We start from the raw sequence: 57671 nt of genomic DNA, 5'->3' as shown, positions 1-57671 counted from the left end.
TTCGGTGCAGCAGACCTGCCCGCGTTGCCATGGCAGTGGCAAGATGATCACCGACCCCTGTGGCTCCTGCCACGGCCAGGGGCGTGTGGAGGAGCACAAGACCCTGTCGGTGAAGGTGCCGGCCGGTGTCGATACCGGTGACCGCATCCGCCTGACCGGCGAAGGCGAAGCCGGTGCCCATGGCGGCCCGGCGGGCGACCTGTACGTGGTGGTGAATGTGCGCGAGCACGACATCTTCCAGCGCGACGGCAAGCACCTGTACTGCGAAGTGCCGATCAGCTTCGCCGACGCCGCCCTGGGTGGCGAGCTGGAAGTGCCGACCCTGGATGGGCGGGTGAAGCTGAAGATCCCCGAGGGCACCCAGACCGGCAAGCTGTTCCGCCTGCGCGGCAAGGGTGTTGCCCCGGTGCGCGGTGGCGGTGCCGGCGACCTGATGTGCCGCGTAGTCGTCGAGACTCCGGTCAACCTGGACAAGCGTCAGCGCGAGCTGCTCGAGGAGTTCCGCAACACCCTGCAGGGCAACTCTTCTCACTCGCCAAAAGCCAGCGGCTGGTTCGAAGGCATGAAGCGCTTCTTCGACGATCTATGATGCAAGGCCCCGGCGGTGCGAATCGCCCGGGGCTTTTTTAGCTTTGGAGCTGTTTGATATGCGACGTATAGCCGTAATGGGCGCCGCCGGGCGCATGGGCAAGACCCTGATCGAGGCGGTCCAGCAGACCAATGGCAGCGCCGGCCTGACCGCGGCGGTGGACCGTCCGGACAGCACCCTGGTGGGTGCCGATGCCGGCGAGTTGGCGGGCCTGGGGCGTATCGGCGTGCCGCTGTCGGGGGACCTGTCCAGGGTGGTCGACGAGTTCGACGTGCTGATCGACTTCACCCACCCGACCGTGACCCTGAAGAACCTGGAAGTCTGCCGCAAGGCCGGCAAGGCCATGGTTATCGGCACCACCGGTTTCTCCGCGGCGGAGAAGGAGTTGCTGAATGAGGCGGCGAAGGACATCCCGATCGTCTTCGCGGCGAACTACAGCGTCGGCGTAAACCTCTGCCTGAAGCTGCTCGACACCGCCGCCCGTGTGCTGGGTGACGACGTGGATATCGAGATCCTCGAGGCGCACCATCGCCACAAGGTCGACGCGCCGTCCGGCACCGCGCTGCGCATGGGCGAAGTGGTCGCCAATGCGCTGGGGCGTGATCTGGAAAAAGTGGCCGTGTACGGTCGTGAAGGCCAGACCGGAGCTCGTCCGCGCGAGACTATCGGCTTTGCTACCGTGCGTGCAGGCGACGTGGTGGGCGATCACACCGTGCTGTTCGCTGCCGATGGCGAGCGCGTGGAGATCACTCACAAGGCCTCGAGCCGCATGACCTTCGCTCGGGGCGCCGTGCGTGCCGCGCAATGGCTGGAAGGGCAGGCCAATGGCCTGTACGACATGCAGGACGTTCTGGGCCTTCGCTGAGCGGCATGGCCGTACGTCGTGCAAAAGGTGGACCATGATGTCGCATTTCTGTAAACTACAGCTTTAGTGTGTCCACTAAAAGTAGCGCAGCATGATCACATAAAAAGCGGGATGACTTCTTCTGATGTCATCCCGCTTTTTTACAATCTGCGCACGCCCAGCCAGGCTTGAACTACGGGAGGTCTTCTTGACTAAGCCAGCCATACTTGCACTTGCCGACGGCAGCGTTTTTCGCGGTGAAGCCATCGGCGCCGACGGCCAGACCGTCGGAGAGGTGGTGTTCAACACCGCCATGACCGGCTACCAGGAAATCCTCACCGATCCTTCCTACGCCCAACAGATCGTTACCCTGACCTACCCGCACATCGGCAACACCGGCACCACGCCGGAGGACGCCGAGTCGAACAAGGTCTGGGCTGCCGGCCTGATCATTCGTGACCTGCCGCTGCTGTCCAGCAGCTGGCGCGACAAGCAGTCCCTGCCGGACTACCTGAAAGCCAACGGCACCGTTGCCATCGCCGGCATCGATACCCGGCGCCTGACCCGCATCCTGCGCGAGAAGGGCTCGCAGAACGGCTGCATCCTGGCAGGCCCCGACGCCACCGAGGAAAAAGCCCTCGAACTGGCGCGTGGCTTCCCGGGCCTGAAAGGCATGGACCTGGCGAAAGTCGTTTCCTCCACCGAACGCTACGAATGGCGCTCCAGCGTGTGGAACCTGGAAACCGACAGCCACCCGGAAATCGCCGCCGCCGACCTGCCGTACCACGTGGTCGCCTACGACTTCGGCGTGAAGCTGAACATCCTACGCATGCTGGTCGCCCGCGGCTGCCGCCTGACCGTCGTGCCGGCACAGACCCCGGCCAGCGAAGTGCTGGCCCTGAATCCGGACGGCATCTTCCTCTCCAACGGTCCTGGTGACCCCGAGCCGTGTGACTACGCCATCCAGGCCATCCGCGAGTTCCTCGACACCGAGACGCCGATCTTCGGCATCTGCCTGGGCCACCAACTGCTGGCCCTGGCTTCCGGCGCCAAGACCCTGAAAATGGGCCACGGCCACCACGGTGCCAACCACCCGGTGCAGGACCTGGATTCGGGCGTGGTGATGATCACCAGCCAGAACCACGGTTTCGCCGTGGACGAGGCGAGCATGCCGGCCAACCTGCGCGCGACCCACAAGTCGCTGTTCGACGGCACGCTGCAGGGTATCGAGCGCACCGACAAGGTGGCTTTCAGCTTCCAGGGTCACCCGGAAGCCAGCCCTGGTCCGCACGACGTGGCCCCGCTGTTCGACCGCTTCATCGCGGCGATGGCCGAGCGCCGCTGAGTCCGGCTTTTGTCCGAACGAGACGGAAGAGGTAGAAGAAGATGATGCCGACCCTGGGAATCACCGACCTCTGGACCTACGTCCTGGGTACGTTGTTCATCGTCCTGCTGCCGGGGCCGAACTCGCTGTTCGTCCTCGCCACCGCCGCCCAGCGCGGCGTGGCCTCGGGCTACCGGGCGGCGAGCGCGGTGTTCCTCGGCGATGCGATCCTGATGTTCCTCTCGGCGCTGGGTATCGCCTCGGTCCTCAAGGCCGAGCCGATGCTGTTCCTGGGCCTGAAGTACGTCGGCGCCGCGTACCTGTTCTATCTGGGTATCGGCATGCTCCGCGGTGGCTGGCAGAAGCTGCGCCACCCGCTGGAAGCGGCCGCCGCGCCGGCCAAGGAAGTGGACGTCAACCAGCCGTTCCGCAAGGCGCTGCTGCTGAGCCTGTCCAACCCCAAGGCGATCCTCTTCTTCATTTCCTTTTTCATCCAGTTCGTCGACCCGGGTTACGCCTACCCCGGCCTGTCGTTCCTGGTGCTGGGCACGATCCTCGAGATCATCAGCGCCCTGTACCTGAGTTTCCTGATTTTCTCCGGTGTGCGTCTGGCGGCCTGGTTCCGTCGGCGGCAACGGTTGGCTGCCGGCGCCTCGAGTGGCGTCGGCGCCCTGTTCGTCGGCTTTGGCGTGAAGCTGGCCAGCGCAACCCTTTCCTGAATATTGCAACGAGAGTCCCATGCCCAAGCGTACAGACATCAAGAGCATCCTGATCCTCGGCGCCGGCCCGATCGTCATCGGCCAGGCCTGCGAGTTCGACTACTCCGGCGCACAGGCCTGCAAGGCCCTGAAGGAAGAAGGCTTCCGTGTCATCCTGGTGAACTCCAACCCGGCCACCATCATGACCGACCCGGCCATGGCCGACGCCACCTACATCGAGCCGATCAAGTGGCAGACCGTCGCCAAGATCATCGAGAAGGAGCGCCCTGACGCGCTGCTGCCGACCATGGGCGGCCAGACCGCTCTGAACTGCGCCCTGGATCTGGAGCGCCACGGCGTGCTCGAGCAGTTCGGCGTGGAAATGATCGGCGCCAACGCTGACACCATCGACAAGGCCGAAGACCGCTCTCGCTTCGACAAGGCCATGCGCGACATCGGCCTGGCCTGCCCGCGCTCGGGCATCGCCCACAGCATGGAAGAAGCCTACGGCGTGCTGGAGAAGGTCGGTTTCCCCTGCATCATCCGTCCGTCCTTCACCATGGGCGGCACCGGTGGCGGCATCGCCTACAACCGCGAAGAATTCGAGGAAATCTGCGCCCGTGGCCTTGACCTGTCGCCGACCAACGAGCTGCTGATCGACGAATCGCTGATCGGCTGGAAGGAATACGAGATGGAGGTTGTCCGCGACAAGAAGGACAACTGCATCATCGTCTGCGCCATCGAGAACTTCGACCCGATGGGCGTGCACACCGGTGACTCCATCACCGTGGCGCCGGCGCAGACCCTCACCGACAAGGAATACCAGATCATGCGCAACGCCTCGCTGGCGGTGCTGCGTGAAATCGGCGTGGAAACCGGCGGTTCCAACGTGCAGTTCGGCATCTGCCCGAACACCGGCCGCATGGTCGTGATCGAGATGAACCCGCGCGTATCGCGTTCCTCGGCGCTGGCTTCCAAGGCCACCGGCTTCCCGATCGCCAAGATCGCCGCCAAGCTGGCCGTCGGCTACACCCTCGACGAGCTGCAGAACGACATCACCGGCGGCCGCACCCCGGCGTCCTTCGAGCCGGCGATCGACTACGTCGTCACCAAGATCCCGCGTTTCGCCTTCGAGAAATTCCCGAAAGCCGACGCCCGCCTGACCACCCAGATGAAATCCGTGGGTGAAGTCATGGCCATCGGTCGCACCTTCCAGGAGTCCGTGCAGAAAGCCCTGCGCGGCCTGGAAGTCGGCGCCACCGGTTTCGATCCGAAGCTGGACCTGAACGATCCGGAAGCCGAGAGCATCCTCAAGCGCGAACTGACCGTGCCCAATGCCGACCGCATCTGGTACGTCGCCGATGCCTTCCGTGCCGGCAAGAGCATCGCCGAAGTCTTCGACCTGACCCGCATCGACGAGTGGTTCCTGGTGCAGATCGAAGACCTGGTCAAGGACGAAGAGCGCGTGAAGACCCTGGGTCTGTCCGCCATCGACCGCGACCTGATGTACAAGCTCAAGCGCAAGGGCTTCTCCGACGCCCGCCTGGCCAAGCTGCTCGGCGTGACCGAGAAGAACCTGCGCAGCCATCGCCAGAAGCTCAAGGTGCTGCCGGTGTACAAGCGCGTGGACACCTGCGCCGCCGAATTCGCCACCGACACCGCCTACATGTACTCGACCTACGAGGAAGAGTGCGAAGCCAATCCGTCGACTCGCGACAAGATCATGATCCTGGGCGGCGGTCCGAACCGTATCGGCCAGGGCATCGAGTTCGACTACTGCTGCGTACACGCCGCGCTGGCGATGCGTGAGGACGGTTACGAGACCATCATGGTCAACTGCAACCCGGAGACCGTCTCCACCGACTACGACACTTCCGACCGCCTGTACTTCGAGCCGGTAACGCTGGAAGACGTGCTGGAAATCGTCCGCGTCGAGCAGCCCAAGGGCGTCATCGTGCAGTACGGCGGCCAGACCCCGCTGAAACTCTGCCGCGCCCTGGAAGAGGCCGGCGTACCGATCATCGGCACCAGCCCGGACGCCATCGACCGCGCCGAAGACCGCGAGCGCTTCCAGCAGATGGTCCAGCGCCTGAACCTGCGCCAGCCGGCTAACGCCACCGCGCGCAGCGAAGACCAGGCCCTGGAGCTGTCGAAGAACATCGGCTACCCGATGGTGGTGCGCCCGTCCTACGTATTGGGCGGCCGTGCGATGGAAATCGTCTACCAGGAAGAAGAGCTCAAGCGCTACATGCGCGAAGCCGTGAAGGTTTCCAACGACAGCCCGGTGCTGCTGGACCGCTTCCTGAACTGCGCCATCGAAGTGGACATCGATGCGGTGTGCGACGGCGAGACCGTGGTGATCGGCGCGATCATGCAGCACATCGAACAGGCCGGCGTGCACTCCGGTGACTCCGCCTGCTCGCTGCCGCCGTACTCGCTGCCCGAGCACATCCAGAACGAGATCCGCGAGCAGGTCAAGAAAATGGCCCTGGAGCTCGGCGTAGTCGGTCTGATGAACGTGCAGATGGCCGTGCAGGGCGAAGATATCTACGTGATCGAGGTGAACCCGCGCGCGTCCCGTACCGTGCCGTTCGTCTCCAAGTGCATCGGCGAATCCCTGGCGAAAGTGGCGGCCCGCGTCATGGCTGGCAAGTCCCTGGCCGAAGTCGGCTTCACCCAGGAGGTGATCCCGCCGTACTATAGCGTCAAGGAAGCGGTGTTCCCGTTCGCCAAGTTCCCGGGCGTCGACCCGATCCTCGGCCCGGAGATGAAATCCACTGGCGAGGTGATGGGTGTCGGCGACAGCTTCGGTGAGGCCTTCGCAAAAGCCCAGCTGGGTGCCAGCGAAATCCTGCCGAACGCCGGTTGCGCCTTCATCAGCGTCCGCGAGGACGACAAGCCGCAAGCCGTTCAGGTCGCTCGCGATCTGGTCGCGCTGGGCTTCGAGGTGGTTGCCACTGCCGGCACCGCCAAGGTGATCGAGGCCGCCGGTCTGCCGGTGCGTCGCGTGAACAAGGTGACCGAGGGCCGTCCTCATGTGGTCGACATGATCAAGAATGACGAAGTCACCCTGATCATCAACACCACCGAAGGCCGCCAGTCCATCGCTGACTCGTACTCCATCCGTCGTAACGCCCTGCAGCACAAGATCTACTGCACCACCACCATTGCGGCGGGGCAAGCGATCTGTGAGGCGCTCAAGTTCGGTCCCGAGAAGACCGTTCGCCGTCTGCAGGATCTCCATGCAGGAATCAACGCATGAGCAAATTTCCAATGACCGTCCAGGGCGCTCGCGCCCTGGAAGAAGAGCTGAAATACCTGAAGACCGTTCTGCGTCCGCAGATCACCCAGGCCATCGCCGAAGCGCGTGAGTTGGGCGACCTGAAGGAAAACGCCGAGTACCACGCAGCCCGTGAGCAGCAGGGCATGTCCGAGGCTCGCATCCGCGACATCGAAGCCAAGCTGTCCAACGCGCAGATCATCGACGTGACCACCATTCCGCACAGCGGCAAGGTGATCTTCGGTACCACCGTCGATATCGCAAACGTGGAGACCGACGAGACGGTGACCTACCAGATCGTCGGCGACGACGAGGCAGACATCAAGAACAGCAAGATCTCGGTCAACTCGCCGATCGCCCGTGCGCTGATCGGCAAGACCGAGGGCGACGCCGTCCTGGTGAAAACGCCGGGTGGCGACGTCGAGTACGAGATCGTTGAAGTCCGCCACGCCTGATCGACCCTCCCTGAACGCAGGCACCATCAGTTGGCTGCTGGCCCAGACATTCTGGGTCGGCGGCCTCTGGCTGCTTCAGTTCGTGGTATTGCCGGCGTTGGACAAGATCGGCCTGGCGCCTTTGTTGGTGGAGTCAGTCGCTGACGCGTTGAAACCCCTGTTGCTGGGGTTTGCCGGCTTCTGCGTCGTACTGCAGGCTCTGGTGCTCTGGCTGGCGCGCGGGAGCGCTGCCTTCATCCGTGAATCGCGGGGGCAGTTGCTGTTGACCGTATTGGTGATGGTGGCGGCTTATTTCCTGGTGCGCCAGGTAGCGCCGGACGCTCAGCGCTGGCTGCTGTTCAATTATCTGGTGGTGGCGCTGTGCGGTCTGCTGCTGGTGCTGCAACCGGCGCCCGGGCGGGGCGAGCGAAACTGACGCGGCGGAGCCTTGCTGGCTCCGCGTTGCCGGTCTTGACTGTCAGAGTCCGCTGAAGCGGCTGATGTTCGACAAGCTCTTGTTCGGCTTGGGATTGCGGCGATAGATCAGTGCCATCTTGCCGATGGACTGAACCAGTTCGCAGCTGCCCGTCTGGCAAAGTTCGTCGATCAGCGCACGACGATCATCGCGTTCGGTGATGCGGAACTGCACCTTGATCAGTTCATGATCGTTGAGCGCACGCTCAAGCTCGGCCATTACACCTTCCGAAAGACCATTTTCAGCAACGGTCAATACGGGTTTCAGGTGATGCCCGATAGATTTGAACTGCTTTTTCTGCTCCTGAGAGAGCGCCATAATCTGACCCCTGGGAAAAAAGGCGGATATTCTACCCGAGTTTCGGTTATACCGGGATGCCGCTCAGACGAGGTAATACGTGGCCCGTTCCAAGACTAGCCATCGCTGGCTGAAAGAACATTTCGACGATCCTTACGTGAAGATGGCACAGCGCGACGGCTATCGCTCGCGCGCCAGCTACAAACTGCTGGAGATCCAGGAGAAGGATCGCATCCTGCGCCCCGGCATGACCGTGGTCGACCTCGGCGCAGCGCCAGGCGGCTGGTCGCAGGTCACCAGCCGGGTGATTGGCGACAAGGGCACCCTGATCGCTTCGGACATCCTGCCGATGGACAGCATCCCGGACGTCACCTTCATTCAGGGTGACTTCACCGAGGACGAGGTCTTCGCCCAGTTGCTCCAGGCTATCGGAGAAAATCCGGTAGACCTTGTGATTTCGGATATGGCCCCCAATATGAGTGGACTGCCCGCCGTGGACATGCCGCGTGCCATGTTCCTCTGTGAGCTTGCCCTGGACCTGTGCACCCGTGTGCTGCGTCCGGGCGGCGATTTCCTGATCAAGATTTTCCAGGGTGAGGGGTTCGACGCTTACCACAAGCAGGTTCGCGAGAATTTCGAGAAGGTACAGATGCGCAAACCGCTGTCGTCTCGCGATCGTTCGCGTGAGCAGTATCTGCTCGCACGGGGCTTTCGCGGCGCCTAGACTGGAATGATTGGGCCGGCCTCCGGTCTATGCCTTGCAGGTTTTGCTTGTACCGGTGAAAGCCGGGGTTCATAAAGGGTTACAGACGGCGTCTGCCTGGCGGCGGGCGTTGTGTAGTAATTTTGGCCGGAAGGAGTCTGGCCGTCGTGAGAAGCGGTTTCCAGGGCGGAGCCGGCTTCAGAGGGTAGTCAATTGAACGACATGGCAAAGAACCTGATTCTGTGGCTCATCATCGCGGCGGTACTCGTCACTGTGATGAACAACTTCTCCAGCCCGAGCGAGCCGCAGACGCTCAACTATTCCGACTTCATCCAGCAGGTGAAGGACGGCAAGGTCGAGCGCGTGACCGTCGACGGCTATGTCATCACCGGCAAGCGCCAGGATGGTGACACCTTCAAGACCATCCGCCCGGCGATCCAGGACAATGGCCTGATCGGCGACCTGGTCAACAATAACGTGGTCGTCGAAGGCAAGCAGCCCGAGCAGCAGAGCATCTGGACCCAACTGCTGGTCGCGAGCTTCCCGATCCTGGTGATCATCGCGGTCTTCATGTTCTTCATGCGCCAGATGCAGGGCGGCGGCGGCGGCCGCGGCGGTCCGATGAGCTTTGGCAAGAGCAAGGCCCGCCTGTTGTCGGAAGACCAGGTCAAGACTACCTTTGCCGACGTTGCCGGTTGCGACGAGGCCAAGGAAGAAGTCAGCGAGCTGGTGGAATTCCTCCGCGATCCGGGCAAGTTCCAGCGCCTGGGCGGTCGTATCCCTCGCGGCGTGCTGATGGTCGGCCCGCCCGGTACCGGTAAGACGCTGCTCGCCAAGGCAATCGCCGGCGAAGCCAAGGTGCCGTTCTTCACCATTTCCGGTTCGGACTTCGTGGAAATGTTCGTCGGCGTGGGCGCCTCGCGCGTTCGCGACATGTTCGATCAGGCCAAGAAGCACGCGCCCTGCATCATCTTCATCGACGAGATCGACGCTGTTGGTCGCCATCGTGGCGCTGGCCTGGGCGGCGGTCACGACGAGCGCGAACAGACCCTCAACCAGTTGCTGGTGGAGATGGACGGCTTCGAGATGAATGACGGCATCATCGTCATCGCCGCGACCAACCGTCCGGACGTACTCGACCCTGCGCTGCTGCGTCCGGGTCGCTTCGACCGCCAGGTGGTGGTCGGTCTGCCGGATATTCGTGGCCGCGAACAGATCCTGAAAGTGCACATGCGCAAGGTCCCCCTGGGCGACAACGTCGATCCAGCCGTGATTGCACGCGGTACCCCGGGCTTCTCCGGTGCCGACCTGGCCAACCTGGTCAACGAGGCCTCGCTGTTCGCCGCCCGCGCCAACAAGCGCATCGTCGACATGCGTGAGTTCGAACTGGCCAAGGACAAGATCATGATGGGCGCTGAGCGCAAGACCATGGTCATGTCCGAGAAAGAGAAGAAGAACACCGCGTTCCATGAAGCCGGCCACGCCATCGTCGGTCGTCTGGTTCCGGAGCACGATCCGGTCTACAAAGTTTCCATCATTCCGCGCGGTCGCGCCTTGGGTGTGACCATGTTTCTGCCGGAAGAGGACCGTTACAGCCTGTCCAAGCGTGCCCTGGAAAGCCAGATCTGCTCGCTGTTCGGCGGCCGCATCGCCGAAGAGATGACCCTGGGCTTCGAGGGTGTGACCACCGGCGCCTCCAACGACATCATGCGTGCCACCCAGTTGGCGCGGAATATGGTGACCAAGTGGGGTCTGTCCGAGAAGCTCGGTCCGCTGATGTACGCGGAAGAGGAGGGCGAGGTCTTCCTCGGCCGCAGCGCCGGTGGCCAGCACTCGAATATCTCGGGTGAGACCGCCAAGCTGATCGACCAGGAAGTGCGCCGCATCATCGATGACTGCTATGGCACCGCCAAGCGCCTGCTGGAAGAGAATCGCGACAAGCTCGATATGATGGCCGACGCGCTGATGAAGTACGAAACCATCGATGCCGACCAGATCGACGACATCATGGCCGGGCGCACGCCGCGCGAACCGCGTGACTGGCAGGGCGGCAACTCCGGCTCTTCTGGCAACGCTGCTGCGCCCCGCGACGAAGGTCGCCAGGAAAACCCCATTGGCGGGCCCGCCGGCGAACACTGAGAGCACTGAATGAGTTCGTTGTACCACCCGACCCGGTTGCCTTGCGGCAACCGGGTTCTTGATTTAAGCCGCCCGCACGTCATGGGCATCCTCAATGTCACCCCCGATTCCTTCTCCGACGGCGGGCGTTTCAACCGGCACGATGCGGCATTGCGTCATGCGGCGGAGATGGTCGCGGCCGGCGCCACGCTGATCGATATCGGTGGCGAATCGACCCGGCCGGGCGCGCGCGTGGTTTCACCCACCGAGGAGCTCGAGCGCGTGGCTCCGGTGGTCGAGGCCATCGCACGCGAGCTGGATGTGGTGATTTCGGTGGATACGTCCACACCCGCCGTCATGCGCGAGACTGCTCGCCTCGGAGCGGGCCTGATCAATGATGTGCGGTCCCTGCAGCGTGATGGTGCCCTGGATGCGGCGGTCGATACCGGGCTCCCGGTGTGCCTGATGCACATGCGCGGCGAGCCTGGAAACATGCAGGACGATCCGCGCTATCCGAACATCCTCCAGGAGGTCCGGGACTTCCTTGAGGAACGCATTGCGCTGTGCGAAACCGTGGGCATTGCCCGTGAGCGGATCGTCATCGATCCTGGCTTCGGTTTTGCCAAGACGCAGGGTCACAACCTGAACCTGTTCCGCCAGATGGAGCGGTTGATGGAAATCGGGTGCCCGCTGTTGGTCGGTGTCTCGCGCAAGAGCATGATCGGGCGTGCGCTCGGCCGTGAAGTGGGTGAGCGTCTCTATGGCAGTCTGGCGCTGGCGGCCCTCGCGGTAGCCAAGGGAGCCAGTATTATCCGCGTCCACGATGTCGCCGAGACGGTGGATGTCGTTCGAATGATTCACGCAGTGGAAAGTGCAACGGAAGAGGGGATGCCCGCATGAGCAGGAAGTATTTTGGTACCGATGGAATCCGCGGGCGCGTTGGCACTCCTCCAATCACGCCGGACTTCGTGCTCAAGTTGGGTTGGGCTGTGGGCATGGCCTTCCGTCAGCAGGGCAAGTGCCGCGTGCTGGTGGGCAAGGACACCCGGATTTCCGGCTACATGTTCGAATCGGCGCTGGAGGCTGGTTTGTCCGCTGCCGGCGCCGACGTGATGCTGCTCGGCCCCATGCCGACTCCCGGTATTGCCTACCTGACGCGCACCTTCCATGCCGAGGCCGGTATCGTCATCAGTGCCTCGCACAATCCGCATGACGACAACGGCATCAAGTTCTTCTCCGGCCAGGGTACCAAACTGCCTGATGAGGTGGAGCTGATCATCGAGGAGCTTCTGGATGCGCCGATGACCGTGGTCGAATCCGCGCGCCTGGGCAAGGTTTCGCGGATCAACGATGCCGCCGGCCGCTACATCGAGTTCTGCAAGAGCAGCGTACCCTCGAACACCAGCTTTGCCGGTTTGCGCGTCGCGCTGGATTGTGCCCATGGTGCGACCTACAAGATCGCGCCCAATGTGTTCCGGGAGCTGGGTGCCGAAGTGTTCGTCATCGGTGCCGAGCCCAATGGCCTGAACATCAACGACAACTGTGGCTCGACCCATATGGGGGCTCTGCAGGAGGCCGTGCTGGCCAATCACGCGGATATCGGCATTGCCTTCGACGGCGATGGCGATCGCGTGATGATGGTCGACCATACCGGCACCATCGTCGATGGCGACGAGATTCTCTACCTCATCGCGCGCGACATGCTCGACCGCGGCAAACTGCATGGCGGCGTGGTCGGGACCCTGATGAGTAACCTGGGTCTTGAGCTGGCGCTTCAGGATCTTCACATTCCGTTTGCTCGCGCCAAGGTGGGCGATCGCTACGTGATGTCCGAACTGCAGTCACGCAACTGGCAACTGGGCGGCGAAAACTCCGGCCATGTGGTCTGCTGCCAGCACACCACGACGGGTGACGCGATCATCGCGGCGCTGCAGGTGCTCATGGCGCTGAAAACCCGCGGCCAGAACCTGGCCGAGGCGCGGATGGGGATTCGCAAGTGCCCGCAGGTGCTGATCAATGTACGCTTCGCTGGTGGTGTCGATCCTCTGGAACATCCGGCGGTTAAGGAAGCCTGCGCCAAGGTGACCCAGGAAATGGCCGGGCGCGGGCGCGTACTGCTGCGCAAATCCGGCACCGAACCGCTGGTGCGAGTGATGGTCGAGGGTGACGAGGAAGCTCGCGTTCGCGCTTACGCCGAACAGCTGGCAAAAGTCGTTACAGAGGTATGTGCTTGATTTCTCTTGTCAGTTCCAAAAGCGTCGAGTAATATCTGCGCCCACTTTGCTCAGCGAGGTACAGCATGCGTCGACCCTTGGTGGCCGGTAACTGGAAAATGCACGGTACCCGCTCCAGCGTAACGGAGCTGATCAAAGGCCTGCGTCAACTGGCTCTTCCCACAGGTGTCGATGTGGCGGTGTTCCCGCCTTGTCTGTACATCAATCAGGTCGTGCAAGGCCTGGATGGAAAGACGGTTGCCGTCGGTGCGCAGAATTGCGCGGTTGAGCCGATGCAGGGTGCCTTGACGGGCGAGATCGCAGCCAGCCAGTTGGCGGATGCGAACTGCTCCCTGGTGCTGGTGGGTCACTCCGAACGTCGCCTGATCCTGGGTGAAAGCGACGGAGTGATCAGCCGCAAGTTTGCAGCGGTTCAATCGTGTGGCCTGGTTCCGATCCTGTGCGTGGGTGAAACCCGCGAGCAGCGTGAGGCGGGCAAGACTCTTGAGGTTGTCGGGCGCCAGTTGGGCTCGGTGATCGAAGATCTCGGTGTTGGGGCTTTCTCCCGCGCTGTTGTGGCTTACGAGCCGGTGTGGGCGATTGGGACGGGGCTGACCGCTTCTCCCGAGCAGGCCCAGGAAGTACATGCGGCGATTCGCGCGCAGATCTCGGCGGAAAACGCAGAGGTGGCCCGCGGCCTTCGTCTCCTGTATGGCGGTAGTGTCAAGGCCGCCAATGCTGTCGAACTTTTCGGCATGCCGGATATCGATGGGGGGCTCATTGGTGGAGCTTCCCTGAATGCAGATGAGTTCGGTGCGATCTGTCGCGCCGCAGGAAACTGAAGATGCTGGAAACAGTTGTAATCGTGATTCACCTGCTGATGGCGCTGGGTCTGGTTGTGCTGGTCCTGCTTCAGCAAGGCAAGGGTGCCGACGCCGGTGCGTCGTTTGGTGCTGGCGCCTCGGGTACCGTTTTCGGTAGCCAGGGTTCCGCGACCTTCCTGAGTCGTTTCACCGCTGTGTTGGCAGCAGTTTTTTTTATTACCAGCTTGGGTTTAGCGTATTTTGCTAAAGAAAAAGCTGATATAATTCGTCACGCTGGGCTTCCTGATCCGGCAGTGATGGAGCAAAAGCAGGAACAAGCTCCGGCAGCTAGCGATGTGCCGGGCGCGCAAGGGCAGCCTCAAGCCCCTGCAGGCGGTAACGGCGACGTTCCGGCGGCTCCTGAGCAGAAGTAAGCAGGCAAGAGTTTTTGCCGAGGTGGTGGAATTGGTAGACACGCTACCTTGAGGTGGTAGTGGCCATAGGCTGTAGGGGTTCGAGTCCCCTCCTCGGTACCATATACGAAAAGGCCCGCAACGCGGGCCTTGTCGTTTCGGTGTTTCGGTTGACCTGGAAGGGGCTCGACCGTATAATTTCGCACCAGCTTTGACGCGGGATGGAGCAGTCTGGTAGCTCGTCGGGCTCATAACCCGAAGGTCGTTGGTTCAAATCCAGCTCCCGCAACCAGTTTGGCAGAGCCCCTTTTCAGGGGCTTTTTGCTAGCTGGACAGTCCGCGCCGCCGGTTCAGGGCGGTCCTTAAGGGATGGGCGTTTCGCCCATTTTTTGTTTCTACAGCATACGCGAGGCGATCAGGTGTCGAGCAAGCTAGAACAGTTGCAGGCCTTGTTGGCCCCTGTGGTAGAGGCGCTCGGCTATGAGTGCTGGGGCCTGGAGTTCATTTCCCAAGGTCGCCATTCCCTGCTCCGGGTTTATATCGATCGTCCGGAAGGCATCCTGATCGATGACTGCGAAATCGTCAGTCGTCAGGTCAGCGGCATCCTGGACGTGGAAGATCCGATCAGTGGCGAGTACACCCTCGAGGTGTCGTCGCCCGGTATGGATCGGCCGCTCTTCACTCTCGAACAGTTCGCTCGCTACGTCGGCGAGCAGGTGAAGATCAAGCTGCGTACGCCCTTCGAACGGCGTCGCAATTTCCAGGGCATTCTCCGTGGTGTGGAGGAGCAGGATGTGGTGGTCCTGGTAGACGACCATGAATACCTGCTGCCGGTCGACTCGATCGACAAGGCCAACATCATCCCCCGATTTGAGTGAGCCGCCAGAGCGCGGATTCCAATGGATTGAAAGGCGAGGCGTACGATGAGCAAAGAAGTACTGCTGGTTGTTGAGTCGGTATCCAACGAGAAGGGTGTACCGCCTGGCGTGATTTTCGAAGCGCTGGAGCTGGCCCTGGCGACCGCGACCAAAAAGCGTTTCGAGGACGAGGTTGACCTGCGCGTGGAAATCAACCGCGCCAACGGCAACTACGAAACTTTCCGTCGCTGGACCATCGTCGAAGACGAGGACTACTCCAACCCGGCATCGGAACTGACCGTCGAGGACGTGCAGGAAGAGCACCCCGGCATGAAAGCCGGCGAGGTCATCGAAGAGAAGATCGAATCCATCGAGTTCGGCCGTATCGCCGCACAGACCGCCAAGCAGGTCATCGTGCAGAAGGTTCGCGAAGCCGAGCGCGCCCAGGTGGTTGATGCCTACCGTGAGAAGGTCAACGAGATCATCTCCGGCACCGTCAAGAAGGTCACCCGTGACAATGTGATCGTCGATCTGGGCAACAACGCCGAAGCGCTGCTGGCCCGCGACCAGATCATCCCGCGTGAAACCTTCCGCGTCGGCACCCGCGTGCGTGCCCTGCTCAAGGAAATCCGCAGCGAGAACCGTGGTCCTCAGTTGATCCTGTCGCGTACCGCGCCGGAAATGCTGATCGAGCTGTTCCGTATCGAAGTACCGGAAATTGCCGAACAACTGATCGACGTGATGGCCGCTGCCCGCGATCCGGGTTCGCGCGCCAAGATCGCCGTTCGCTCCAAGGACAAACGTATCGATCCGCAGGGCGCCTGCATCGGTATGCGTGGTTCCCGCGTCCAGGCCGTCTCCGGCGAACTGGGCGGCGAGCGTGTGGACATCGTCCTCTGGGACGACAACCCCGCACAGTTCGTGATCAACGCCATGGCCCCGGCCGAAGTGGCGGCGATCATCGTCGACGAAGATACCCACACCATGGATATCGCCGTTGCCGAGGACAACCTGGCGCAGGCCATTGGCCGCAGTGGCCAGAACGTCCGTCTGGCCAGCCAGCTCACCGGCTGGACCCTGAACGTGATGACCGAGGCCGATATCCAGGCCAAACAGCAGGCTGAAACTGGCGACATCCTGCAGCGCTTCGTCGACGAGCTGGATGTCGACGAAGAACTCGCCCAGGTCCTGGTGGAAGAAGGTTTCACCACCCTGGAAGAGATCGCCTACGTACCGATGGAAGAGATGCTCAGCATCGACGGCTTCGACGAAGACATCGTCAACGAGCTGCGCTCGCGTGCCAAGGACCGCCTGCTGACCAAAGCCATCGCCACTGAAGAGAAACTCGCCGACGCACAACCTGCCGAAGACCTGCTCAGCCTCGATGGCATGACCAAAGAGCTGGCCGTGGACCTGGCACTGCGTGGCGTAACCACCCGTGAAGATCTTGCCGAGCAATCCATTGACGATCTGCTCGACATCGACGGCATGGACGAAGAGCGTGCCGGCAAGTTGATCATGGCCGCCCGGGCCCATTGGTTCGAGTAAGCATTCGCGGCCTGAGGAGAGAAGTGCATGACGCAAGTCACGGTGAAAGAACTGGCCAAGACGGTCGATACGCCGGTGGAGCGCCTGCTGCAGCAGATGCGCGAAGCGGGTCTGCCCCATAACGATGCCGAGCAGGTGGTGACCGACAGCGAGAAGCAAGCGCTGCTGGCCCACCTGAAAGGCAGCCACGGTGATCGCGCGGATGAGCCGCGCAAGATCACCCTGCAACGCAAGACCACCTCGACCATCCGGGTCGCTGGCAGCAAGACTGTCAGCGTCGAGGTTCGCAAGAAGAAGACCTACGTCAAGCGTGATCCCGAGGAGCTCGAGGCCGAGCGCCAGCGCGAGCTGGAAGAGCAGCGTGCCGCTGAGGAAGCGGTGCGTCTGAAGGCCGAGGAAGAGTCTCGCCAGCGTGCTGCCGAGGAAGAGGCTCGCCGTCGGGCGGACGCCGCTCGCCAGACCAGCAGCGCTGCGCCTGCCGCTGCAGCTCCGGCTGCTACCGAAGCGCCACGCGCTGCGGCTCCCGCCCCGGCTGCGCCGGCCGCTGCCGCTCCTGCTGCGGATGACCGCAAGAAGGACGAAGTACGCCGCGCGCCCAAGCGCGACGACGAGGATGAGCGCCGTGATCGCAAGCATGCCCAGCATCGCCCGTCGATCAAGGAAAAGGAAAAGACCACGGCGCCGCGCGTCGTGCGCAGCGGTGGTGGCGACGACGACGACAGCTTTGGCCGTCGTGGCGGTGGCCGCGGCAAGGGCAAGCTGAAGAAGCGTAACCAGCACGGGTTCCAGAGCCCGACAGGACCGATTGTGCGTGAAGTGAATATCGGCGAGACCATCACCGTGGGCGAACTCGCCGCCCAGATGTCGGTGAAGGGTGCCGAGGTCGTCAAGTTCATGTTCAAGATGGGCACCCCGGTGACCATCAACCAGGTGCTCGACCAGGAAACCGCCCAGCTGATCGCCGAAGAACTCGGCCACAAGGTCAAGCTGGTCAGCGAGAACGCCCTGGAAGAGCAACTGGCCGAATCCCTGAAGTTCGTCGGTGAGGCTGTATCCCGCGCGCCGGTCGTGACCGTGATGGGCCACGTCGACCACGGCAAGACCTCGCTGCTCGACTACATCCGTCGTGCCAAGGTGGCAGCTGGCGAAGCCGGCGGTATCACCCAGCACATCGGTGCCTACCACGTGGAAACCGACCGCGGCATGGTCACCTTCCTCGACACCCCTGGCCACGCCGCGTTCACCGCGATGCGTGCCCGTGGTGCCCAGGCCACCGACATCGTCATCCTCGTGGTGGCAGCGGACGACGGCGTGATGCCGCAGACCCAGGAAGCCGTGCAGCACGCGAAAGCGGCTGGCGTGCCGATCGTGGTGGCGGTGAACAAGATCGACAAGCCGGACGCCAACCCGGACAACATCAAGAACGGCCTGGCCGCTCTGGACGTGATCCCGGAAGAGTGGGGCGGCGATGCTCCCTTCGTCCACGTATCGGCCAAGGTCGGTACCGGCGTCGACGAGCTGCTCGAAGCCGTGCTGCTGCAGGCTGAAGTACTCGAACTCAAAGCCACTCCGTCGGCCCCGGGCCGTGGCGTGGTGGTCGAGTCCCGCCTGGACAAGGGCCGTGGCCCGGTCGCTACCGTGCTGGTCCAGGATGGCACCCTGCGTCAGGGCGACATGGTGCTGGTCGGCGTCAACTACGGCCGCGTCCGTGCGATGCTCGACGAGAACGGCAAGCCGATCAAGGAAGCCGGTCCGTCCATTCCGGTCGAGATCCTCGGCCTGGACGGCACCCCGGACGCCGGTGACGAGATGACCGTGGTTGCCGACGAGAAGAAGGCCCGCGAAGTCGCTCTGTTCCGTCAAGGCAAGTTCCGCGAAGTGAAACTGGCTCGTGCCCACGCCGGCAAGCTGGAAAACATCTTCGAGAACATGGGCCAGGAAGAGAAGAAGACCCTCAACATCGTGCTCAAGTCCGATGTCCGTGGTTCGCTGGAAGCCCTGCAGGGCTCGCTCAGTGGCCTGGGCAACGACGAGGTGCAGGTTCGCGTGGTCGGTGGCGGCGTCGGTGGTATCACCGAGTCCGATGCCAACCTGGCGCTGGCCTCCAACGCGGTGCTGTTCGGCTTCAACGTCCGTGCTGACGCTGGTGCGCGCAAGATCGTCGAGACCGAAGGCCTCGACATGCGTTACTACAACGTGATCTACGACATCATCGAAGACGTCAAGAAAGCCCTGACCGGCATGCTCGGCAGCGATGTTCGCGAGAACATCCTGGGTATCGCCGAAGTGCGTGACGTGTTCCGTTCGCCGAAGTTCGGCGCGATCGCCGGCTGCATGGTCACCGAGGGTCTGGTGCACCGCAACCGTCCGATCCGTGTACTGCGCGACGACGTGGTGATCTTCGAAGGCGAGCTGGAATCCCTGCGTCGCTTCAAGGACGACGTCGCCGAAGTGCGTGCCGGCATGGAGTGCGGTATCGGCGTGAAGAGCTACAACGACGTGCGCGTCGGCGACAAGATCGAAGTGTTCGAGAAGGTCGAAGTCGCTCGTACTCTGTAAGGGTATTCGAGCGTGAACGCAGCGCCCGGGCCGGCTTTCCAGTCGTCCCGGGCGTTTGCCGCTTTCAGGCCCGCAGCCTTCAGGCTCGGGTAAGCAGGTTAGAAAAATGGCCAAAGAGTACAGCCGTACCCAGCGTATCGGCGACCAGATGCAGCGCGAACTGGCGCTGCTGATCCAGCGTGAAATCAAGGACCCCCGTCTGGGCCTGGTGACCATCACCGGCGTGGATGTGGCTCGTGACCTGTCCCATGCCAAGGTGTACGTCACCGTGATGGGCCAGGACGACAACGCCGAAGTGGTGAAGCAGAACACCAGCATTCTCAACGATGCCGCGGGTTTCCTGCGCATGCAGCTGGGCAAGGCGATGAAGCTGCGTACCGTGCCGCAACTGCACTTCAGCTATGACGCCAGCATCCGCCGTGGCGCGGAACTTTCGGCGCTGATCGAGCGCGCGGTGGCTGAAGATCGCCGCCATGACGGCGACTCCGAGGAGTAAGCCGTGGCGCAGGTCAAACGCATCCGCCGCGCGGTCAACGGCGTGCTGATTCTGGACAAACCGCTGGGCATGAGTTCGAACCAGGCCCTGCAGAAGGTGCGCTGGCTGCTCAACGCCGAGAAGGCTGGCCACACCGGTAGTCTCGATCCGTTGGCTACCGGCGTGCTGCCGCTTTGCTTCGGCGAGGCAACCAAGTTCTCGCAGTACCTGCTCGACGCCGACAAGGCCTACGAGACGATTGCCAAGCTGGGCGTCACCACCACCACCGCAGATGCGGAGGGCGAGGTGGTCGAGCAGCGCGAGGTGACCAGCGGTCGGGAAGCCATCGAGGCCCTGCTGCCGCGCTTCCGTGGCGATATAGAGCAGGTGCCGCCGATGTACTCGGCGCTGAAGAAGGATGGCCAGCCACTATACAAGCTGGCCCGTGCAGGAGAGGTAGTGGAGCGCGAGGCGCGTTCTGTTACTATTGCGCGCCTGGATTTGCTTGCCTTCGAGTCGCCCTGTGCGACCTTGGCTGTTTCCTGCAGCAAGGGCACCTACATTCGCACCCTGGTCGAAGACCTCGGCCGCGAGCTTGGGTGCGGTGCACACGTCGCCGCGCTGCGCAGGACCCAGGCAGGTCCCTTCCAGTTGAACCAGTCGGTGACGCTGGAGGAACTCGAGAAAGCCCATGCCGAGGGTGGCAACGAAGCCCTCGACCGCTTCCTGTTGCCGGTGGATGCCGGCCTGGAGCACTGGCCGCTGTTGCAGTTGTCCGAGCACAGCGCCTACTACTGGCTGCATGGTCAGCCGGTGCGAGCCCCCGACGTTCCGAAGTTCGGCATGCTGCGGGTGCAGGATCATGAAGGCCGCTTCATCGGTATCGGTGAAGTGGTCGAGGACGGGCGCCTGGCGCCGCGTCGACTGATTCGGTCCTAAGACCGAAACCGAGGGTGGCTGTCAGCAGGCACGGTCACTCCTCTTACTATGAACACAGGGAGAAGTCCCTGGCCTGTTACCTCAGAGGAAGCCCCATCATGGCACTGAGCGTCCAAGAAAAAGCCCAGATCGTTAACGAGTACAAGCAAGCTGAAGGCGACACCGGTTCCCCGGAAGTGCAGGTTGCACTGCTGTCCGCCAACATCAACAAGCTGCAGGACCACTTCAAGGCCAACGGCAAAGACCACCACTCCCGTCGTGGCCTGATCCGTATGGTCAACCAGCGTCGTAAGCTGCTGGATTACCTGAAGAGCAAGGACACCTCTCGTTACAGCGCCCTGATCGGTCGCCTGGGCCTGCGTCGCTAAGACGGCAAGCCTGAAGTGGGAAGCTGGGAGACCGGGGTCGATGGGCGGTGTATACCGCCCATCGGCTTCGGCTCCCGGCTTTCTCGCTTTTATAGGGAATGAATTCGGGTCCGACTCCCGGCATTTCCACGATTTCCCCCAAGGCAACTAAAGAGAAGGTAGAGAAACCGTGAACCCGGTAATCAAGAAATTCCAGTTCGGTCAGTCGACCGTAACCCTCGAGACTGGCCGCATCGCCCGCCAGGCCACCGGTGCCGTCCTGGTCACCATGGACGACGTCACCGTGCTCTGCACCGTCGTCGGTGCCAAGCAGGCCGACCCGAGCAAGAGCTTCTTCCCGCTCTCCGTGCACTACCAGGAGAAGACCTACGCAGCCGGCCGTATCCCCGGTGGCTTCTTCAAGCGTGAAGGCCGTCCTTCGGAGAAGGAAACCCTGACCTCGCGCCTGATCGACCGTCCGATCCGCCCGCTGTTCCCCGAAGGCTTCATGAACGAAGTGCAGGTCGTCTGCACCGTCGTTTCCACCAACAAGAAGTCCGATCCGGACATCGCCGCCATGATCGGCACCTCCGCCGCGCTGGCGATCTCCGGCATTCCCTTCGCCGGTCCGATCGGTGCTGCCCGCGTTGGCTTCCACCCGGAAATCGGCTACATCCTCAACCCGACCTACGAGCAGCAGCAGAGCTCCAGCCTCGACATGGTCGTTGCCGGTACTTCCGACGCCGTGCTGATGGTTGAATCCGAAGCCGACGAGCTGACCGAAGACCAGATGCTGGGCGCTGTTCTGTTTGCCCATGAAGAATTCCAGGCCGTCATCCGCGCCGTCGCTGAGCTGGCTACCGAAGCCGGCAAGCCGAGCTGGAACTGGACCGCCCCGGTCGAGAACACTGCCCTGGTCAACGCCATCAAGGCCGACTTCGGTGCTGCCATCTCCGAGGCCTACACCGTTACCGTCAAGCAGGACCGTTACGCGGCCCTGGACGCCCTGCGCGAGCAGGTTGTCGCCAAGTTCGCCGGTGAGGGCGAAGGCCAGTTCGCCGCGGGTGACGTCAAGGAAGCCTTCGGTCTGCTGGAATACCGCACCGTTCGCGAGAACATCGTCAACGGCAAGCCGCGTATCGATGGCCGCGACACCCGCACCGTTCGCCCGCTGAAGATCGAAGTCGGCGTACTGGGCAAGACCCACGGCTCTGCGCTGTTCACCCGTGGCGAAACCCAGGCCCTGGTCGTTGCAACCCTCGGCACCGCCCGTGACGCCCAACTGCTCGACACCCTTGAAGGCGAGCGCAAGGATCCCTTCATGCTGCACTACAACTTCCCGCCGTTCTCGGTAGGCGAGTGTGGTCGCATGGGCAGCGCAGGCCGTCGTGAAATCGGCCATGGCCGTCTGGCACGTCGCAGCGTCGCTGCCATGCTGCCGACCCAGGACGAATTCCCCTACACCATCCGCGTTGTCTCGGAGATCACCGAGTCCAACGGTTCCAGCTCCATGGCTTCCGTCTGCGGTGCTTCCCTGGCCCTGATGGACGCCGGTGTGCCGGTCAAGGCGCCGGTCGCCGGTATCGCCATGGGTCTGGTCAAGGAAGGTGACAAGTTCGCCATCCTGACCGACATCCTGGGTGACGAAGACCACCTGGGCGACATGGACTTCAAGGTCGCCGGTACCGACAAGGGCGTTACTGCCCTGCAGATGGACATCAAGATCAACGGCATCACCGAAGAGATCATGGAGATCGCCCTGGGCCAGGCCCTGGAAGCTCGCCTGAACATCCTCGGTCAGATGAACCAGATCATCGCCGCTCCGCGCGCCGAGCTGTCGGAAAACGCTCCGACCATGATCCAGATGAAGATCGACACCGACAAGATCCGCGACGTCATCGGCAAGGGCGGCGCCACCATTCGCAGCATCTGCGAAGAGACCAAGGCCTCGATCGACATCGAGGACGATGGCAGCGTGAAGATCTACGGCGAAACCAAGGAAGCTGCCGAGGCCGCCAAGCAGCGCGTCCTGGGTATCACCGCGGAAGCCGAGATCGGCAAGATCTACGTCGGCAAGGTCGAGCGCATCGTGGACTTCGGCGCCTTCGTCAACATCCTGCCGGGCAAGGATGGTCTGGTGCACATCTCGCAGATCAGCGACAAGCGCATCGACAAGGTCACCGACGTTCTGCAGGAAGGCCAGGAAGTCAAAGTCCTGGTTCTCGATGTGGACAACCGTGGCCGCATCAAGCTGTCCATCAAGGACGTTGCTGCTGCTGAAGCCTCTGGCGTGTAAGCGGACGGTGAAGTGAAAGAGGGCCCCTTGCGGGCCCTCTTTTTTTGCCTTGAGAATGCGCCATTCGCCGATCTCGCCCAAGGATGCCCCGAGATGGACAAGCGTTACTGCCACTATCACAGCGCACAGCCCGCGACATGGCATTGCCAGCCGTGCGAGCGTCATTACGGTGACTGCTGCATTCCCCTCAATGCCGACGCTCCGGAGTACGCTCCGGCGTGCCCGCTATGTCGCGGCCATCTGCGCTTCCTGGGTGCGGCGAACACCGCGCAGCCCTTCTGGGAGCGCCTGCCGAACTTCTTCGCCTACGGTTTCCAGGCCGGGCCGCTGGCCTTCTGTGGCCTGCTGGCATTGGCCTGCGTGTTCATGCCGGCGGTCTTCCTGCTATGGATCGCCCTGCTCAGCGTGGCGACCAAGTACCTGCACAGCGTGATCGAGGCAGCGAGCTTCGGCGGCCAGGACGCTCCGGGCCTGCTCGAAGCCTTCAGCGCCGATAGCCTGCGCACCTTCTTCCAGCAACTGGCGGTATTCCTGATCGCCCTCGTGCTGCTCTGGCTGGCGGCCGATTTCCACAGCGAGGCGATCTACTGGGCAGCCAACATCACCCTCATGCTGGTGCTGCCGGCGAGCATCATTCGCCTGTCCCTGGACAAGAGCCTGGGCGCGGCGCTCAGTCCCGGCGAGGTGGGGCAGGTGATCGCGGCCATGGGCTGGCGTTACCTGATCCTCTGCGCGTTCCTGTTCATACTCTGGCAGTCGCCTACCTATGTGGGCTGGCTGCTGTCCCACGGCCTGCCAAGAGTGGTGATGGTGCCGGTGGTGGCCGGCCTTACGGGATATTTCAGCGTGGTGATGTGCGCCATGATGGGCTATGCCGTCTTCCAGTATCAGGGCGAACTGGGCTACGTAGCCGCCGGTGACGATGCGCCTGCTGGCTTTGCAGCGCCGGAATGGCACCGTCGCAAGGCGCTGGCCGAGGCAGAGGTGCGAGTGAAGGAAGGGCAGACCGGCGCCGCCCTGGAAATTCTCGTGGCCGCCCTGCGCGAAGGGCGCCAGGACCTCAAGCTGAACGAGCGCTACCACCAGCTGCTGTTTGCCCTCGGCGAGCGTGCGGAATGCCTGAACCATCTGCCCCACTACCTGGGGCTCGCCAGTCGTCTCAATCCGCACCTCGCCGCCAGCGCCTTTCTTAATGCCAGGCAATTGCAGGCGGATTACCTGCCGGAAGACCCGGCCGTCTGCGAACGCATCGCGGAGGTGCTGATCGAGCGCCACAAGGCCCGCGAGGGGCTGAGTCTGCTGCGGAACCTGCACAAGCGCTTTCCTGAGTATCCGGGCATCCCACGCGCCTACTTGACGGCCGCGCGGGCGTTTTCAGAGGAGCTGGGGCAGGTGCAGCCGGCACAACAGCTGTTGGCTTTCATTCGTCAACGTTATCCCGCTTTCGAGCAGATGGGCGAGGTGGTTCAGCTCGAATCCGTGTTGGCGAAGCTGGACAAGAAATCCGGTTGAAAGCCGTGCAACTTGCATGAAGCGCAGCGGCAGTTTATGCAAAGTGCAACCGCTCCGCTTTCATCTGATATTTTTAAGTTTTTGATTTAAAAGGTTTTTCTCAGGTTTTGGAAATTGGCACAGCGCTTGCGATATCCCTTCTGCAACTGCTGCCAGGCACGGTCGCAGTTTTCCAATAATTCAGGAGAAACCGCCATGAAACGTTTCAACAAACTGGCTCTTGCCGCTGCCACTGCAACCGCCCTGAGCTTCTCGTTCGCCAACTCGGTGTTCGCCCAGCCGACGACCCTGGCCGCCAACGATACAGTTCAGAAGACTGAAGAGGCGGTTTCCGACACCTGGATTACCAGCAAGGTGAAATCCAGTCTGATCGCTGACAAAGACATCAGCGGCACCAACATCAAGGTCGAGACCAACAAGGGTGTGGTGTCCCTGTCCGGCAACGTCAAATCCGATGCCGAGAAAGAACTCGCCATCAAGACTGCCAAAGGTATCAAGGGCGTGACCGCCGTGTCCGCCGATGGCCTCAAGTCGGTCGAGTAAGGACACGACTCCCCATCCAATCTTCCAGAGGAGGAGGAACGCCATGAACACTGACGTTATCAAAGGCAAGTGGAAGCAGCTTTCCGGCTCGCTCAAGGAAAAGTGGGGCAAGCTTACCGACGACGACCTGCAGGCGGCGGACGGACACGCCGAGTACCTGGTAGGCAAACTGCAGGAGCGCTACGGCTGGACTCGCGAAAAGGCGGAAGAGGAAGTCCGCGATTTCAGCAGTCGCCTGTAGCGCCCCGGACACAGGGATGCTCCAAGCCCCGCCGGTTCGCCGGCGGGGCTCTTTGTTTTGCGTCAGGGGGCGAGGTGCTGCTGGTAGATCGTCAATTGACGCGTCGGATCGGCTTCCGGGTAATGCTGGCGGAGAAAGCGCGAGAACTCCCGCACCGCCTGCACTTCACCTCGCTGGCCCATCTGCTTGGCCAATTGGAGGGTCAGGCCCGGCAGTGAGTCGGGCAACTGTCCGGAGCGTACCAGGCGGCGCCAGCTGTGCAGTGCCTGCGAGGTTTCATTGCGCTGCAACAACTTGCGCAGCAGGTGCAGCTGGATCGCGGGGTGCGAGAGCAGGGCTGCATCGCTCGCGGCGCTATCGTCGGCAAGCCGGCGCAGCAGGGCATCGGCGCCAGGAGAGGGGGGCAAGGCGAACAGTTGCTTGAGCGTCTCGCCCATCAGCGCCCGGTCCTGTCGGCCCTTGGCTATGCCGTACAGGCGCTCGACCAGCACCGGTCGACCGGGAAACTGCTGCAGCAGTTGCGGTCCACGCGCAGCGGCCTGACCGAGGGCAAAGCGGCCAATCATCTCGTCCAGCGCTGCCAGGGCGCGCTTGAACGACGCATCCGGGTCTTGCTTTGCCAGGTACGCCTCGTCCACCGGCATCCGCCCCAGCTTGCGCGGCAGCCAGACGGCGAGGAAGCCGGACACCAGCCCCCCGATATGCGCGTAGTAATTCACATGGTCTGCTGCGCGGATCAGCCCGAACAGCTCCTTGCCCAGCCAGAGCGGCAGGATCCACAACGCAGGGGCCTTGAGGTAGCCCATCAGCGGGCCGAGCCAGTAGAAGAACTGGATACGACGCAGGCCGTAGACGCCGATGTACATGCCCATCAGACCGGAGATGGCGCCCGAGGCGCCAATACCCGGTACCCAGGACGGATCGAGCGCCCACCACAACAGCCCGGAGCACAGGCCGCTGAGCAGGTAGAGGCCCAGGTACGTGGCCCGTCCGAGCGCGGCCTCCAGGGCAAAGCCGAAGATGAACAGGAACACCATATTGCCGGCCAGGTGCCAGAAGCTGCCGTGGAGAAACATCGAACCGAACAGGCCCTGCATGGTGAAGCGCTCGGGGATGAAACCGAAACGCAGGCTGCTGGTCTGGTCGCGGGCCGTTTCGGCCCTGGCGCGCGCGGCCTGCCACGCGGCGTCCCGCTGGAAAGCCGGCAGGGCGCGCAGTTCATGGCCGAACTCGAGATCCGAAAGCACCAGCCAGGCCAACTGCTGGCGGGGCAGGGCTTCGAGCGCGCGTTGCTGATCGGCCTCCAGCCGGTCGCGGCGCTCCAGCGAGGCGCTGAAAAGCGGGCGTTCATGGCCGAGCAGGTCCTGGGCGAGATACACGCGCACCGCCTCTTCGCGCCGGGTGCTGTCGCCACCCTGGTAGCCGAAGTAGATCAATACGTTGATGACGATCAGCAGCAGCGTGACGACGGGAGGTTTCTTCCAGTCCAGCGGGTGCTCGGCGGGGACGATGACCATGGCGACCGTTCCTTGGCCCGGATGGCGTGATTGCTTCAGAGGCGGCGAGACTAGCACCTCGCCAGTACGCCTGTCAGTTGCCGCTGCGCTTGCTTTGGATGTCGCTCAGGCGGTTGCCCTCGAAGCGCACGAAATACAGCATGCCGCTCCAGGGGCCGTAGATCCATTCTTCCACGGCCACTTCCATGGACTCGCCGTACCGGTAGCCGGGCACCTGCTTGTAGCCCAGGAAGGAGCGGCTGACCGGCTCGCCGCAGCGGCTGAGCACGTCACTGGATACATCGCCGGTGCTGATCAGCTTGCTGTTGCAGCGCAGGCTGGCGGCCTGGGTGGCGGTGGCCGTAAAGGCGAGCGGCAGCAGGAGCGCAACGACGCGCAGAAGGAAGGTCGTTTTCAATTGCGTTTGAACTCGATGCTTTTGAGCTTGTTGGCTTCGAAGGTGAGGATGTAGCTGGTGCCGTTGCGTGGGCCGTAGACCCATTCCTCGACCCGGTATTCGCGGCGGTCGTACCCACCCAGGGTATAGCCGACTTCATCGCGATGATCCGGTGCGCCGCATTTCTGTTCGACTTCCCAGGCGCGGTCGCCCGCATCGATCAGGGAGCTGCCACAACGCATGCTTTCCGCCTGGGCGCTCGCCGCGCAGAGCAGCAGGGCGCAGGACGTCCAGGTCAGGGCTTTCATCGAACGACTCCTCATTCGCTATCAAGGTGAAGCTGGGTGGCCACACGGCCTCCATTCTCCGCTTCGCCGAAGCTGACGTCGATGAGGTAGATACGGTCGTCACCCAGGCCGCCCTTGGTGACCAGGTAATCCTTGATCTGGGTGGCGCGCTCCTGGCCGAGCTTGCGCAGCAGCAACTGGCTGTCGCTCCAGGAGTCGAGCACGGCCTGGCGCATCTTCGCCGAACGCTCGTCCTTGCTGAGCTGCTGCCACTCCGCCGGAGGCTGTTTCTTCAGGCGGGCGCGGTAGACGCCTTCGAGCAGAATCGGCTGCAAGTCCTCCGGGACCTCCAGTTTATTGGCGTCGCTGGGCACCTTGTCGCCGCGGCGCTGCAACATGCTGTAGTAGTTCTTCTGGTATTCCTGCTTCAGGCGCCGGTCGGCCAGCAACGGGCCGTCGCTGGCAGCCGCGGCGACGCCTTCGACTTCCAGCTTCAGTGCCGGGCGCTGCTTGAGCGCGTCGGCGAGCTTGTCCAGGTTGGCCTGGGCGCTGGCGTCCAGCTCGCTGGCCCCGGCGGCGAAGGTCACGTTGCTCAGGTCCGGCCCGCCGCCGCCGCTGGCAAGGCCGGCGATGAAGTTGAACGGCGCCTGCACGGCGCGCACCACCAGATTGCGAAGGGTCTGCCAGACGATAGGCATGACGCTGAATTGCGGGTTGTTCAGGTCGCCTTCCACCGGCAACTGGATGTCAATGTTGCCGTTGGCGTCCTTGAGCAGGGCAATCGCCAGTTTCACCGGCAGGTCCACCGCGTCCGGGCTGTCGACCTTCTCGCCCAGTTGCAGGTGTTCCACCAGCACCTTGTTGTAGGCCTTCAGCTTGCCCTGGGTGATCTGGTAGTGCAGGTCGAGGTTGAGTCGACCCTTGCGGATGCGGTAGCCGGCGAACTTGCCGGAGTAGGGCGTCAGGGTGGTCAGCTCGACGCGTTTGAAACTGGTGGCGATGTCCAGTTTCTCCAGCGGCGAGAAGGGATTGAGGCTGCCCTTGATGGTGACGGGCGCGTACTTGTCGACCTTGCCCTTCACATCCACCGAGGCCGGTGCCGGGTTGCGGTTGTCGATGGTGCCGATCTCGCCTCCCAACTGCTGGATGGCCGTGGCGAAATCCGGGCGCAGGGTCAGGTCGGCGAAGTTGGCCGAGCCGTTGTTGATCTTCACACCGCCGATGCGGATGCCCAGCTCCTTGCCGCCGCCGCTGGAGCCGCTGGTTTTACTGGCGGGCGCGGAAGATTCCGGTTGCTTGATGATCAGCTCGCTGACGTTGGTGCTGCGGTCCTCGTTGATGATGAAGCGCGCGTAGGGCTCTTCCAGCGACACGGTCTGGATCACCAGGCTGTCGTCATGCTTGTAGGCCAGGCCGTCGAGGGTCAGCTTGGTCCATTTGACGAAGTCGCGGCTTTTGAGGGTGTCCAGCGTATGCAGCTGGGTCACCTGGGCGCTGCCGTTGACGCTGAAGGCCAGCGGGTCGGTGCCCTTGAGGTCGACGTCCAGATCGCTGGCGAGCAGACCGCTGCGCAGCTCCAGGCGGATGAAAGGGTCGATGTAGGCCTGGGCGACGCGCAGGTCGATCTCCCGGGTCGATACCTTCAGCCTGGCGCTGACCGGATTGGGGATGACCTGGCCACTGGCTTCGATCTGGCCGCGCGGGCCCAGGCCTGTCTTCAGTTTGAGCTGCAGCGGCGAGGTCAGGCCGCTGTCGAGATCCTGCAGGTCTAGGTCCAGCGGACCGACCTCGAGGTTGACCGGCTTGCCCGGTGCACGATCGGCCAGGTGGGCCTTGTAGCCGCGCAGTTGGGTGTCGCGCAAAACGACATGCCATGGCTTCGGCGGTTCGGCTGGTTTGCTCTGCTCGACCGTCTGCGCAGGCTGGTCGGCTTCGGCGACCTTGGCTTGCGGATTGGCCTCCGGTTGGGTTGGAGCTGCCGGTTTGGCGGGTTCGGTTTGGGCCGTCTTGGCAGGAGCACTGGGCGTGGCTTCCGGTTGCTCGTTCGAGGCCTGCTGTTCCTTGGCGGGCTGCACAGGTGCCATTGTGGTGGGGGCAGGCTCGGGAGCGGCCTGTGCCTGCGGCGTGGGCTCCTCGGGGCGCTTGTAGGGTTTGAAGTTGGCGAAGAGTTTCTGCCAGTCCAACTGGCCGTCCTTTTCGCGCGCCGCCCAGGCTTCCAGGCCCTGACTGCGAATCTGGCCGACCACCACTTCCTGCTTGGCAAGGTCGAGGGTGGCCTCGGCCACATCGAGGCTGGCGAGTTTGGCCAACGGTTTGCCTTCGGGAGAGGAAAGGTCGAGGTCGCGCAGCTTGATAGCGGTCTTGTCCAATAACAGCTGGGTGTCCTTCGACAGGTCCAGGTGGTAGTCGGAGGCGAGGCTGAGCACGCCATTGTTGAGGTTCAGCGGCGCGTTGTCTCTTACGTAGGGCCACCACGCCTTCAGTGGCACTCCATCAAGGGTGAAGCTGCCTTTCGAGGTGAAGGGGACGATGCTCAGATCGCCCTTCCAGTCGAGCTTGCCGCCGTGAGGGCCGGTAGCGACCAGGGTCATTTCGGCGCCGTCGTCCGGCAGGGTGCTGAGGTTGTGCAGTTCGAAGCCCATCGGATCGAAGACGAACTCCACGGGTTCGCTGGGACGACGGTCGAGGAAATGCAGGCTGCCTTCGGCCAGGCGGATGCGGTCGATACGCAGCGGGAAGGGATCGCTTGGCTCCTCCTGGGCAGGCGCGGGTTGGCTGGGCGGCAACTTGAACAGCCGGGTGAGGTTCAGCGTGCCGTTCTCGGCGAACAGCAGTTCGGTGTGCGGTGCGTCCAGTTCGACGTCGGCGAGGTGCAGCCTGCGTTTCCACAGGCTGTCGAGTTCGAGGTTGGCGTAGAGCCGCCGGAAGCGAACCTGCTCCCGACCATCGTCGCCCAGGTGCAGGCCCCAGAGCGTGAGCTCGAGGCTGAACGGATTGAATTCGATGCGCTCCAGGCGTGCCGGAACGGTCGAGTAGTCAGCCAGTTGCTGGTTGGCTATTCGCAGTCCTACGCCCGGCAGGATGAGGAAGCCCAGCAGGCAATAGAAGAGGACCAACAGCACTACCGCGCCGATGGCGCGTTTCAATCCTTTGGGCATGGCGAGAGTCGTTTCCGTCGTGACGTGCCGCATGAGTATGGCACGGCTGTGATTCTTCGATTCGATAGTCGCCTTCGGACGCAGTTTTCAGTGATGTCTGTCAGTCGTTCAGGCGATGGGTGCGGGCAAATTCCACCAGGTCCACGAGGCTTTCCAGGTTCAGCTTCTCGAGAATACGTGTCTTGTAGGTGCTGACGGTTTTCTGGCTGAGGAACAGCTCTTCGGCGATGTCCTTGTTGCTCATGCCCCTTACCAGGCTGCGCAATACGACCAGTTCTCTGGGGGTGAGGCTGGACACCGGGTCGGTATTCTTGTCGATGCTCAGGGCCTTTTCCGGGAAGCACCGATAGCCCGAAACCAACATGCGAGCCGCGTTGAGGATGGCACTGGTGTCCTTGTTCTTGCTGACGAAGCCGTGCGCCCCCGCCGCTTCGACCTTGCTCGAATAAAGACGTTCATCCTGGGAGCTCAGCACCAGCAGGCGGATGTTTTCGTCGAAGATATGGATACGCGCCAATAGATCGAGGCCGTCCATTCCCGGCAGGTTGAGGTCGAGTATCACGAGGTCCGGACGTTCCTTGCGGACTGCATCCAGGCCGCCATGGCCATCGGCCGCTTCGCGTGCCACTTCGAACTGCGGATCCTGTTCGAGCAGCGAGCGGATGGCCAGGCGCATCGCGGGGTGATCCTCGATCAGCACCACACGTTTCTTCATAGCTGACTCCCTGAGTCCAAATGATTTGCGCGCATTGATCTTGAAGATAGACCAGTTGATCAAGTACCTACGGAATATTCCTATGCGTAGGACCGAAAGCATGCGGGGGATCAAGTTGGGAGGGGGTTGCCGTGCCAGCGTGCGCGGAGACTTGCTGCGCAGAGTGAATTCTGCACAGCAAGTCCGAGGTTGTTACCGCTCCAGCGCCAGTGCTACGCCTTGTCCACCGCCGATGCAGAGCGTCGCGAGGCCTTTTCTCACGTCGCGGCGCAGCATTTCGTGCAACAGGGTGACCAGCACGCGGCAGCCCGATGCGCCGATGGGATGACCAAGGGCGATGGCGCCACCGTTCACATTCACCTTCGAAGCATCCCAACCCAGTTCCTTACCCACGGACAGTGCCTGGGCGGCGAACGCCTCGTTGGCTTCGATCAGGTCCAGGTCGGCGAGCTGCCAGCCGGCTTTTTCAAGGCAGCGGCGGGTGGCCGAGACCGGGCCGATGCCCATGATGGCCGGGTCGACCCCGGCATTGGCATAGGCGGCAATCCTGGCGAGTACGGGCAGGCCCAATTCGCTTGCCTTGGAGGCGCTCATCAGCAGCACGGCGGCTGCGCCGTCATTGAGCGTGGAAGCGTTGCCAGCGGTGACGCTGCCGTCTTTCTTGAATGCCGGCTTGAGCTTGGCCAGGGAGTCGGCAGTGGTCCCGGCGCGCGGCTGCTCGTCGGTATCGAAGCACAGCGGGTCGCCCTTGCGCTGGGGGATCTCGATGGCCGTGATCTCGGCCTTGAAGCGGCCCGCTTCGATGGCTGCGCTCGCCTTGCGCTGCGAGTCGGCGGCGAAGGCGTCCTGCTCCTCGCGGCTGATGCCGTACTTTTCCACCAGGTTCTCGGCGGTGATGCCCATGTGGTAGTCATTGAAGGCGTCCCACAGACCGTCCTGGATCATGCTGTCGATCAGCTTGGCGTGCCCCATGCGCAGGCCGGTGCGGGCGCCGGGCATGACATAGGGCGCGAGGCTCATGCTTTCCTGGCCGCCGGCGATGACGATGTCGGCATCGCCGCAGCGGATGGCTTGAGCAGCGAGGTGCAGTGCCTTGAGGCCGGAACCGCAGACCTTGTTGACCGTCATCGCCGGTACGCTGTTGGGCAGGCCGGCGGCGATCGACGCCTGGCGCGCCGGGTTCTGGCCGGCACCGGCGGTCAGGGTCTGGCCGAGGATCACCTCGTCGACCCGCGCAGGGTCCAGGCCAGTCTGTTGCAGCAGGTTGCGAATCACCGCAGCACCCAGCTCATGGGCCGGCAGCGCGGAGAGAGAGCCCTGGAAGCTGCCGATGGCGGTACGGGTGGCAGCGACGATGACGACTTCTTGCATGACACGAATCCTCTGTCGGGAGCGGCGGGGCCGCAGCGAACGGCCATGGTTGCATGCCCGCCGCCGGCTCACCACCCTCCGAACCGGGTAGTCACGTTTCAGCGCAGAGGGGGTAACCCCATGCGCCGGCGAGCGCGATGTAGAGAGCCATTGCGTACCGCCCAGCGCAGCAAGGGCACGCTGCGGCGCACGCTCGAGCGGATCAGTTGACGTTGCAGGATGCCCAGGCTCAGGCCGAGTTGATCCATGGCCCACTCCGGTAGCAGGTCGATGCCGGCGCGCATCATGAGTATGCCGAAAGGCTTGGCGAGGAAGCTGGGGGCGGGGGCGTTGAACAGTACGTTGACCACTTCGCGGGTGCGTTCGTCGCAGCGCAGCTGCGGGCGCATGCGTTGCAGGTAAGCCGCTACCTCGGCGCGCGAGCGTGGTACGTTACGTGCGCCGAGACGCTCGGCGATCAGCGCGATCTCGTTGTAGTAACGGTCCTGCTCTTCCTCGGAAAGGTCCGGATTCAAGTACCGCAGGTGTGAGGCGAGGAAGCAGCTGACTTCGGCGACGTGCACCCAGGTCAGCAAATCCGGGTCGCTGGCCGCATAGGACGTGCCGTCGGGCAAGGTGCCGTGGACACCTGCGTGGATGCGTCGCACCCGCTCGATCAGTTTTTCGGCGTCATTGCGCGAACCGTAGGTGGTGGCGGAAATGAACTGCCCGGTGCGGCGCAGGCGGCCGAGCATATCAGCGCGGAAATTGGAGTGGTCCCAGACGCCGCCCAGGGCGGCCGGATGCAACATCTGCAGGAGCAGGGCGCTGATGCCGCCGATCAGCATCGAGCTGAAGTCACCGTGGACTTTCCAGCTGACGGAGTCCGGCCCGAACAGGCCGGGGTCGCCCTTGGGCGACTCGAAGTCGACCCCGCCCAGGGCGAGGCCGGTCAGGCTCAGTACCTGGCTTTCGATATGGCGGCGGACAGTTTCCATGATGACGGACAGGCCTCGGGGCAAGGACGACAGGTCTGTTCTCTAAACCTAGCATCTTTGCACCCGCGGCCTGTAGCGCGCATCAACGGTTGAGGCGGTTGTCGATCAGCCCCTGAACCACGCTGGGGTCGGCCAGGGTCGAGGTGTCGCCGAGGTTCTCCAGTTCGTTGCAGGCGATCTTGCGCAGGATGCGCCGCATGATCTTGCCCGAACGGGTCTTGGGCAGGCCCGGCGCCCACTGCAGCATCTCCGGCTTGGCGAAGCTGCCGATCTCCTTGCTCACCAGGGCCAGCAGTTCCTGCTTCAGGGTGTCGCTGGGCTCGATGCCGCTCATGGTGGTGACGAAGGCGTAGATGCCCTGGCCCTTGAGGTCGTGGGGGTAGCCGACCACCGCCGCCTCGGCGACCGAGTCGTGCAACACCAGCGCGCTCTCCACCTCGGCGGTGCCGATGCGGTGCCCGGAAACGTTGATCACGTCGTCCACGCGGCCGGTGATCCAGTAGTAGCCGTCCTCGTCGCGGCGCGCGCCGTCGCCGGTGAAGTAATAGCCCGGGTAGGGTTTGAAGTAGGTATCGATCATCCGCTGGTGATCGCCATAGACGCTGCGGATCTGGCTGGGCCAGCTCGCCTTGACGGCCAGCACACCGGAACCGGGGCCGGTGATTTCCTTGCCCTGTTCGTCCAGCAGCACCGGCTGCACGCCGAAGAAGGGGCGGGTGGCGGAGCCCGGCTTGAGGTCGGTGGCGCCGGGCAGCGGGGTGATCAGGATGCTGCCGGTCTCGGTCTGCCACCAGGTGTCGACTATGGGGCAGCGTTTTTCGCCGACCACCTCGTAGTACCACTCCCAGGCTTCCGGGTTGATCGGTTCGCCTACCGAGCCGAGCAGGCGCAGGCTGTTGCGCTGGGTTTTGCGCACCGCAGCATCGCCTTCGCGCATCAGCGCGCGGATCGCGGTTGGCGCGGTGTAGAAGATGTTCACCTGGTGCTTGTCGATCACCTGCCAGAAGCGCGAGGCGTCGGGGTAGTTCGGCACGCCCTCGAACATCAGGGTGGTCGCGCCGTTGGCCAGCGGGCCGTAGACGATGTAGCTGTGGCCGGTGACCCAGCCCACGTCCGCGGTGCACCAGTAGATATCGCCTTCGTGGTAGTCGAATACGTACTTGTGGGTCATCGCCGCGCCCAGCAGGTAGCCGCCGGTGGTGTGCAACACACCCTTGGGCTTGCCGGTGGAGCCTGAGGTGTAAAGGATGAACAGCGGGTCCTCGGCGTCCATCGGCTCGGGCGCGCAGTCCTCGCTGGCCTCACGCAGGGCCTCGTGATACCAGATGTCGCGGCCTTCGACCCAGGGGATTTCGCCCTGGGTACGCTCGACCACTACCACGGAGGAGACGTTCGGGCAGTCCGCCAGGGCCTTTTCGACGTTCTTCTTCAGCGGGATGTACTTGCCGCCGCGCACGCCTTCGTCGGCGGTGATCACGGTGCGGCAGTCGGCATCGTTGATGCGATCGCGCAGGGCATCCGGGGAGAAGCCGCCGAATACCACCGAGTGGATCGCTCCGATCCGTGCGCAGGCCAGCATGGCGTAGGCGGCTTCCGGAATCATCGGCATGTAGATGCAGACCCGGTCGCCTTTCTCCACGCCGCGGCTCTTGAGCACATTGGCCAGGCGGCAGACGTGGCTGTGCAGCTTGCGGTAGGTGATGTTGGCGGATTCGGCCGGGTTGTCGCCTTCCCAGATGATAGCGACCTGCTCGCCGCGCTGTTCCAGGTGGCGATCGATGCAGTTGTAGGTGACGTTGAGCTGACCGCCCTTGAACCAGGTGGCCTGGCCTTTGGCGAGGTCGCCGTGATGCACCGAGTGCCAGGGCTTGAACCAGTCGAGGAAGGCCTTGGCCTGCTCGCCCCAGAAGGCTTCCGGGTCGTCTACCGACTGCTGGTAGAGGCGCTGGTAGGCGTCGTTGTCGAGGTAGGCACGCTTGCGCACGGCCTCCGGCACGGGGTGAAGGCTGATCTCATGCATGGGGATTCCTTGTTGTTGTTTAGCCCGGATGCCCCAAGGGTGCATCCAAGGCCAGGCGGGTTCAAGGGTTGTCCATGTTGTTTCGACGCGCCAGCGGGATGGATCGTTCAGGCGGGGCATATTCCAGCTGGGCGGCGACCAGGCGCCGGGTCGATTCGCCGTAGCGCCGGGAAATGGCGTCGAGAGTGCTGTCCAGAGTCTGGATCGCGGTACTGTCGAGCGCCGGCAGGCGGGAAAGCTCATCCGTCGGTTCCGGAAGGAACAACAGGCCGCCGCGACTGGTGACCGGTTGTGCAGCGTGCCCCTTTGCTTCGGTGCGGAAAGTTCGCGCCCAGGCATCCGTGGCCAGTGCCAGGCTGACCTCATCGAAACCGGGTTGTAGCGGGACGCTGAAGGTTTCGTGGCTCCAGAAGGCGAGGTAGTTCCCAGCTGCGACCAGGTAGTCGCTGGCTCCCAGGGCAAAGCGCTGGCTGTCGTGGCGGGGCGACCAGTCCCGCATGCCGAACTCTCTGGCGAGCGCGGCGGCCTTTGGTTTGCCCGAGATGGCTTCCACCAGTGCGAGCGATACCGGTAGCGCAGCGGTAACACCGGAAGTGGTGACCACCTGGCCATCGACTACATAGCGGCGATTTTCTTCCCAGCGAGCGTCGGGGTAGTCCTCCAGGCGCTGATTGCGCGAGTACCAATGGCCGGTGGCGCGCCGTCCGCGCAACAACCCGGCATTGCCCAGTACCAGCACGCCGTCGCAGATGCCGACGATGGTTGCACCTTTGCTGGCCTGTTGCTGGACGAAGGCCAGCAGCGCGGAATCTTCGCTGTCATGCACGGCGGGCACGATCAGGTAGTCTGCGCCCTGTGGATAACGCTGCGTGAACGCTTCCAGGGTGGCCTGTGGCTGGAGTCTCAGGGCGGGCATCAGGTGAACCGGGCCGGACGCGGTGGCGAGGGCGAACACTTCCGCCACGCCCGCGCGGCGCAGTACGCCGAGCGGGACGACGTAGTCCGCCAGCTCGGTCATGTTGTTCTGGGCGACGACGGCAATGACCGGGCGTTCGCGGCCGAAGCGTGGTTGAAAGGGCGCAAGCGTCTCATCGTCGGCCTGGACGGGAACGCAGAAGAGCAGCAAGAGGAACAGCAGGAAAGTGCGCATGATCGTCTCCGGGATGGGATTTCCATGCTGCAGCGCAGAGGTCTGTCACTTCTGACACTGATGGTTGAATATCTGCCAATCGTCTGCGATGGATTTGCCTCGATGAACGCTCCTCACCGCGTGCTGATAGTGGTCTTCCCTGACTTCCAACTGCTCGATGCCACCGGACCGGCCGACGTGTTTGCGGCAGTGGACGAGCAGTTGCCAATCGTTACCCGCCACGCTTACCAGATTGAGGCGATATCTCCCGGTGGCGGCCTGGTTCGCTCCAGCACCGGGCTGGAGTTGGCCACCCGGGGGTTGCCAGAGCCGCAGGAGGCAGCGGGTAGCACGCTGCTGGTGGCGGGCGGTTTCGGAGTACAGGCAGCCATGCAGAAGGGCGACGTTGCGCGCTGGCTGGCGCAGGCGGAGCCCCACGCTGCACGCTGTGGTTCGGTATGCACCGGGGCCTTCCTGCTGGCGCAGGCGGGGCTGCTGGATGGCCGACCGGTGGTGACCCACTGGCGCTACGCCGAATTACTACAGCGACTGTTTCCGCGCTTGCGGGTGATGCACGACGCCCTTTTCGTCCGCGACGCGAAGTTCTACAGCTCCGCTGGTGTGACTGCCGGGATGGACCTGTGCCTGAGCCTGGTGGAGGAGGATCACGGCCGCGAGCTGTCGCTACGGGTTGCCCGGGGATTGGTGATGTATCTGCGCCGCCCGGGCGGGCAACGCCAGTTCAGTGCCGAACTGTTGGCGCAGCAGGCACCGCCGGGCGGGCAGATGGAGCGCCTGGTGGAGTGGCTGCGGGAGCGGCTGGCTCAGCCGCTCGATGTCGAGGACATGGCTGCGTGGATGGCCATGTCCTCGCGCACCCTGCATCGGCATTGCCAGGCAGAGGTGGGCATGACGCCGGCGAAGCTGCTGCTGCAGTTGCGTCTGGAAAAGGCCAGTCAGTTGCTGGAGGCGGGAGAGTCGACGCTCAAGCGCGTGGCGCAGCACGCGGGCTTTGGCAGCGAGTACAACTTGCGACGCGCCTTCATGCAGGCGCTGGGCGTGACGCCCGGGGAATACCGGCAGCGCTTCTGCCGCTAGAAGTGGGACGGATGCGCAGGCGCGCACCCGTCCGCTTCGCCGTCAGCCGCGGTGACGACCGCGGAAGAAGTCGATCAGACCCTGGGTGGAACCGTCCTCGGCGGCGCTTTCCTCGCTGCCGACCAGACGGCCGTAGACGGCCTTGCCCAGCTCCTTGCCCAGTTCCACGCCCCATTGGTCGAAGGCGTTGATGCCCCAGAGGATGCTCTGTACGTAGACCTTGTGCTCGTACATGGCGATCAGCGCGCCCAGGCGGCGGGCACTGATGCGCTCCATGACCAGGGTGTTGCTCGGACGGTTGCCCGGGATCACCTTGTGCGGTGCCAGGCGCTGCACTTCGGCTTCGTCCACGCCTTTTGCACGCAACTCGGCTTCGGCTTCAGCGCGGCTCTTGCCGACCATCAGCGCCTGGCTCTGCGACAGGCAGTTGGCGTACAGCCACTGGTGGTGATCGGCCACCGGGTTGTAGCTGGAAACCGGGACAATGAAGTCGGCCGGTATCAAGTGGGTGCCCTGGTGGAGCAGCTGGTGGTAGGCGTGCTGGCCGTTACAGCCTACGCCGCCCCAGATCACCGGGCCGGTGCCGGCGGAAACCGGCGAGCCGTCCTGGCGCACGCTCTTGCCGTTGGACTCCATGTCCAGCTGCTGCAGGTGGTCGGTGATGTTCCGCAGGTAGTAGTCATAGGGCAGGATAGCGTGGCTGCGCGCGCCCCAGAAATCGCCATACCAGACGCCGAGCAGGCCCAGCAGCACCGGGATGTTCTTCTCGAACGGCGAGCTGAGGAAGTGCTGGTCCATGCTGTGGGCGCCGGACAGCAGCTCCTTGAAGTTGTTGATGCCCACCGACATGGCGATCGGCAGGCCGATGGCCGACCACAGCGAGTAACGGCCGCCGACCCAGTCCCACATCGGGAACACGTTCTGCGGGCGGATGCCGAAGGCCGCGGCGGCTTCCTTGTTGCTCGATACCGCGATGAAGTGACGGTACAGCTCCGCCTCGCTGCCGCCCTGTGCCAGATACCAGGCGCGAGCGGCCTGGGCATTCTTCAACGTCTCCAGGGTGCTGAAGGATTTCGACGAGACGATGAACAGCGTGGTCTCGGCGTTGAGCTTGGCGGTCATCTCACGGAATTCGCTGCCGTCGATATTCGCCAGGTAGTGGCAACGCACGCCTTTCTGGGCGAAGGGCAGCAGCGCTTCGGAAACCAGCTGCGGGCCGAGGAAGGACCCACCAATGCCGATGTTCACCACGTCGGTGATCGGCTTCTCGGTGTAGCCGCGCCAAAGGCCGTTGTGCACGGCGGCGACCAGCTCGGTCATCTGGTGCAGCACGCGGTGCACTTCGGGCATCACGTCCTGGCCTTCCACCATCACCTTGTCGCCAATCGGACGGCGCAGCGCGGTATGCAGCACCGGGCGGCGTTCGGAAGCGTTGATCACTTTGCCATCGAACATCGCCTGGATAGCTTCACCGAGCTTCGCTTCTTCCGCGAGCTTGACCAGCAGGTTCAGGGTGTCCTGGCGAATCAGGTTCTTGGAAAAGTCGAGGAACAACCCACAGGCGCTCAGGGAGAAGCGCTTGAAGCGCTCCGGGTCCTGGGCGAACGCTTCGCGCATGGTGAAGTTCTGCAGTTCCTGGCGGTGAGCGGCCAGCGCCTGCCAACTGTTCAGTTTGGTGGCGTCCAGCGGGGTGAGGTGGTGTTCCATGACATACCTTCGGGTAAGACGTGCGTGTTGAACGAGCTTTCGAACTTGAAAAAAGCCCGGTGGTTCCGGGCTTTTCTTGTCGGTCAGGCGAGCTGGACCGGGATGGCGTTGCTGGTGTGGCTGAGTTCATTGCCTGGCGCCATGTACAGCATACGCGGCTGGTAGCCTTCCAGCTCGGCGTCACTGAACTGAGCGTACGCGCAGATGATCACCCGGTCACCCACCTTGGCCTTGTGGGCAGCGGCGCCGTTGACGGAAATCATCCGCGACCCTTCCTCGCCACGGATGGCGTAGGTGGTAAAGCGTTCGCCGTTGTCGACGTTGTAGATCTGGATCTGTTCGTACTCGCGGATACCGGCGAGGTCGAGCCATTCGCCGTCGATGGCGCAGGAGCCTTCATAGTCGAGCACGGCGTGAGTGACTTCAGCGCGGTGCAGTTTGGCTTTGAGCATGATGCTCTGCATGGCGTGGCTCCTGTTTTTCTTCTGGTCAAGGAGAGCGTGGCGAGTATGCCCGAGCACCCGAAGTCGCTCAATGCCGCGACTGGCGCGGCTTCGAGGCGAAAATTCGGGTCTCGTCGGGGAATCAGTCGATGTGGAAGGCGAGGTTGTCAATCAGCCGGGTGCTGCCCAGGAAGGCGGCAACCAGAATCACCAGCTGATGATCCTGAGCCGTTGCAGGGCGCAGACCGGCGGATTCGCGGGCTTCGAGGTAATCGATGCGCAAGCCCGCTGCTTCGATTTGCTGGCGCCCGTCAGCCAGCAGCGCGGGGTAGTCGCGCTCGCCGTGGCGGATACGCTCGGCCAGTTGCTGCAGGGTGCGCTGCAGCACGGGGGCGACGGCGCGCTGCTCCTCGGTGAGGTAACCGTTGCGCGACGACAGGGCGAGGCCGTCCTCGGCGCGCACGGTCGGCTCACCGAAGATCTGGATGGGCAGATTGAGGTCGCGCACCAGCTTGCGGATCACCGCCAGTTGCTGGAAGTCCTTCTCGCCGAACAGCGCCATGTCGGGCTGGACCATGTTGAACAGCTTGCATACCACCGTGGCGACGCCGTCGAAGTGGCCTGGACGGCTGCCGCCACAAAGCCCTTCGGAGACACCGGTGACATGCAGCCTGGTCTGGCCTTCCATGCCGTCGGGGTACATTTCCTCGACGGTGGGGGCGAACAGCAGGTGGCAGCCGGCGCCGAGCAGCTTTTCCTGGTCGGCGGCAAGGGTGCGCGGGTACTTGTCCAGGTCTTCGCTGGGGCCGAACTGCAGCGGGTTGACGAAGATGCTCGCCACCACGAAGTCGGCGCGCTGGCTGGCCTTGGTCACCAGCGCGGCGTGGCCGGCGTGCAGGTTGCCCATGGTCGGCACCAGCGCGATGCGCTTGCCCTCGCTGCGCGCGCGCGCCACGGCGGCGCGCAGCTCGCGGACTGTCTTGACTGTATTCATCAGGCGAAACCGTGCTCCGGGCCGGGGAATGTGCCGTCCTTCACGGCCTTCACATAGGCGGCGAAGGCCGACTGGATGTCCGGCTGGCCGTCGAGGAAGTTCTTCACGAACTTCGGCGAACGGCCGGACAGCGACAGGCCCAGCATGTCGTGCATCACCAGTACCTGGCCGTCGGTGCCGGCACCGGCGCCGATACCGATGACCGGGATCTTCACCGCTTCGGTGATTTCCTGGGCCAGCGCGGACGGTACGCACTCCAGCAGCAGCATGGCGGCGCCGGCCTGCTCCAGGGCGATGGCGTCGGCACGCAGCTGGCGCGCCTGGGCTTCCTGGCGGCCCTGGACCTTGAAACCGCCGAACAGGTTGACAGCCTGGGGCGTGAGCCCCAGGTGCGCGCACACTGGGATGCCCATCTGGGCCAGGCGGATGATCGGCTCGGCGAGCCAGGAGCCGCCCTCGAGCTTGACCATGTGGGCGCCGGCCTGCATGACCTTCACCGAGTCGCGCAGCAACTGGTCCAGCGAGGTGCCGGACTCGAACGGCAGGTCGGTGACGATCAGCGCGCCCTTGTTTCCGCGCCTCACGGCGGCGGTGTGGTAGGCCATGTCCTCAACGGTCACCGGCAGTGTGCTGTCGTGACCTTGCAGCACCATACCCAGGGAGTCACCGATCAGCAGCATTTCGGCACCGGCCAGACTGGCCGCGTGGGCGAAAGTGGCATCGTAGGCGGTCAGCATCGCGATCTTTTCGCCGCTTTGCTTGAGACCTTGCAGGGTGGTCAGGGTGACATCAGGCATGAAAGTGTCCTCGGTTCTGCGCCGGGCAGGGGCAAACGGGGCCCTATAGTCCGGATCGAAAAAGGCTAAGTCAATTGCAGGTGTTACCGGACTGTTACGGCGTTACTGCCAGTGCGCCCCACGCCTGGGGCGCAGCATGCCTCAGGACAGGCGTTCGAGGCCGCTGAACGGACAGGCGGCGAGCAGCGCGGGCAGGGTACGCCCGTCAGGGAAGCGCAGTTGCGGGGCGAGGTCCGCCAACGGGTAGAGCACGAAGGCGCGGGCTTGCATGTGGTAATGCGGCACCTTCAGGCGCGGCTCGTCGATCAGGCGATCGCCGAACAGCAGGATATCGAGATCGAGGGTGCGCGGGCCCCAGCGTTCGTCCTTGCGGACTCGGCCTTGCTCCAGCTCGATGGTCTGCAGGGCGTCGAGCAGCGCGAGCGGCTCCAGGTCGGTATCCAGGGCGGCCACGGCGTTGACGTAGCGCGGCTGGTCCGGCGGGCCCAGCGGATCGCTGGCGTAGAGCGGGGAGACCACCGCCACCTTGGTGGCGGGGACCTGCGACAGCGCCTTCAGCGCGGCTTCCAGCTGCTGGCGCGGCTCGGCAAGGTTGCTGCCGAGCCCGATGTACACGCGCTCGCTCATTCGCTGCTGGCGCCTTCGGTGCGCGGACCGCGGCGACGACGGTTGCTGCCGCCCCGGCGGCGTTTGCGCGGTGCCGCGGTGCCGCCTTCTTCCTGCTGGCTGGCCAGGTTGCGGATCATGCCGCGGCGTTCGCCATCGCTGGCCTCCTGGTAATCGGTCCACCAGTCGCCCAGGCCACCGGTTTCCTCGCCGGCGCTTTCGCGCAGCAGGAGGAAGTCGTAGCCGGCGCGGAAGCGCGGGTTCTCCAGCAGCAGGTCGGCTTTCTTGCCCTGGCGGCGCGGCAGGCGTTCCTGCATGTCCCAGATCTCGCGGATCGGGATGGTGAAGCGCTTGGGCACTGCGGTGCGGCGGCATTGCTCGAGGATCAGCTCGTGAGCAGCTTCCTGCATCGCCGGAATGGGCGGCATGCCACGGTCCTGAAGCTTCAGCACGCGGGCCGGCAGGGCCGGCCAGAGCAGCGCGGCGAACAGGAAGGCCGGGGTGACCGGCTTGCCCAGGCGGATGCGCTCGTCGGTGTTGGCCAGGGCCTGGCGCATCAGCTTGCCGGCGTACTCGGGGTTGTCCTTCAACGCCTTGGCGCTCGCCGGGAACAGCGGGGCGAACAGGTCGTACTCGTTGAGCAGTTCGAAGGTGCGCTCGGCCTTGCCGCTCAGGAACAGCTTGAGGATTTCGTCGAACAGGCGGGCGGAGGGAATCTCGTTGAGCAGCGGCGCCAGGCGGCGAATCGGCGCGGCGCTGTGCTTCTCGATCTCGAAGTCCAGCTTGGCGGCGAAGCGCACAGCGCGCAGCATACGCACCGGGTCTTCGAGATAACGCTGCTCGGGGTCGCCGATCAGGCGGATCAGGCGGTTGCGGATGTCGCGCACGCCATGGGCGTAATCGAGGATGCGCTCACCGGTGACGTCGAAGTACAGGGCGTTGATGGTGAAGTCGCGGCGCTGGGCGTCGTCTTCCAGGGTGCCGTAGACGTTGTCGCGCAGGATGCGACCGGCCTCGTTGCGGGAGGCGTTGACGTTATCGGTGTCGTCGTCTTCGGTGACCGGATGGTTGGCGCGGAAGGTGGCAACTTCGATGATCTCGCGGCCGAAATGGACGTGGACTAGCTTGAAACGGCGGCCGATCACCCGCGCGTTGCGGAATTCGGCACGCACCTGCTCGGGGGTGGCGCTGGTGGCCACGTCGAAGTCCTTGGGCGGAATACCCAGTAGTGGGTCTCGTACGCCTCCGCCGACGATGTACGCCTGGTAGCCGGCCTTGGTCAGGCGCTCCACGACGTTCACCGCGTTCCTGCTGAACTGTTCTCGCCGCAGCGAGTGCTGATGATTGCCAACGACTTCCGGAGTGGTGCGGACAGCGCGCGGACGGCGCAGTGGGGATCGGATGGACTGGATCAGCTTTTTCAGCATGTGTGCACTATCGGGAATAGGTGTATGGATGGCATACGCAGGTCTCGGCAAGCCGCCTGATTACGGCGTTTCCTGGAGGATAGCGGGTGTCTGCCGCTGCCTTGAAACAAATGGCAGCAAATCGAATGCCGTCTGCGCCGCGGCGATTCTAGCATCGTGGGGTGGGATGATGAAGAAAAGTGAAGAAAGGGACTTGCGGGGAGAGCGCGGGAGGGTGTAGCGAAAGCTACTGGGGGAGCCGAGGCTCCCCCCCAAATAGGTGCGTGCTTTGTTTTTATTATGATTACCGGGCTTGTTGTTTTTGTTTGTAGACCCGACCCTCGAAGCTACCTGCTTCGGGGAACCTTCCACACTTGGAAGGTGTTCAATAGCAAACGGATTGCTTTGGTCGCTGAGTGAGCAATGATCTTGCGATCCAACCAGTTTTGCGTGCTGTCTCAAGACAGTTTTATTCTTCTCGACTGGTTGCGGGACTGGTCCCGACGGCTACCCTTCTCCAAAAGAATCAGTTAGCTGCGCCTCCGCGATCTTGTTTTTGTTGTGCTGGAGTCGTTTCGTCTTGTTCTTATTGTGAGTGGTCGTGCTTGTTATTGTTGTTGTGCCAATAACAAAGCAGATGCCGTGCCAACTTTTGAGAATCCTTGTTTTTCAAGGGTTTGCGAGGATCAGCCCTCGAACGACAGGCACAAAAAAGCCGGGTTTCCGTTACCGATGAACCCGGCTTCTGTTACGGAGCATGTCCGCGGTAACAGTGTGAAACGTCTTATGAATCGGCCGACGCCCCGGACTTGCGGCGCGGGATGCCCAGGCGCTGGCGACGTTCCCAGAGGCATTTGCGGCTGATACCCAGCTTGCGGGCCAGTTCGGTCTCGGTCATGTGGTCCTGGTGCTCGAGGACGAAGTGCTGGAAGTAGTCCTCCAGCGACAGGTCCTCGGTGGGCTCGTGGTTGCTGGCGCTGCCGCTGGCGGGGCGCAGGTCGCCGTCGTCGCCGAAGTCGTCGTCCAGGTCATCCAGTTCGATATCGATGCCCAGCAGGTCGGCGGGGATTTCCTGGCCTTCGCTGAGGATCACCGCGCGCTCGATGGCGTTCTCCAGTTCGCGCACGTTACCCGGCCACGGGTAGTGACGGATGGCCTGTTCGGCCTCGTGGGAGAAGGTCAGCGCCGGGCGCCCCATCTGGGAGCACTGGCGCGCCAGGAAGGAGCGGGCGATCTCCATCACGTCGGGGCCGCGCTCGCGCAGGGGCGGAAGCTTCAGCGAGATGACGTGCAGGCGGTAATAGAGGTCTTCGCGGAACTGGCCGGTCTTGGCCAGCATTTTCAGGTCGCGGTGGGTCGCGGCGATCAGGCGTACGTCGACCTTCTGCGATTGTACCGAGCCGACCCGGCGGATTTCGCCTTCCTGCAGCACGCGCAGCAGACGCGCCTGGGCTTCGAGCGGCAGCTCGCCGATCTCGTCGAGGAACAGGGTGCCGCCGTCGGCCGCTTCCACCAGGCCCGCACGGCCTGCGCTGGCGCCGGTGAACGCGCCTTTCTCGTGGCCGAACAGTTCGGATTCGATCAGGGTCTCCGGAATCGCCGCGCAGTTCACCGAGATCAGCGGCGCCTTGGTGCGCTTGGACAGGTTGTGCAGCGCGCGGGCGACCAGTTCCTTGCCGGTACCGGATTCGCCCTGGATCAGCACATTGGAATCGGTGGGTGCGACCTTGCGGATCTTGGTGTAGAGCTCCTGCATGGGTGCGCAGGAGCCGATGATGCCGATCTCGCCGTCCGCGGGGGCGGTGTTACCGCTGCTACGCTCGGCGGCCTTGGCGTTACCGCGGGCTTCGGGAGCGTTACGGTTCTCCTGGCGATCCTTGAGGATGCGTGCCACGGCCTGGAGCATCTCGTCGTGGTCGAAGGGTTTGGCGATGTAGTCCACCGCGCCCATCTTCATCGAGTCCACCGCCGAGCGCAGGCTGGCGTAGCTGGTCATGATCAGCACCGGGGTGCCCTGGGCCAGCTTGATCAGTTCGGTGCCGGGTGCGCCGGGCAGCCGCAGGTCGCTGACGATCATGTCGAACGACGGGATGCTGTAACGCTCCTGTGCTTCCTGCACCGAGCCAGCCTCGCTGACCTGGTACTGGTTGCGCTCGAGCAATCGTCGCAGGGCGGAACGGATGATGGTTTCGTCTTCGACGATGAGGATATGTGCCATGTATTCAGCTCTCTCGACGTGCTCGTTTACTGCTCGGCCGTCGGGCCAGGATGCCGCGGCAAGGTGACGCTGATGCGGGTTCCGCATTCGCGTTCGGGGTCAGCCGGGCTGTCTATGGTGATTTGCCCATAATGCTCTTCCACGATCGAATAGACCAGTGCGAGGCCCAGGCCGGTCCCCTTGCCCGGGTCCTTGGTGGTGAAGAAGGGCTCGAACAGGCGGTCGATGATCGACTTGGGAATTCCGCTGCCTTCGTCCTCGACGATCAGGTCGATGGTCTGCTCGCTAGCTTCGCTGCGTACGCGGATCGCGCCGTTGGGCGGAGAGGCGTCGCGGGCATTGGACAGCAGGTTGATCAGTACCTGCGCCAGGCGCTGGGAGTCGCCTTCCACCCAGTGTTCGGGGTTGCACAGGTTGAAGAACTGCACGTCGACGCTGCGTTTGTTCAGTGACAGCAGGCCGATGGCTTCCTGGGCGACGTCCGCCAGGCATACCGGTTCGGCTGCGACCTGTTTGCCGCCGGCGTGGGCGAAGCTCATCAAGGACTGCACGATACGCGATACGCGCTTGGTCTGTTCGAGGATCTGCCCGCTGATCTCGGTCAGCTCGCCGTCGCCTTCGCGCTCCTCCCGCAGGTTTTGCGCCAGGCAGGCGATTCCGGTGATGGGGTTGCCGATCTCGTGGGCGACACCGGCGGCCAGGCGGCCAATGGAGGCGAGGCGTTCGGAGTGGATCAGCTTGTCTTCCAGGGACTGGGTTTCGGTGAGGTCTTCGACCAGCAGCACCAGACCACTGTTACCGGGCGCGAGGGGCTCCTCGATCGCCGCCTTGTGCAGGTTCAGCCAGCGGGTCTGGCCCTCGATGGACAGGCGCTGCTTGTGCAGGTGCTCGTCTGGGGCGTCGATGAAACCTTCCAGCAGGCCGCGCCAGGGATCGGGCAGGGCGGCCAGGCGCGAGCCGACCACGCGTTGTGCGCTGACCCCGGTGAGCTCCTCGATGGCGCGGTTCCACATGAGGATTTCCTGGTCCTTGGCCAGCGAGCAGACGCCCATGGGCAGGTCCTGCAGGGTCTGGCGGTGGTAGCGGCGCAGCGTATCGAGCTCGGCGGCAAGGCCGGTGAGCCGGGAGTGGTAATCCTCCAGCCGGCTCTCGATGAAGTGGATGTCTTCGGTGACGTAGCTTTCGCTGTTGGCCTTGTAGGGCAGGAAGGTTTCCACCATGTCCTGCGCCACGCTGGGGCCCATCAGGCCGGAAAGGTTGGCTTCTATGCGGTCGCGCAGACGGCGCAAGGCGTAGGGGCGGCGCTCGTCGAAAGGCAGGTGCAGGTCGCGCAGCGCCTGTTCCACTTCGCGCTGGGCGGTCTTCGCGCCCAGCGGCTTGGCCAACTGGCTGGCGAATTCCTGCGGGGAGACGGCGATCAGTTCGCGGCGCTGCGGACGGCGCACATTGTCGACGGCGCAGGCTTCGGCGGCCCCTTTCTCTTCATCGCTGGCTTCGGTGAACAGCGAGACGAGGGTGAACACCAGCACGTTGGCCGCCAGCGAGGCCAGCGCCGCAAGGTGCCAGGTGGTGTCGTCGAGCACGTACAGCGAGTTGAACATCGGTACGTAGATGCTCTGCAGGTTCGCCACCAGCGGGGTAAGCATGGTGGCGCCCCACACCAGCATGCCCGCCACGAGCCCTGCGATGAAGCCGCGGCGGTTGGCGGTGGGCCAGTAGAGCACGGCCAGTGCGCCGGGAAGGAACTGCAGGGTGGCGACGAAGGAAACTATCCCCAGGTTCGACAGGTCCTGCTCGGCGCCCAGCACCAGGTAGAAGGCATAACCGGCCATGATGATCGCAGCGATCAGCGCGCGACGGGTCCACTTCAGCCAGCGGTAGATGTTGCCTTCGGCCGGCGGTTGGTAGAGCGGCAGCACCAGGTGGTTGAGCACCATGCCCGAGAGCGCCAGGGTCATCACGATGATCAGCCCGCTGGCGGCGGAGATGCCGCCGATGAAGGCGGTCAGGGCCAGGGCCGGGCTGTCTACCGAGATGCCCAGGCCGAGGGTGAAGTATTCCGGGTTGGTCGAGGCGCCCAGGTGCAGGCCGGCCCAGAGGATCGGTGGCACCGCCAGGCTCATCGGCAGCAGGAACAGCGGCAGGCCCCAGCTGGCGCTGAGCAGCGAGCGCGGGTTGAGGTTTTCCGTGAAGGTCATGTGGAACATGTGCGGCATCACGATGGCTGCGGCGAAGAACACCAGCAGCAACGTGCGCCACGGCCCTTCGGCCAGCGGGGTGTGCAGGGTGCTCAGTGCCTCCTGGTTCTGCAGCAGCCAGACTTCCAGGCCGTCCGGGCCGCCGAACACGCCGTAGAGGGCAAACAGGCCGATGGAGCAGAGCGCCACCAGCTTCACCAGCGATTCGAAGGCAATCGCCATCACCAGCCCTTCGTGGCGCTCGCGGGTGGCGATATGGCGGGCGCCGAAGAGGATGGCGAACAGGGTGATCAGCGCACAGAAGGCCAGTGCCGCGCGATTGGGCTCGGATTCGCGGGTGAGGATGCTGATCGAGTCGGTCACCGCCTGGATCTGCAGCGCCAGCATTGGCAGCACGGCGATCAGCATGAACAGTGTGGTCAGTGCGCCGGCCCAGGTACTGCGGAAGCGGAAGGCGAACAGGTCGGCCAGCGACGACAGCTGGTAGGCCCGCGTGATCCGCAGGATCGGATAGAGCAGCACCGGTGCGAGCAGGAAGGCGCCGGAGACGCCCAGGTAGATCGCCAGGAAGCCGTAGCCGTACTGGTAGGCCAGCCCGACCGTGCCATAGAAGGCCCAGGCGCTGGCGTACACGCCCAGCGACAGGGTGTAGATCAGCGGATGGCGCACCAGCCGGCGCGGGATGAAGCCGCGCTCGGTAATCCAGGCGACGCCGAACAGGACCATCAGGTAGGAGGCGCTGATCAGGATCAGCTGGGTGAGGCTAAAGCTCGTCAGCATCGCGCTGGCTCTGCAGGATGAAGGTGACGACGATCAGGATCAGCCACAGCAGATAGGGGCGGTACCAGGCGCCGTGGGGATCGATCCACCAGTCCATGATGGCCGGTGAGAACAGGTAGATGCCCACGACCAGGAGCAACACCAGTCGGTAGATGTACATGTCGTCTCTCTCTGGGTTCGGCGGGCAGGCTACCTGTGCACACGGTTGCCGGCAAGCCGGCCGCCGGCCCACCTTGCGCCGAATGCTCGGCAGGTCCTGTATCAGCGAACGAGCTCGCGATCCTGAACCCCGCTGTGGGGCTTGTTCGCGAGCAAGCTCGCTCCTACAGCGAGGCAGTCCGCGCGCAGCGGCCTTGCTTCAACAGTCTAGAGCCGTGCGTCTTCCAGTGTCAGGCAATGGGGGATGGCGTCGGCATTCCAGTGCCCGATGCCCCAGGCCAGCACGTCATGCGGCGTAGCCTGCCGCAGCTCGGTGGGCGGTTGCTGGCCCAGCGCCTTGAGGGCGCGTACCAGCAGCGGGGCGGCCTGGTCGGCTTCGAGCGGCGGCGAGCGGTAGGACTTGCCGAGCTTGTGCCCGTCGGGCTGGACGATCAGCGGTACGTGAAGGTAACGCGGGGCGGCGATGCCCAGCAATTCCTGCAGGTAGAGCTGGCGCGGGGTGTTGTCCAGCAGGTCGGCACCGCGAACGATGTCCGTCACACCCTGCCAGGCATCATCCAGCACCACGGCCAACTGATAGGCGAACAGGCCGTCGCGGCGGCGGATGATGAAGTCGCCAGCCTCGCGGCCCAGGTGCTGGTGGAATTCGCCCTGCAGGCGATCGGTGAAGCGGTAGTCCAACTCCGGCACGCGGATGCGGATGGCGACCTCGCCGTGCCAGTCATGCTGGGCGTCGCGGCAGGTGCCGGGATAGATGCCGTTGCTGCCTTCGAGCTGCTTGCGCGAGCAGGTGCAGGCATAGGCCAGGCCGCTGCGCAGCCATTGCTCGACCTGCGCGGCGTAGGCGGCGTGACGCTCGCTCTGGCGTTCCACCGGCCCGTCCCATTCGAAGCCGTAGCGTTCGAGTGTCTCCAGGATGGCCGCCTGGGCGCCAGGCATTTCCCGCGGCGGGTCGAGGTCTTCCAAGCGCACCAGCCACTTGCCGCCTACCGCACGCGCATCCAGGTAGGAGGCCACGGCGGCGACCAGCGAGCCGAAGTGCAGGTAGCCGCTGGGTGTGGGGGCGAAGCGTCCGACGTAGCGGGAAGCGGGCATGGAGCCTCTCTGCTGGAAGATTATCTGCAAGGCACAGAAACGGAACGGGGCGCCGCAGCGCCCCGTTCCGGTTCAACCAGGCTCAGGAGCCCAGCTGCTTTTCCTTGATTTCCGCCAGGGTCTTGCAGTCGATGCACAGGGTGGCGGTGGGGCGGGCTTCCAGACGACGGATGCCGATCTCGACGCCGCAGGAATCGCACCAGCCGTAGTCGTTGTCTTCGATCAGTTGCAGGGTCTCGTCGATCTTCTTGATCAGCTTGCGCTCGCGGTCGCGGGCGCGCAGCTCGAGGCTGAACTCTTCTTCCTGGCTGGCACGGTCGGCCGGATCCGGGAAGTTCGCCGCTTCGTCCTGCATGTGGTGCACAGTGCGGTCCACTTCTTCCATCAGCTCAACTTTCCATTTGTTGAGGATGGAGGTGAAGTGCGCGCGCATGCGATCACTCATGTACTCCTCGCCCTTGGTTTCCTGGTAGGGCTCGAAGCCACGAATCAGTTGGCTGCTCTGTTGCTTTGCTTTGGTGGGCATGGATGACCGCCTCTCACTCTCGCTAATCCTCTCGCGGATGGTCCCTCTCCGGCACCGCCGGCCCCGCGCTCGCAGCGGGCGAACTTACCAGAACGATAACCGCGATGCTACTCCCGGTTATCGAGCCTGCCAGTACCCGCACATGACCTGATCGACAGGTCCGCGACCCACCGGTCATCGCCAGTGGGCTTTTCTGCAAACCTGAGCAGGATCGTCGGCGTTCGCCAGACGAAGCCTGCACGTTCCGGGAAGCTGCGCATTGCAGGCGCGGCCGCCCAGAATTCATCAGTGGCCTGTTAGAATCCTGGCTCTGTCGCAAAGTTCGGAATATTCCATGGCCACCACCTTCAGTGCGCGCAGCCGCGCCATCGAACCCTTCCACGTCATGGCGTTGCTGGCGCGGGCCAACGAGTTGCAGGCCGCGGGCCACGACGTCATCCACCTGGAGATCGGCGAGCCGGACTTCACCACCGCCGCGCCCATCGTCGAGGCGGGGCAGAAGGCCCTGGCAAATGGTCACACGCGCTATACCGCCGCACGTGGCCTGCCGGCGCTGCGCGAAGCCATCGCCGGCTTCTATGCCCAGCGCTACGGCCTGTCGGTCGATCCGCAACGCATTCTCGTCACACCCGGCGGTTCCGGCGCCCTGCTGCTGGCCAGCAGCCTGCTGGTAGACCCGGGCAAGCACTGGCTGCTGGCCGATCCGGGCTACCCGTGCAACCGCCACTTCCTGCGCCTGGTGGAAGGCGCCGCGCAACTGGTGCCGGTTGGCCCGGAGAGCCGTTACCAGCTCACTCCGGAGCTCATCGAACGGCACTGGGATCAGGACAGTGTAGGCGCTCTGGTCGCATCGCCGGCGAATCCTACCGGCACCCTGCTGCATAAGGATGAACTCGCGGCGCTGTCGTCCACGCTCAAGGCTCGCGGCGGCCATCTGGTGGTGGACGAGATCTACCACGGCCTGACGTACGGCATCGACGCGCCCAGCGTGCTGGAAGTGGATGACGATGCCTTCGTCCTCAACAGTTTCTCCAAATATTTCGGCATGACCGGCTGGCGCCTGGGGTGGCTGGTGGCGCCGCAGGAGGCGGTGGGCGAGTTGGAGAAGCTGGCGCAGAACCTCTACATCAGCGCGCCGAGCATGGCCCAGCATGCAGCGCTCGCCTGCTTCGAGCCGGCGACCCTGGCGATTCTCGAGGAGCGCCGCGAGGAGTTCCGCCGCCGCCGCGACTACCTGCTGCCGGCGCTGCGCGAACTGGGCTTCGGTATCGCGGTGGAGCCGGAGGGCGCCTTTTATCTGTATGCGGATATCAGCGCCTTCGGCGGCGACGCCTTCACCTTCTGCCAGCACTTCATCGAGACCGAGCACGTGGCCTTCACGCCGGGCATCGACTTCGGGCGTTACCAGGCGTCGCACCATGTGCGTTTCGCCTACACGCAGAGCGTCGAACGCCTGCAGCAGGCAGTGGAGCGCATCGCCCGCGGCCTGAAGACCTGGCGTCCCTGATGCGCTTCGAGCCTGCGCTGATCGAGGCGCGCCTGATCAAGCGCTACAAACGCTTCCTGGCGGACATCGAAACCGCCAGCGGCGAGCAGCTCACCATCCACTGCCCGAATACCGGCTCGATGCTCAACTGCATGAGCGAGGGCTGCCGGGTCTGGTTCAGCCGCTCCGATGACCCCAAGCGCAAGCTGCCGGGGACCTGGGAACTGGTGGAAACCCCACAGGGCCGCCTGGCCTGCGTGAACACCGGACGGGCCAACCGGCTGGTGGAAGAAGCGCTGCTCGCCGGACGGGTGGCTGAACTCGCCGGCTTCGACGAGTTGCGCCGCGAAGTGGCCTACGGGCAGGAGAACAGTCGCGCCGACTTCCGGCTCATGTACGCCGGCAGGCCGGTGTACGTGGAAGTGAAGAGCGTGACGCTGGGTTTCGACGGCACCACGGTCGCGGCCTTCCCCGACGCTGTTACCCAGCGCGGCGCGAAACACCTGCGCGAACTGGCGGCGCTGGCGCGCGACGGCATGCGTGCGGTGCTGCTGTATGCGGTGAACCTGTCGGATATCGAAGCGGTGCGCCCGGCGATGGAGATCGATCCGGCCTACAACTCTGCGCTGGCGGAGGCCCATACCGCCGGGGTGGAAGTGCTGGCGTATGGGGCAAGGATCGATACACAGGAAATCTGCCTGGAGCGGCCGTTGAAGGTGCTGCTGTAGTTCCGGGCAGGGCGGTTCGCGAGCAAGCTCGTTCCTACAGGCACACACCGAGCGGCTCTTCGTAGGAGCGAGCTTGCTCGCGAACCCGCTCGGACTCAGTGCTACTCGCGAACGTCCTCCAGCCAGACGCCCTGCTCATCTTCCCGGCAGGGCAGCGCTTCAAGCACATCCCCCAGGCACGGCCCCTGGATGCACTCGCCGGTCTCGATCAGGAAGAGCGCGCCATGGTGGCCGCATTGCAGCAGGCGGCCGCTGCCATCGAGATACTGCTCGGCATCGTAGCCCAGCGGGATCTCCCGATGCGGACAGCTGTTACGATAGGCGTAGACGCGACCCTGGCGGCGCACGGCGAAGAGATTCAGGCCAGCGGCCTTGAAGCCCCGGCTCTGGCCTTCGGCCAGGTCATGCGGGGCGCAGAGCAGGATCATGCGGTTTTCCATTCGGGTACGGCATCACAGGCGGACATTATCCGCGCGGCGACGTCGACACCGGAAGAGGGCGCACCTCCGTGTGCGGAAGTCGTGCTGTTCGAAGCTGAGCGAGTGCATTGCCTCGAAAACGGCACAGACCTTAAGCTTGGTCGGATTTTAATGCAAATAATTATCAAATAGATTTCAAGTTTTTCCTGTGGCAAGGTTCGCCCATGCCGCGGCGCCGCGGCACCGTCGATCGAGGAAGATTGCGATGAATACTCTGACTGCACGCGCGCTGCTGGCCGGCCTCTGCATCGCTGCCGCCAGCGCCTTGGCCGAACCGTTGCCGCAACGCTGGGTGAGCGCCGGCGGCTCATTGAGCGAATGGGTCGTCGCCCTGGGCGGCGAGGCCAAGCTGGTGGGTGTCGACACCACCAGCCTGCACCCCGCATCGCTCCAAGCGCTGCCGAAGATTGGCTACCAGCGGCAACTGACCGCCGAAGGCATCCTCGAGTTGAAGCCGGACATCCTGCTGGGCAGCGAAGAAATGGGGCCGCCCCCGGTGCTACAACAATTGCGTGCTGCTGGGGTGCGGATCGAGACCCTGTCGGCCAAGGCTGATGAAAGCACCCTGCGCGACACCCTTCGACGTCTGGGCGCATTGCTCGGTGCGCCGGACAGGGCCAGGCAGATGGCGACCGACTTCGACGCACGCCTCGTCGCCCACAGCGCCTGGGTGAAGAAGGCCCAATCCGCACAAACCGAGCCCGGCGTCGTTCTGCTGGTCGGGCGCGCCGGAGGCAATCTGCTGGTGGCCGGGCACGACACTTCCGGTGACTGGCTGATCCAGCACGCCGGCGGCCGGAACCTGGCGACCCACCGCGGTTACAGGGCGCTGTCGACCGAAGCCCTCGCCGCGCTGAACCCGCAGGTGCTGGTGCTCAGTGATCGCGCCCTGGACGGTGACCAGGCCCGCGCCGCTCTGACCCGGCAGAACCCCGGGCTGGCGTCGACCCGCGCGCTGCGTGACGGCCGCGTGCTGGTGCTTGACCCGACCCTGCTGGTCGGTGGCCTGGGGCCGCGTATCCCCGACGGGCTGGCTAGCCTCTCCCGGGGCTTTTATCCTTCCGCCCAGGCCCTGAACACGGAAAGTCGTCCTTGACCCGGATCGTGACCGCTCGACCGCTGTTTCTGTTCCTCGGTTTCCTCCTGCTGCTGGTCGTCTGGCTCTCGCTGGCTCTCGGGCCGGTGAGTTTGCCGCTGGGCGATACGCTGCGCGCGCTGGCGTACATGCTCGGGTTGCCCGTCTCCGTTGATGGCCTTGGCCAGGCCGAGCTGATCGTCGGGCAGATTCGACTGCCGCGCACCCTGCTGGGTATAGCTGCCGGCGGTGTGCTGGCGCTGGCTGGCGTGGCGATGCAGGGGCTGTTCCGCAACCCGCTGGCCGACCCCGGCCTGATCGGTGTTTCCAGCGGCGCCGCGCTGGGGGCTGCGATCGCCATTGTCTTCGGTGCATCCATCGGTGGCTTGCCGGAGGCTTTCGCTCCTTACCTGCTGTCTGCATGCGCCTTTACTGGCGGCCTGCTGGTAACGGCGCTGGTTTACCGCTTGGGGCGTCATAACAGCCAGACCAGCGTGGCGACCATGCTGCTCGCCGGTGTCGCACTGACCGCGCTGGCGGGAGCGCTGATCGGCCTCTTCACCTATCTCGCGGATGACGCCACGCTGCGCACGCTGACGTTCTGGAACCTCGGCAGCCTTAACGGCGCGAGCTACCCGCGGCTGTGGCCGCTGCTGCTGATCACCCTGCTGGTGGCCTGCTGGCTGCCGCGCCGGGCGAATGCCTTGAATGCGTTGCTGCTGGGCGAATCCGAAGCGCGTCACCTGGGCTTCGATGTCGAGCGGCTGAAAGTCGAACTGATCCTTTGCACCGCGCTGGGCGTCGGGGCGGCAGTGGCCGCCGCCGGGATGATCGGCTTCATCGGTCTGGTGGTGCCGCACCTGCTGCGCCTGATCGTCGGCCCGGATCATCGCGTTCTGCTGCCAGCCTCGATGTTCGCAGGTGCAATCCTGCTGCTACTCGCCGACCTGATCGCGCGGCTGGCGTTGGCGCCGGCGGAACTGCCGATCGGCATCGTTACCGCGCTGATCGGCGCGCCGTTCTTCCTTTACCTGCTGATCCGGGGGCGTTGCTGATGCTGTGTGCAGACAAGCTGCTGGTGAAGCGCGGTACGCAGACCGTTCTGCAGGATGTCAGCGTGACGCTGCACCCGGGCGAAGTGCTCGGCGTCCTCGGCCCTAACGGTGCGGGCAAGAGCACCCTGCTCGGCGCGATGAACGGTGAGCTGCCGCTGGCCGGTGGATCGGTGAGCCTCGATGGTCGCCCGCTGGAGTCCTGGCAAGGTACCGGGCGAGCGCGCCGGCTGGCCATACTGCCGCAATCTTCCTCGCTGAGCTTCGCGTTCCCCGTTGAGGCCGTAGTGGGGTTCGGGCGCTTGCCCCACGACAGTGGCCGTCAGCGCGACGAAGAAATCATCCGCGAAGCCATGGCCGCCGCCGACGCCTCGCACCTGGCCGGGCGCAACTACCTGGCGCTATCCGGTGGCGAGCGTCAGCGGGTCCACCTTGCCCGCGTGCTGGCGCAACTCTGGCCGGGAGGAACGGAGCAGGTGCTGCTGCTGGATGAGCCGACCTCGGCCCTCGACCCGCTGCACCAGCACACCACGCTGCAGGCAGTGCGTGAGTTCGCCGGGCGCGGCGCGGCGGTGCTGGTGATCCTGCATGACCTGAACCTTGCAGCGCGATACTGTGATCGCCTGTTGCTGCTGCACGAGGCGCGCGCGCATCTGCTCGGCACGCCGCGCGACGTGCTGCAGGCCGAGCCGCTGCGCACGGTCTTCGGCCTCGAGGTGCTGGTGCAGGAGCACCCGGAACGCGGCCATCCGCTGATCATCGCGCGCTGAAAGGAGTCGCCATGAACAAGGTCCTGCTGGTCCCGCTGCTGGCTTTCCTGGCTGCCTGTCAAAGTCAGGTGGCGGCGCCGCCGGTGCCGGTCTGGCAGAGTCCGGAAGGACGCGACAATGCCGAACTCGGTGTGATCCGCGACCTGCGCAACGGTGAACAGCTTTCGCCGGCGCAACTGCTCGACCGGCTCGCTGCCGCGCCGCGAGTGATAGTCGGCGAGCAGCACGACAACCCCGACCACCATGCACTCGAACTCTGGCTGGCGCGCGCACTGGCCGAGCGCCGCCCAGGTGGCAGCGCGCTGCTGGAAATGCTCAATCCCGATCAGCAGGGCGCGGTCACCGCCGCCCAGTCTTCGGCGGCAAAGGGTGATACGCCGGGCGACCTGATCGGTGCGCTGCACTGGCAGCCGGGCTGGGATTGGTCGCAATACGGTCCGTTGGTGACCTGGCTGGTGAAACAGCCGACGCCGCTGCTGACGGCCAATCTGGATCGCAGCGAGATCGTGGACATCTACCGGAGCAAGCCCCAATTGCAGGGCCCAGCCTCCACGGCCGCTTCGGTGCGCGATGCGCTGTTGCAGGACATCCGTGATTCCCATTGTGGCCTGCTGCCGGACAGCCAGCTGCCGGCGATGCTGGCCGTGCAACAACAACGTGACCGGCGCCTGGCCGAGCGCTTGAAGGCCGCGCCAGAACCTGCCCTGCTGATTGCTGGCGGCTTCCATGCGCGCCGCGATCTCGGCGTTCCTCTGCATTTGCAGGACCTGGATGCCGCTCAAGGGCTGAGGGTGGTGATGCTGGCGGAAGTGGGCAGGGCGGTTGAGCCGGCGCAAGCGGATTTTGTCTGGTACACACCGGGGCAGCCGCCGAAGGATTACTGCGCGCAGATGCGCGGCAGGAATTGAAAGGGCCGAAAGGCCCTTTTTCAGAGGGGTGTGAATGACGGCGGCGACGAAAATCGCGGGCAAAAAAAGACCCGGCAAAGTGCCGGGT

General features: G+C 63.9%; 52 protein-coding genes and 2 tRNA genes (1 of these 54 running past the window's edge). 32 read left to right on the top strand and 22 right to left on the bottom strand.

The features are described from left to right. The 7 genes from dnaJ to C167_RS0114275 form a co-directional block, all read left to right on the top strand. Positions 1–589: the 3' portion of a molecular chaperone DnaJ gene (gene dnaJ, locus C167_RS0114305; RefSeq protein ID WP_017518958.1), read on the top strand. Its footprint begins 545 nt before the window's first position; the window shows 589 of its 1134 coding nt (coding positions 546–1134); its start codon lies off the left edge, out of view; its stop codon occupies positions 587–589. 58 nt (positions 590–647) lie between these two features. After that, positions 648–1454, top strand: a complete 807-nt coding sequence (gene dapB / locus C167_RS0114300; protein ID WP_026079048.1) for a 4-hydroxy-tetrahydrodipicolinate reductase — start codon at positions 648–650, stop codon at positions 1452–1454. A 187-nt stretch (positions 1455–1641) separates the two neighbouring features. Next, entirely contained in the window at positions 1642–2778 is a 1137-nt protein-coding gene (carA, locus tag C167_RS0114295; protein WP_017518956.1) for a glutamine-hydrolyzing carbamoyl-phosphate synthase small subunit, read from the top strand. Positions 2779–2822: 44 nt separating this feature from the next. Further along, positions 2823–3476, top strand: coding sequence for a leucine efflux protein LeuE (gene leuE / locus C167_RS0114290; RefSeq protein ID WP_026079047.1), 654 nt, complete (start codon positions 2823–2825; stop codon positions 3474–3476). Between the two features lie 19 nt (positions 3477–3495). Beyond that, complete coding sequence (gene carB, locus C167_RS0114285; protein ID WP_017518954.1) at positions 3496–6717, top strand: carbamoyl-phosphate synthase large subunit; 3222 nt, start codon at positions 3496–3498, stop codon at positions 6715–6717. Next, positions 6714–7190 (top strand): transcription elongation factor GreA, encoded by a 477-nt coding sequence (greA, locus tag C167_RS0114280; protein WP_017518953.1) that lies wholly within the window; start codon positions 6714–6716, stop codon positions 7188–7190. The genes carB and greA overlap by 4 nt, the downstream gene beginning before the upstream one ends. A 10-nt stretch (positions 7191–7200) precedes the next feature. Continuing rightward, positions 7201–7605: a hypothetical protein gene (locus C167_RS0114275; protein WP_026079046.1), complete on the top strand. Its 405-nt coding sequence runs from the start codon at positions 7201–7203 to the stop codon at positions 7603–7605. 42 nt (positions 7606–7647) lie between these two features. Here C167_RS0114275 and C167_RS0114270 read toward each other — a convergent pair whose 3' ends face one another. Next, positions 7648–7962, bottom strand: a complete 315-nt coding sequence (locus C167_RS0114270) for a YhbY family RNA-binding protein (RefSeq protein ID WP_026079045.1) — start codon at positions 7960–7962, stop codon at positions 7648–7650. 79 nt (positions 7963–8041) lie between these two features. Here C167_RS0114270 and rlmE point away from each other — a divergent pair, with 79 nt between their 5' ends. From rlmE to C167_RS0114180, 18 genes are all read left to right on the top strand, one after another. Continuing rightward, on the top strand, positions 8042–8665 hold the full coding sequence (rlmE, locus tag C167_RS0114265) for a 23S rRNA (uridine(2552)-2'-O)-methyltransferase RlmE (protein ID WP_017518950.1): 624 nt from the start codon (positions 8042–8044) through the stop codon (positions 8663–8665). Positions 8666–8866: 201 nt separating this feature from the next. After that, entirely contained in the window at positions 8867–10783 is a 1917-nt protein-coding gene (gene ftsH / locus C167_RS0114260; RefSeq protein WP_017518949.1) for an ATP-dependent zinc metalloprotease FtsH, read from the top strand. Positions 10784–10792: 9 nt separating this feature from the next. After that, positions 10793–11662 (top strand): dihydropteroate synthase, encoded by an 870-nt coding sequence (gene folP, locus C167_RS0114255; protein WP_026079044.1) that lies wholly within the window; start codon positions 10793–10795, stop codon positions 11660–11662. Next, a complete protein-coding gene (gene glmM, locus C167_RS0114250) occupies positions 11659–12996 on the top strand; it encodes a phosphoglucosamine mutase (protein WP_026079043.1) in 1338 nt (445 codons plus the stop codon). Before folP ends, glmM begins: the two co-directional genes overlap by 4 nt. A gap of 65 nt (positions 12997–13061) precedes the next feature. After that, positions 13062–13817 (top strand): triose-phosphate isomerase, encoded by a 756-nt coding sequence (gene tpiA / locus C167_RS0114245; protein WP_026079042.1) that lies wholly within the window; start codon positions 13062–13064, stop codon positions 13815–13817. 2 nt (positions 13818–13819) lie between these two features. Continuing rightward, the gene (secG, locus tag C167_RS0114240) at positions 13820–14212 is read left to right on the top strand and encodes a preprotein translocase subunit SecG (RefSeq protein ID WP_017518945.1); all 393 of its coding nucleotides are present in this window, start codon (positions 13820–13822) and stop codon (positions 14210–14212) included. Positions 14213–14228: 16 nt separating this feature from the next. Then, a tRNA-Leu gene (locus tag C167_RS0114235) sits at positions 14229–14314 on the top strand. Between the two features lie 92 nt (positions 14315–14406). Then, positions 14407–14483 (top strand) — tRNA-Met (locus tag C167_RS0114230). A 127-nt stretch (positions 14484–14610) separates the two neighbouring features. Next, positions 14611–15069: a ribosome maturation factor RimP gene (gene rimP / locus C167_RS0114225; RefSeq protein ID WP_026079041.1), complete on the top strand. Its 459-nt coding sequence runs from the start codon at positions 14611–14613 to the stop codon at positions 15067–15069. A 45-nt stretch (positions 15070–15114) separates the two neighbouring features. After that, the gene (gene nusA / locus C167_RS0114220) at positions 15115–16596 is read left to right on the top strand and encodes a transcription termination factor NusA (protein ID WP_017518943.1); all 1482 of its coding nucleotides are present in this window, start codon (positions 15115–15117) and stop codon (positions 16594–16596) included. A 27-nt stretch (positions 16597–16623) separates the two neighbouring features. Beyond that, complete coding sequence (infB, locus tag C167_RS0114215; protein WP_017518942.1) at positions 16624–19155, top strand: translation initiation factor IF-2; 2532 nt, start codon at positions 16624–16626, stop codon at positions 19153–19155. Between the two features lie 106 nt (positions 19156–19261). Beyond that, positions 19262–19651 (top strand): 30S ribosome-binding factor RbfA, encoded by a 390-nt coding sequence (gene rbfA, locus C167_RS0114210; RefSeq protein ID WP_017518941.1) that lies wholly within the window; start codon positions 19262–19264, stop codon positions 19649–19651. 3 nt (positions 19652–19654) lie between these two features. After that, a complete protein-coding gene (gene truB / locus C167_RS0114205; protein ID WP_017518940.1) occupies positions 19655–20569 on the top strand; it encodes a tRNA pseudouridine(55) synthase TruB in 915 nt (304 codons plus the stop codon). A 98-nt stretch (positions 20570–20667) separates the two neighbouring features. Beyond that, entirely contained in the window at positions 20668–20937 is a 270-nt protein-coding gene (gene rpsO / locus C167_RS0114200; RefSeq protein ID WP_017518939.1) for a 30S ribosomal protein S15, read from the top strand. Between the two features lie 169 nt (positions 20938–21106). Beyond that, positions 21107–23212, top strand: a complete 2106-nt coding sequence (pnp, locus tag C167_RS0114195; RefSeq protein WP_017518938.1) for a polyribonucleotide nucleotidyltransferase — start codon at positions 21107–21109, stop codon at positions 23210–23212. Between the two features lie 93 nt (positions 23213–23305). Continuing rightward, positions 23306–24724 (top strand): DUF4013 domain-containing protein, encoded by a 1419-nt coding sequence (locus tag C167_RS0114190; protein WP_017518937.1) that lies wholly within the window; start codon positions 23306–23308, stop codon positions 24722–24724. A gap of 195 nt (positions 24725–24919) precedes the next feature. Next, a complete protein-coding gene (locus C167_RS0114185) occupies positions 24920–25267 on the top strand; it encodes a BON domain-containing protein (RefSeq protein ID WP_017518936.1) in 348 nt (115 codons plus the stop codon). A 43-nt stretch (positions 25268–25310) separates the two neighbouring features. After that, positions 25311–25508, top strand: a complete 198-nt coding sequence (locus C167_RS0114180) for a CsbD family protein (RefSeq protein ID WP_017518935.1) — start codon at positions 25311–25313, stop codon at positions 25506–25508. Between the two features lie 62 nt (positions 25509–25570). Here the strand turns inward: C167_RS0114180 and C167_RS0114175 are convergent, their stop codons facing one another. The 9 genes from C167_RS0114175 to C167_RS32555 form a co-directional block, all read right to left on the bottom strand. Beyond that, on the bottom strand, positions 25571–27025 hold the full coding sequence (locus tag C167_RS0114175) for a rhomboid family intramembrane serine protease (protein WP_017518934.1): 1455 nt from the start codon (positions 27023–27025) through the stop codon (positions 25571–25573). Positions 27026–27098: 73 nt separating this feature from the next. Beyond that, complete coding sequence (locus C167_RS0114170; protein WP_017518933.1) at positions 27099–27422, bottom strand: DUF2845 domain-containing protein; 324 nt, start codon at positions 27420–27422, stop codon at positions 27099–27101. Continuing rightward, positions 27419–27709, bottom strand: a complete 291-nt coding sequence (locus tag C167_RS0114165) for a DUF2845 domain-containing protein (protein ID WP_017518932.1) — start codon at positions 27707–27709, stop codon at positions 27419–27421. Before C167_RS0114165 ends, C167_RS0114170 begins: the two co-directional genes overlap by 4 nt. Positions 27710–27720: 11 nt before the next feature. Beyond that, positions 27721–30846 (bottom strand): DUF748 domain-containing protein, encoded by a 3126-nt coding sequence (locus C167_RS0114160; RefSeq protein WP_017518931.1) that lies wholly within the window; start codon positions 30844–30846, stop codon positions 27721–27723. A gap of 100 nt (positions 30847–30946) precedes the next feature. Then, positions 30947–31561: a response regulator transcription factor gene (locus C167_RS0114155; protein WP_017518930.1), complete on the bottom strand. Its 615-nt coding sequence runs from the start codon at positions 31559–31561 to the stop codon at positions 30947–30949. A 192-nt stretch (positions 31562–31753) separates the two neighbouring features. Then, entirely contained in the window at positions 31754–32932 is a 1179-nt protein-coding gene (locus C167_RS0114150; protein WP_017518929.1) for an acetyl-CoA C-acetyltransferase, read from the bottom strand. Between the two features lie 98 nt (positions 32933–33030). Then, positions 33031–33909: an oxygenase MpaB family protein gene (locus C167_RS0114145; protein ID WP_017518928.1), complete on the bottom strand. Its 879-nt coding sequence runs from the start codon at positions 33907–33909 to the stop codon at positions 33031–33033. 82 nt (positions 33910–33991) lie between these two features. Further along, positions 33992–35929: an acetate--CoA ligase gene (gene acs / locus C167_RS0114140; RefSeq protein WP_017518927.1), complete on the bottom strand. Its 1938-nt coding sequence runs from the start codon at positions 35927–35929 to the stop codon at positions 33992–33994. A gap of 61 nt (positions 35930–35990) precedes the next feature. Next, positions 35991–37079, bottom strand: coding sequence for a DJ-1/PfpI family protein (locus C167_RS32555; protein ID WP_017518926.1), 1089 nt, complete (start codon positions 37077–37079; stop codon positions 35991–35993). 102 nt (positions 37080–37181) lie between these two features. Between C167_RS32555 and C167_RS0114130 the strand changes: the two genes are divergently transcribed. After that, positions 37182–38156: a GlxA family transcriptional regulator gene (locus tag C167_RS0114130; protein WP_026079039.1), complete on the top strand. Its 975-nt coding sequence runs from the start codon at positions 37182–37184 to the stop codon at positions 38154–38156. A 42-nt stretch (positions 38157–38198) separates the two neighbouring features. Here the strand turns inward: C167_RS0114130 and pgi are convergent, their stop codons facing one another. From pgi to dksA, 11 genes are all read right to left on the bottom strand, one after another. After that, positions 38199–39863 carry a glucose-6-phosphate isomerase gene (pgi, locus tag C167_RS0114125; protein ID WP_017518924.1) on the bottom strand — a complete coding sequence of 555 codons (1665 nt, stop codon included), beginning with the start codon at positions 39861–39863 and terminating at the stop codon, positions 38199–38201. An 83-nt stretch (positions 39864–39946) separates the two neighbouring features. Continuing rightward, positions 39947–40327: an aspartate 1-decarboxylase gene (gene panD / locus C167_RS0114120; protein ID WP_017518923.1), complete on the bottom strand. Its 381-nt coding sequence runs from the start codon at positions 40325–40327 to the stop codon at positions 39947–39949. A 121-nt stretch (positions 40328–40448) separates the two neighbouring features. Further along, complete coding sequence (panC, locus tag C167_RS0114115) at positions 40449–41300, bottom strand: pantoate--beta-alanine ligase (protein WP_017518922.1); 852 nt, start codon at positions 41298–41300, stop codon at positions 40449–40451. Continuing rightward, a complete protein-coding gene (gene panB, locus C167_RS0114110) occupies positions 41300–42097 on the bottom strand; it encodes a 3-methyl-2-oxobutanoate hydroxymethyltransferase (protein ID WP_017518921.1) in 798 nt (265 codons plus the stop codon). Before panB ends, panC begins: the two co-directional genes overlap by 1 nt. Positions 42098–42238: 141 nt before the next feature. Next, positions 42239–42724 carry a 2-amino-4-hydroxy-6-hydroxymethyldihydropteridine diphosphokinase gene (gene folK, locus C167_RS0114105; RefSeq protein ID WP_017518920.1) on the bottom strand — a complete coding sequence of 162 codons (486 nt, stop codon included), beginning with the start codon at positions 42722–42724 and terminating at the stop codon, positions 42239–42241. Further along, positions 42721–44130: a polynucleotide adenylyltransferase PcnB gene (locus C167_RS0114100; protein ID WP_017518919.1), complete on the bottom strand. Its 1410-nt coding sequence runs from the start codon at positions 44128–44130 to the stop codon at positions 42721–42723. The genes folK and C167_RS0114100 overlap by 4 nt, the downstream gene beginning before the upstream one ends. A 763-nt stretch (positions 44131–44893) precedes the next feature. After that, positions 44894–46327 (bottom strand): sigma-54-dependent transcriptional regulator, encoded by a 1434-nt coding sequence (locus C167_RS0114095; RefSeq protein WP_017518918.1) that lies wholly within the window; start codon positions 46325–46327, stop codon positions 44894–44896. Between the two features lie 26 nt (positions 46328–46353). Beyond that, on the bottom strand, positions 46354–49305 hold the full coding sequence (locus tag C167_RS0114090; protein ID WP_026079038.1) for a sensor histidine kinase: 2952 nt from the start codon (positions 49303–49305) through the stop codon (positions 46354–46356). After that, the gene (locus tag C167_RS34105) at positions 49289–49465 is read right to left on the bottom strand and encodes a hypothetical protein (protein ID WP_015478907.1); all 177 of its coding nucleotides are present in this window, start codon (positions 49463–49465) and stop codon (positions 49289–49291) included. Before C167_RS34105 ends, C167_RS0114090 begins: the two co-directional genes overlap by 17 nt. Before the next feature lie 206 nt (positions 49466–49671). Continuing rightward, the gene (gene gluQRS / locus C167_RS0114080) at positions 49672–50559 is read right to left on the bottom strand and encodes a tRNA glutamyl-Q(34) synthetase GluQRS (RefSeq protein ID WP_017518916.1); all 888 of its coding nucleotides are present in this window, start codon (positions 50557–50559) and stop codon (positions 49672–49674) included. A gap of 82 nt (positions 50560–50641) precedes the next feature. Next, the gene (gene dksA / locus C167_RS0114075; RefSeq protein WP_015478905.1) at positions 50642–51085 is read right to left on the bottom strand and encodes an RNA polymerase-binding protein DksA; all 444 of its coding nucleotides are present in this window, start codon (positions 51083–51085) and stop codon (positions 50642–50644) included. Positions 51086–51419: 334 nt separating this feature from the next. Between dksA and C167_RS0114070 the strand changes: the two genes are divergently transcribed. Together C167_RS0114070 and sfsA are read left to right on the top strand one after the other, a co-directional pair. After that, positions 51420–52592: a pyridoxal phosphate-dependent aminotransferase gene (locus C167_RS0114070; RefSeq protein WP_017518915.1), complete on the top strand. Its 1173-nt coding sequence runs from the start codon at positions 51420–51422 to the stop codon at positions 52590–52592. Then, complete coding sequence (sfsA, locus tag C167_RS0114065; RefSeq protein WP_017518914.1) at positions 52592–53299, top strand: DNA/RNA nuclease SfsA; 708 nt, start codon at positions 52592–52594, stop codon at positions 53297–53299. The genes C167_RS0114070 and sfsA overlap by 1 nt, the downstream gene beginning before the upstream one ends. 101 nt (positions 53300–53400) lie before the next feature. Here sfsA and C167_RS0114060 read toward each other — a convergent pair whose 3' ends face one another. After that, positions 53401–53727 carry a Rieske (2Fe-2S) protein gene (locus tag C167_RS0114060; RefSeq protein WP_017518913.1) on the bottom strand — a complete coding sequence of 109 codons (327 nt, stop codon included), beginning with the start codon at positions 53725–53727 and terminating at the stop codon, positions 53401–53403. A gap of 256 nt (positions 53728–53983) precedes the next feature. Here C167_RS0114060 and C167_RS0114055 point away from each other — a divergent pair, with 256 nt between their 5' ends. From C167_RS0114055 to C167_RS0114040, 4 genes are read left to right on the top strand one after another with little or no spacing between them, the layout of a single operon-like run. Further along, positions 53984–54874, top strand: coding sequence for a heme/hemin ABC transporter substrate-binding protein (locus C167_RS0114055; RefSeq protein WP_017518912.1), 891 nt, complete (start codon positions 53984–53986; stop codon positions 54872–54874). Positions 54875–54924: 50 nt separating this feature from the next. Beyond that, a complete protein-coding gene (locus C167_RS0114050) occupies positions 54925–55908 on the top strand; it encodes a FecCD family ABC transporter permease (protein WP_085988850.1) in 984 nt (327 codons plus the stop codon). After that, positions 55908–56675, top strand: coding sequence for a heme ABC transporter ATP-binding protein (locus C167_RS0114045; RefSeq protein ID WP_017518910.1), 768 nt, complete (start codon positions 55908–55910; stop codon positions 56673–56675). The genes C167_RS0114050 and C167_RS0114045 overlap by 1 nt, the downstream gene beginning before the upstream one ends. Before the next feature lie 11 nt (positions 56676–56686). Next, on the top strand, positions 56687–57583 hold the full coding sequence (locus C167_RS0114040; protein WP_017518909.1) for a ChaN family lipoprotein: 897 nt from the start codon (positions 56687–56689) through the stop codon (positions 57581–57583). Positions 57584–57671 lie beyond the last annotated feature (88 nt).

It is taken from the genome of Pseudomonas nitroreducens TX1, assembly GCF_000313755.1.
In the GTDB taxonomy this organism is placed as follows: domain Bacteria; phylum Pseudomonadota; class Gammaproteobacteria; order Pseudomonadales; family Pseudomonadaceae; genus Pseudomonas; species Pseudomonas nitroreducens_A.
This window is presented reverse-complemented; position numbering and strand designations above follow the sequence as displayed.

Bases quoted from the DNA above. Each gene is read 5' to 3' on its own strand.
- dapB (WP_026079048.1), top strand. From the start codon at position 648: ATGCGACGTATAGCCGTAATGGGCGCCGCCGGGCGCATGGGCAAGACC.
- leuE (WP_026079047.1), top strand. From the start codon at position 2,823: ATGCCGACCCTGGGAATCACCGACCTCTGGACCTACGTCCTGGGTACG.
- carB (WP_017518954.1), top strand. From the start codon at position 3,496: ATGCCCAAGCGTACAGACATCAAGAGCATCCTGATCCTCGGCGCCGGC.
- greA (WP_017518953.1), top strand. From the start codon at position 6,714: ATGAGCAAATTTCCAATGACCGTCCAGGGCGCTCGCGCCCTGGAAGAA.
- C167_RS0114270 (WP_026079045.1), bottom strand. From the start codon at position 7,962: ATGGCGCTCTCTCAGGAGCAGAAAAAGCAGTTCAAATCTATCGGGCAT.
- ftsH (WP_017518949.1), top strand. From the start codon at position 8,867: ATGGCAAAGAACCTGATTCTGTGGCTCATCATCGCGGCGGTACTCGTC.
- folP (WP_026079044.1), top strand. From the start codon at position 10,793: ATGAGTTCGTTGTACCACCCGACCCGGTTGCCTTGCGGCAACCGGGTT.
- glmM (WP_026079043.1), top strand. From the start codon at position 11,659: ATGAGCAGGAAGTATTTTGGTACCGATGGAATCCGCGGGCGCGTTGGC.
- tpiA (WP_026079042.1), top strand. From the start codon at position 13,062: ATGCGTCGACCCTTGGTGGCCGGTAACTGGAAAATGCACGGTACCCGC.
- secG (WP_017518945.1), top strand. From the start codon at position 13,820: ATGCTGGAAACAGTTGTAATCGTGATTCACCTGCTGATGGCGCTGGGT.
- nusA (WP_017518943.1), top strand. From the start codon at position 15,115: ATGAGCAAAGAAGTACTGCTGGTTGTTGAGTCGGTATCCAACGAGAAG.
- infB (WP_017518942.1), top strand. From the start codon at position 16,624: ATGACGCAAGTCACGGTGAAAGAACTGGCCAAGACGGTCGATACGCCG.
- rbfA (WP_017518941.1), top strand. From the start codon at position 19,262: ATGGCCAAAGAGTACAGCCGTACCCAGCGTATCGGCGACCAGATGCAG.
- rpsO (WP_017518939.1), top strand. From the start codon at position 20,668: ATGGCACTGAGCGTCCAAGAAAAAGCCCAGATCGTTAACGAGTACAAG.
- C167_RS0114190 (WP_017518937.1), top strand. From the start codon at position 23,306: ATGGACAAGCGTTACTGCCACTATCACAGCGCACAGCCCGCGACATGG.
- C167_RS0114185 (WP_017518936.1), top strand. From the start codon at position 24,920: ATGAAACGTTTCAACAAACTGGCTCTTGCCGCTGCCACTGCAACCGCC.
- C167_RS0114180 (WP_017518935.1), top strand. From the start codon at position 25,311: ATGAACACTGACGTTATCAAAGGCAAGTGGAAGCAGCTTTCCGGCTCG.
- C167_RS0114175 (WP_017518934.1), bottom strand. From the start codon at position 27,025: ATGGTCATCGTCCCCGCCGAGCACCCGCTGGACTGGAAGAAACCTCCC.
- C167_RS0114165 (WP_017518932.1), bottom strand. From the start codon at position 27,709: ATGAAAGCCCTGACCTGGACGTCCTGCGCCCTGCTGCTCTGCGCGGCG.
- C167_RS0114160 (WP_017518931.1), bottom strand. From the start codon at position 30,846: ATGCCCAAAGGATTGAAACGCGCCATCGGCGCGGTAGTGCTGTTGGTC.
- C167_RS0114155 (WP_017518930.1), bottom strand. From the start codon at position 31,561: ATGAAGAAACGTGTGGTGCTGATCGAGGATCACCCCGCGATGCGCCTG.
- C167_RS0114150 (WP_017518929.1), bottom strand. From the start codon at position 32,932: ATGCAAGAAGTCGTCATCGTCGCTGCCACCCGTACCGCCATCGGCAGC.
- C167_RS0114145 (WP_017518928.1), bottom strand. From the start codon at position 33,909: ATGGAAACTGTCCGCCGCCATATCGAAAGCCAGGTACTGAGCCTGACC.
- acs (WP_017518927.1), bottom strand. From the start codon at position 35,929: ATGCATGAGATCAGCCTTCACCCCGTGCCGGAGGCCGTGCGCAAGCGT.
- C167_RS32555 (WP_017518926.1), bottom strand. From the start codon at position 37,079: ATGCGCACTTTCCTGCTGTTCCTCTTGCTGCTCTTCTGCGTTCCCGTC.
- C167_RS0114130 (WP_026079039.1), top strand. From the start codon at position 37,182: ATGAACGCTCCTCACCGCGTGCTGATAGTGGTCTTCCCTGACTTCCAA.
- pgi (WP_017518924.1), bottom strand. From the start codon at position 39,863: ATGGAACACCACCTCACCCCGCTGGACGCCACCAAACTGAACAGTTGG.
- panD (WP_017518923.1), bottom strand. From the start codon at position 40,327: ATGCAGAGCATCATGCTCAAAGCCAAACTGCACCGCGCTGAAGTCACT.
- panC (WP_017518922.1), bottom strand. From the start codon at position 41,300: ATGAATACAGTCAAGACAGTCCGCGAGCTGCGCGCCGCCGTGGCGCGC.
- panB (WP_017518921.1), bottom strand. From the start codon at position 42,097: ATGCCTGATGTCACCCTGACCACCCTGCAAGGTCTCAAGCAAAGCGGC.
- folK (WP_017518920.1), bottom strand. From the start codon at position 42,724: ATGAGCGAGCGCGTGTACATCGGGCTCGGCAGCAACCTTGCCGAGCCG.
- C167_RS0114100 (WP_017518919.1), bottom strand. From the start codon at position 44,130: ATGCTGAAAAAGCTGATCCAGTCCATCCGATCCCCACTGCGCCGTCCG.
- C167_RS0114095 (WP_017518918.1), bottom strand. From the start codon at position 46,327: ATGGCACATATCCTCATCGTCGAAGACGAAACCATCATCCGTTCCGCC.
- C167_RS0114090 (WP_026079038.1), bottom strand. From the start codon at position 49,305: ATGCTGACGAGCTTTAGCCTCACCCAGCTGATCCTGATCAGCGCCTCC.
- C167_RS34105 (WP_015478907.1), bottom strand. From the start codon at position 49,465: ATGTACATCTACCGACTGGTGTTGCTCCTGGTCGTGGGCATCTACCTG.
- gluQRS (WP_017518916.1), bottom strand. From the start codon at position 50,559: ATGCCCGCTTCCCGCTACGTCGGACGCTTCGCCCCCACACCCAGCGGC.
- dksA (WP_015478905.1), bottom strand. From the start codon at position 51,085: ATGCCCACCAAAGCAAAGCAACAGAGCAGCCAACTGATTCGTGGCTTC.
- C167_RS0114070 (WP_017518915.1), top strand. From the start codon at position 51,420: ATGGCCACCACCTTCAGTGCGCGCAGCCGCGCCATCGAACCCTTCCAC.
- sfsA (WP_017518914.1), top strand. From the start codon at position 52,592: ATGCGCTTCGAGCCTGCGCTGATCGAGGCGCGCCTGATCAAGCGCTAC.
- C167_RS0114060 (WP_017518913.1), bottom strand. From the start codon at position 53,727: ATGATCCTGCTCTGCGCCCCGCATGACCTGGCCGAAGGCCAGAGCCGG.
- C167_RS0114055 (WP_017518912.1), top strand. From the start codon at position 53,984: ATGAATACTCTGACTGCACGCGCGCTGCTGGCCGGCCTCTGCATCGCT.
- C167_RS0114045 (WP_017518910.1), top strand. From the start codon at position 55,908: ATGCTGTGTGCAGACAAGCTGCTGGTGAAGCGCGGTACGCAGACCGTT.
- C167_RS0114040 (WP_017518909.1), top strand. From the start codon at position 56,687: ATGAACAAGGTCCTGCTGGTCCCGCTGCTGGCTTTCCTGGCTGCCTGT.